Here is a 56,294-nt window from a genome sequence, read left to right as displayed (position 1 = left end):
CCGCTTTTGCCGCATCCAACTCTTCTTTTGTGACTGCTGTATGATGCAATGCTGAATTTTTTTGCGGATGCTCGATGCTTCCGCATACCGGGCACGCTTCGCCGTCATGCAAAGAAGCAGCTAAAATTTGGGCTTGATTGGCTAACCAGCTATTTTCCAGCGACTGATAAGAGCCCTCTAATTCTTTGAATCGCTGTTCCTTGAACAGGTGGGTGTGCTGCTGGGTCTGCCAGTCTGTTTCTGCAGCAAGCAATTCCTTTAGCACACGGCTCTGCTCTTTCAGCGAATTCAATTCGATGTTTTTTGAATCAAAAGGCTCCAGTCTCTGCTCCAAAGATGAAATCGTTTCCCCAAGCTGTTGATGCGCCTCTTTCTCCGACTGGAATTTTCCAGCCGCTTCCGACAAGTTCTTTTGTGCCGCAGCAGCTGATGCTTCCATTGCTTTTAATTCCTGTTTTTTGCCATCGATTTCACGTACTGCTGGAAGGATATTTTCCAATTGAATCAATCGCTGGCTTATGTCTTCCCGCTCTCTTTCTCTACCTTGTTCGATTGAAAAAGCGGATTCTGCATTTTTCAGTTGGCCGCTTGTACGAAGCTCATCAGCGATCGCTTTTTCAAGCGATTGCTCTTTCGTGATTTCATTAGCCTGCAATTCCTTGAATAGGTTTTCTGTCCCTTCAATCAGGCCGGCACGCTCCGCCTTTTGCAATCGCATTTCTTGATCAGTGATTTGAGGCAAGCGCTCTTTCATCATTTCTAAGCGCTTATTTTTTTCTTCGAGTTCCTGCAAGCGGTCGTTCCATTTCTTCGCTTCGTGGAAGCCTGCTAATTTGCCGTTATGAAGCTCGTAGGCAGCCAAATAAGCTTGTTCATCGTTGACTGCTTTCTTGTCGTAGTAGACAGCTTCGTGTTCTAGCGCATTCAGCACTTGATTGACATTGAAATGTTCGCGCTCCAGCAGTTCGAATAGTTCGGAATCCCTTTGCGGCAAGACGGATGCAATCCCATTGATCAGGCTTGCAAGCGTATGCTCTTCGTATTGGTAAGCTTTAGCGGCAGCGTCTTTTCGCTGCTTTAAACGCTCACTGATCATTTTGTACGGTTCCGTTTTGAATATTTTCCGGAGGATTTCCTCTTTATTGTCTGTTTCAGAAGTTAGGAGCTTCCGGAATTCGCCTTGGGGCAGCATGACGATTTGGCTAAATTGATTTTGTGACAAGCCGATGATCTCTTCGACCCGGCGGTTGATTTCCGACACGATCTGGCGTTCTACACAGGGCACTTCGCCTTTATCTGTCACTTCAAAAAACTCATATTTTTCGCCTGTTGCACTTTTGTTGCCTTTTTTCACATGGCCCATCTGCCGGAGAATCCGGTAGACTTTCCTATGTATCTCGAATTCCATTTCGACGCAGGTGTGGGTCCCGTCTTCTGCAAAATCACTTCGCAGATTCCGCGTCTCGGCACGATCAGAACCGCTGGCAGCGCCGTAAAGTGCAAAACAAATCCCGTCAAAGATGGTCGTCTTCCCAGATCCCGTACTTCCGGAAATGACGAATAATTGATTGCCTTTCAAATCGGCAAAATCAATGGTTTCCGTATGTTTATAAGGGCCAAAGGCTGTCAGTTTTAATTTTAAGGGACGCATTTACTTTACCCCTTCTTTCTCATCAGTTTCTTCCCGCAGAAATTCCTGCAGCACGTCTTTGAAAATCGCTTCTGTTTCTTCCGAAGCTCTTTCGCCCTTCACTTCTTCATAAAAGGCGTTGAATAATACCATTGGGTCCATTTCCCGGCGCGAACCTGAATCGCTTTGTTTCGAAGCTTGCCCGAAATGTTTGCGTTCTACGTGCATAGCATTCGGATAGACGGAACGGATTTTCTCCATTGGATATAAAATCGGTGTCTCATCGAGTAATTTCACGAAGACGTAGTCCTCATTCACTTCATGCTTGAGCAACTCTTCCATAAACCCTTCCACTGTCCGAAGGTCTCTTTTCGGTTCGAGCAACCGCTTTTCAACAGAAACAGCACCAGCTTCATCCATTTCTACTACCAAAAACCCTTTTTGGTGATGCTCTTCTGAAATTGAATATTTCATAGGTGATCCTGCATAACGCACGGTTTCATTCAAAACATAATGGGCTTGGTGCAAATGGCCAAGCGCTGTGTAATGGAACGGATTGAAATGCTCCGCAGCAACATGCTCAGCTCCCCCGATCGATAAAGGGCGTTCTGAATCACTCGTATTCTCCTCCGGTTCCCCGTGCGGCGTGATGAACGCATGCCCAACTGCTATATGGCGTGCGCCCTGATCCAGTGTGCTGGCGATTTTTTCGGTAATGGCTTTCATCGCATCATTATGCGAACGAATTTCAGGGTTATCGTAAGAGTAGCGGACTTGGGACGGATCGGCGTAGGGGATCAAATGGACATGTACCGGTCCAAACGCATCCTGCAGAACGACGGGTTCCAAGCTTGCAGTCATTTGCCCGACAATGTGGATCCCATTATTTTTCATTAACCGGCTGCCAAAATTCAAGCGGCCTGGGCTATCGTGGTTTCCAGCCACAGCAAAAACCGGCGTTTTCAGCTCCAAGACAATTTTCGCCAGCACTTCATCTAAGAGGTTGACGGCGTCTGTCGGCGGAACAGCGCGGTCATATAAATCCCCTGCAATAATGACGGCATCCGGCCGTTCTTGTTCAATGGCTTCGATAAATTGATCGAGTACGTGGCGCTGGTCTTCGGTCATATAAACGCCTTGGACCAGCTTTCCTAAATGCCAGTCGGCAGTGTGGAAAAACTTCATAAAAAAGCCCCTTCCTTCGAATAAAAGAATATATGTTCGTTCCATTATACACGAAAACACATTGCTTGTTTCTCTTCATCTTGTGAGATATAATAAGAACAAACGTTCTGTTAAGGGAGTGAAAACGATGAAAGCACAGATACTTAAAGCATTTAAGCATCAGCAACTTGTGGACATGATGTATATGGCAAATGATGGCACCATCAGCAAACGGCGCGTCAAGATTTTAAAAGTCAGCGGTGAATCTTTTCAAGCCTATTGCTTTCTCCGGCACAAGAAACGCACGTTCAAAATGGAGAATGTGCTTTCATTGATACCGGTAACGCAAAAAGAACGCCTGATCATCTGAAGGTTTCCAACTATGATAGACTGGAACTAAAGTCTATTCTGGGAGGAATCGAAAATGAGATTGACCGTTTACCTTGCTGGAGAAATCCACAGCTCTTGGCGCGAAGAAATCAAAAAAAAATCCCTTGCTTTGGATTTGCCGCTCGACTTTGTCGGCCCGATGGAAGACCACGACCGTTCCGACAATATCGGCGAAGAAATTTTAGGCGAACTGCCGAATGCCGTATTCAAAGACGCAGCCGCTTCAAGCTTCAATAATTTGCGTACAGGCGTCTTGATGCACAAAGCGGATCTCGTCATCGCGTTATTCGGCGAACAGTACAAACAATGGAATACGGCAATGGATGCGAGTTCTGCCATCGCTTCCGGCAAGCCCGTCATTCTGATCCGTCCGGAAAAGCTCCACCATCCGCTGAAAGAATTGTCGCAAAAAGCGAATGCCACCGTTGAAACCGTCGACCAGGCGATCAAAGCATTGGCTTATATTGTTGAATAAGCAAAAAACCTATCCTCGCGTCGGATAGGTTTTTTCGTTTTGGCTGATGTCAGTGGCTGGATGTGGTCGGGCGGCGTGGAAATTCGGTGAACGCGCGTATTTTCATCTGAACGCGCGCATTTTTCGTTGAACGCGCGTATTTCTCGGTGAACGCGCGTATTTCCTCCTGAACGCGCGCATATCTCCACGAACGCGCGCAACCTGAAAAAGCTCACCTGAAATTCCATTTCAGCTCAATAAAAAAAAGCCCCAAAGGGACTTTTTTATTGATACCATGCACCGACGATCGGGTAATCGAACTTTTCGTTGTTCAATGCGCGGATAATGCCCAAAATCGGTACGATCAAAGTAACGATGCCGAGTACAATTAGCATTGGAATACCGATCAGCACGATCACCAGCAAGCTTGAAACGAACAACAAGACGCCCATCACCAGTTGGAACAGCAACGCCTGAATGGACAGTTTTTTCACTTCTTCATCATTCGATACAAGGAACACGATAAACGGCACTAAAAACGGTGCGAAAAACGCGCTCGCGTGAACAAGAATTTTCATCCCTGTGTTTTGCATACATTTCATCTCCAGTCTTTTTTCTATTACTTTATTATACGGCCCAAGAGATGAATGGTTTCAAAAATCAATAAGAATTTATTTTCAAGACCACTTTGCCGAATTGCTTGCCTTCTGCGAGATAACCGAATGCTTGCTGGGCTTCTTCCAGCTCAAAAACGCGGTCTACAATCGGATGCATGTCGAACTTTTCCATGTGCACGAGCAAGTTCCGCAATTCTTCCCGGCTGCCCATGGTCGAGCCGAACAATTGATATTGGCCGTAGAAAAATTTGCGCAAATTGAAATCCACATTGTCTTCTGTCGTTGCACCGAAAATGACGATGCGTCCGCCCGGCTTTAGCACCTCCAGCGAACGATTGAACGTTGCACGCCCGACACTGTCAATGACCAAGTCGATCGTTTCATCTGCCAGTTCCTTTTCCCAATCGCTATTGGAGTCAATTGCTCTATCCGCTCCAAGTTCCAGCGCACGCTTTCTCTTTTCTTCACTCTGGGAAGTCACGATCACGCGTGCTCCTATATTCTTGGCGTATTGGATCAAGTAAGTTGCTACTCCGCCTCCAGCGCCCGGAATGAATAACGTATCGCCCGCTAACGTTCCCCCTTTCGTAAAGAGCGCCCGAAATCCAGTCAGTCCTGCCAATGCTAACGAGCCGGCTTCTTCCCAGCTCAAATGGGCAGGTTTTTTCTCGACTTGCTCTGCAGATAAAGCGATCTTTTCGGCAAAAGTCCCATGATCCGGCATTCCAAGAATGTCAAAGCCCTTTGGCGGTGCTGCGCTATTGTCATACCAACGGAGTGCCGGATTGATGATGACCTCATCTCCAACTTGAAAGTCTTTTACACCTTCCCCTACGGATTCAATGACGCCCGCCCCGTCTGAACCGATAATCAGAGCTTCCGGTTTATTTCCCCATCTTCGAGCCAGCCCTAAATCACGCCGGTTCAATCCAGCTGTCCGAATTGCTACTACCACTTCGCCTTGCTTTGCTTTCGGTTCTTCCATTTCTTTAAGCTTAAGTTCTCCTGTTTCAATCACAAATGCTTTCATTCGTTTCACCCTTTCCCATCGGTAAATAAAAAAAGCCATAGTCCCCCATGGCCTTATCTCATTCTGATAGTAGTTTATCACGTTTGTTCATAAAGCCAGGCACGCTGTTCCTTTTCTCTCGTGCATTCCCCGCTATGCCGCAAAAATTCCAGATGCGCCAGCGTTTCTCCAATGGCAAAACGCATTTCATGGACAGTCAGCGGACGTTTAAAGAGGCGTTCGCATATTTGGAAGACCGTAGAAGGCGCTTCGAGCACTTCTTTTGTTTCATCCAATCGTGCTTCATGATGCTTTATCAATTCTACTATCCGTTCATTTGCTCCGTAAAACGGTTTTCCATGAGAAGGAATGACAAAATCTGCATTCAATTGCTTTATTTTTTCTAAAGACGCTAAATACAAAGCCAAGGGATTTTCCTGACCGTGGAACCAATAGGAGATATTCGGTGTGATTTTCGGCAAGATATGGTCTGCAGAAAACAACACATTTTTTTCTTTATTATAAAAACAGACCATGCCATCCGAATGTCCCGGTGTATGGATTACTTCGTATTCGTATCGTCCAATCTGAATCCGCTCCCCCTCCACCAAATAATGATCGATTTTTGGCAAAGGATTGACCAGCTGCTGGAAATTCACTGTATTCTGCACCATCTTCTTCGCCATTTCCACTGGCACTCCAGAAGCGCTATACTGGTTCGGCATCGTTTCCATAAATTCAGGTTTCCAGGAAACGCTTCCTAATTCCGCATCAATTTTCGACATCCGCAGCTGCGCGCCGGTTTTTTCCTGCAATCCGCCCGCATAGCCGAAATGGTCCGGATGATAATGCGTAATGAAAATGGTCTCTATTCGTCTATTGCCGATTCGCTCATCCCAAAACTCTCTCGTTTCGCTATTATTTAATCCGGCATCGATGATAGTCCAACCATTTTCCGACTCTGCCATAAAACAATTTACATGATTCAACCTGAAAGGAAGATCCAGTCGAATGGATTCGACCCCTAATTTCTCAAGCATCCAATCTCTCCTCTGCCGCTAAGGCTTCAATACCAATTTGCCGATCGTCTGTCTTCCTTGCAGCAATTTATGCACTTCTGCCGCTTCTTCTAACGGATAGGTTCCGCCGATTGTCAGCTCCAACTGGCCGTTCTTCATGTATCCCAGCAATTCCTTGAAACTCTGTTGATAAAGTTCAGGTTTCCGCATAATTTGCGGCAGGAAAAAGCCGATGACAGATTGGTTTCTTTTCATTAATTGCCCCGGATGGAAACTTGCTTGTTCACCGCTTGCCGCACCGAAAATAACCAGCCGCCCAAAAGGTGCAAGGCATTTTACGGTTTGGTTGAACACTTCGCCGCCGACCATTTCCAAAGCGACGTCTACGCCTTTTCCACCGGTGATTTCCTTGATTTTGTCAACCCAGCCTTCCTCAGAATAATTCACCAGATCAGTAGCTCCCATTTTTTCTGCATGTGCCAATTTTTCCTCTGTACTGGCTGTCGCAATGATTTTCCCTGCTCCGAAAATTTTAGCCAGTTGGACAGCAATCGCTCCCACTCCCCCTGCCGCCGCATGGATCAAAACGGTTTCTCCTGCTTCCAAACGGCCCATCGTTTTTAACACATGGTAAGCGCTCAAACCTTGCAAAGGCAATGCCACTGCCTGTTCAAAATCGACATCGTCCGGAACAGGCGTTAAAATCCGTTCATCGACAGCGACGTATTCCGAATAGCCGTGTGATTCAATCAAAGCGACGACGCGCATTCCTTCTTTGAAATGTTTGACTTCCGCACCAACAGCAGCAATCACCCCTGCCACTTCTGAACCGGGCACATAAGGCAGCTTGGTCGGCACAACGTATTTCCCTTCACGACGTGCTGTATCTGCATAATTGACGCCAATGGCTTTGACCTCTATTAAGACTTCATTTGCCGCCGGCGCCGGTTTTTCTGTTTCGACCCATTCAAGTACTTCCGGCCCGCCGTACTGCTCAAACTTGATCTGTTTCAAAAAATTTCCCCCTTATGAGATATACTGTTCTGCTTCCAACATCTTCCCGGCAATGCTTCGCTTCGTCTGAATGCCGCACGAGCGCTGCAAACGGCTAAGTTCCCCAGTAACCATCAAGACATAATCATGTACCGTCTTTTCGGAAACGGTCGCTTGCACCATTTTGCGTGCCGCCATCTCCACTTCAAGAAGCGAGTCGTCGATCAACGCTTTTGTTAAATCCACCTTTAAAGCATGCTTTTCTTCCCCATCCCGCGCTATGGATTTTGCTGTACGCAAAACTGCCGATTCTGCTGCGTATAAATGCAAACCGATATTCGCCAATTTCATCAGCACTTCCTGCTCTTCGCTCATGCTTGGACCATAATTTTTAAAAGCGAGTCCTGTACATAGCAAGAACACTCTCCGCATCGCATGCACCGCTTCAATTTCCCGGGAAATAATGCCGATTGACCCCACTTTAGGCGCTCGAATTTCTGCTACCGCCTGTTTGATCAATTCTTCTAAATCAACCTGTCCCTTACCATACGCTTTTAGCAAATTCCCTGGAATCATAAGGCGGTTGACTTCATTGGTCCCTTCGAATATCCGGTTAATGCGGGAATCCCTGTACATCTGTTCAATTTTATATTCTTTGATAAATCCATAGCCTCCGTGCAGCTGGAGTGCTTCATCCGCTACATAATCCAGCGTTTCAGATCCATAGACTTTGCAAACTGCACATTCAGTGGCATATTCCATCAAGCGCTTCGCGGTCAATGCGGTATCAGGTGAATCGTATAAATCGCCTAATGCCTCTTCCAAATATCCAGCCGTCCGGTATTGCAGCGATTCAGATGCATAAATCCGGATTGCCATATCTGCAATTTTTTCTTGAGTGGCTGTAAATTCTGCAATCGCCTTGCCAAATTGCCGGCGTTCTTTCGTATATTTCAAGGCCAGTTCCAAACCATATTTTGCCGCGCCCATTGTGGCAGACCCCAAATTATAGCGTCCCAGATTCAATACATTCAATGCAATGACATGTCCTTTTCCAATCTCACCCAATAAATTCTCGACAGGGACTTCGCAATCTTCGAATATCACGGCCCGCGTCGAAGATCCTTTGATGCCCATTTTCTGTTCTTCTGCACCTAGCGATAACCCCGGAAAATCCTTTTCGACGATAAACGCGGTGAAATGCTTGCCATCCACTTTTGCATAAACGATAAAAGTATCGGAAAATGCCGCATTAGTGATGAACATTTTGGTGCCATTCAATATATAATGGCTGCCTGCATCATTTAACTTAGCGACCGTCTGAGCCGCTAAAGCATCGGATCCCGCATTCGGTTCTGTCAGGCAGTAAGCGCCGATATATTCCCCTGAAGCGAGTTTAGGCAAATACTTCCTCTTCTGTTCTTCGCTGCCGAAATAAGTGATCGGCAATGTCGCGATGCAAGTATGGTTGGAGTGGGCAACCCCGTATCCTCCAGCTGGGCCGAGCACTTCTCCGACCAGCCCTTTACTGATTTTATCCAAACCGAGGCCGTCGTATTTTTCAGGGATACTGTGAGCCAACAATCCAAGTTCACCCGCCTGCCGAAGAAGCGATTGAACCAATTCAAAATCCTGGCTTTCAATTTCTTCATTGACTGGCCGAACTTTGCTTTCTAGAAAACGCTTCGCGGTTTTGGCAATCATTTTATGCTCTTCTGTAAAATCTTCTGGCGTAAAAACCGTTTCCGCTTCGGAAGGCTGGTACAGAAAACTTGCTCCGCGGTAAGTGATTGTGTGTCTATCCATCGAAATCGCTCCTTTTACTATTTTGGGCAGTGGCCAGCGCATGTTGCATTAGGCTCTTCACAAACTCTCCGAAGTGGGCAAAACGGGGATCTTTCGTCTGTCCGTTCCGGTAACGGTAATAGATCTGCTGGCAAATGACTGCCAGTTTGAAATAAGCAAACGTCAAATAGAAATGCATCGCTGAAACATCCCGGCCGCTTTTTTCTGCATAGCGCCGGATAAATTCTTGGCGTGTATAAAAGCCTGGCAGCACCGTTACTGGAGCTTTGCCAAATCCTTTTTTCAACAGTTCGGGATCATCCTTTTCAATCCAATAGCCCATCGCCGCTCCTAAATCAGCGAGCGGGTCGCCAACTGTCGTCATTTCCCAGTCGAATAAGCCGGTGATTTTTGTGAAATCATCTGAAAACAGTGCATTGTTGAGCTTGAAATCGTAGTGAATGACAGTGGGAGCAGGAGATTGTGGCATATGTGCCTGCATCCATTCTGCTAATGCCGCCACTTCCGGAATGTCATCGGTTTTTGACCGTTCATACCGCTGAGTCCAGCCCGTTACTTGGCGTTCCATAAATCCATCAGGTTTAGCCAGTTCTGCGAGTGCCGTTTTTGTATAGTCAACGGCGTGCAATTCTACGAGCATATCGACCATGAGCTCTGAAATTTTTTTACCCAGTTCTTCCGACGGCTCCGTTTCTTTTGGAAACTCCGTATCGATCACTTGGCCATGCCGCCTCTCCATGATAAAAAAAGGGCTGCCGACTATCGTTTCGTCATCCGAAAAAACAAATGGTTTCGGGGCTGCCGGGAATACTTCATGCAAAGAAGAAAGAACACGGAATTCCCGTTCCATGTCATGGGCTTTCGGCGCCAAGGGACCGAGCGGCGGCCTGCGCAGCACCGCTTCCCAATCGCCAATTGACAGTGCATAAGTCAAATTGGAGTGGCCAGCACCGAATTGCTGGATTTCCAACTCGCCTTCCGGCAACCCATTGATGTGTGTGTGGAGAAATTCCGAGAGTATTGCACGGTCCAGCTCTTCACCGGACCTGACTTGGATTACGCCATTTTCGTGTTTTGCCATTAGGCTCCCTCCTCCAGATGTTCCTCCAGCAGGCTGCGGATGTCGTCCGGCAAACTTTCGCTTTTCTGGGTTTCAAAATTGAAATGGACGGCACTTGCGTCCCCTTTAGCGATCAATTGGCCGGTATTTGCATCTTCTATCCGATGAATGATTGAAAAACTGGAGTTTCCGATCTTACTTACTGCAGAAATCACTTTCAATTGCTGATTGAAAAAGCCTTGACTGATAAAATCACATTTGGCTGAGGCCATAATGACTTTCCATTTTGCGATATCCATATCAAATCCCAACGCTTTAAAGAATTCGATGCGCGCTTCTTCCAAATAGATAAAATAGCTGATATTGCTGATATGTCCAAGTGCATCTGTTTCACTAAACCGCACTTTCACCACCAATTCATGCGCCACAGTTCTCCATCTCCCTATTTGTTTTGAAATGCGGGCTTTCTTTTTTCGATAAATGCCCGAACCCCTTCTTTTGCATCTTCGGTTTGGAAGACTTTTTCAAAATAGGCTGCTTCAAGACTGGTGCCTTCTTCGAGTGGAAGTTCCAGTCCTTTATCAACCGCTTGCTTGATGAACCTTAAAGCTGGCATAGAAGATCGGCCAAGCCGCTTCGCCATTTTCCTAGCTGTTTCCATGCCTTCCCCACTTGGAACAACGCGATTGACCAATCCGATTCTCTCCGCTTTTTCAGCTGTCACCGGCTCGCCTGTGAACATCATTTCTTTCGCTCGTGCTTCGCCAATCAAGCGCGGCAAACGCTGAGTACCCCCGCCGCCAGGAAAAAGGCCGAGCGTGATTTCCGGCAAGCCAATCTGAACATGTTCTTCTGCAATCCGAATGTCGCAGCATAGCACCAATTCACAGCCGCCGCCCAACGTAAGCCCGTTCAACATCGCAATCACCGGCTTTTCAAATTGATCGATCCGGTGCAAGATCGCATGCGTCTCCAGGAAAGTCTCTTGAATGCCCGTTTGTCCGATCAGCAGCGGAAACTCTTTAATATCCGCCCCGGCCGCAAACACTTTTTCGCCTTGTCCGGTTAAAATAACTGCATTGACCTCCTCATCCGCACCAAGTCCGGCGAATACTTCGTCAAGTTCTTTAAATACTTGGTTGCTGATGACATTCATCGGCGGATTATCAATTGTGATAATGGCATAGCCCTCTGTTTTCTCTACCCGCAAAACTTCTGTCATGGCGCTTCGACTCCCTTTTCCCCGTAATCGTAAAATCCTTTTCCAGTTTTTCTGCCGAGCTCTCCAGCCTTTACTTTCTCTTCAATAAATGCAGGAGGCTTATCTTCTGGATTGCCGCTTTCCGCATATTGCTGCTGCATGACATAATAAGCAACGTCAAGCCCCGACAAATCCATCAATTCGAATGGGCCGATTGGATGCCGCAGCGCTTTTTTGATGACTAAATCGATTTCTTTAAAGTCGGCAATACCTTCTTCATATAAATGCATCGCTTCTTTTTGCAATGCCCCCAAAATCCGGTTTGCTACAAACCCGGAAATCTCTTTCCGCAGCAAGACGCCCGTCCGTCCGATTTTTTTACAAACCTCCATAGCTGTTTGGGCCGTTTCTTCTGAAGTTTTTTCACTCATAACCACTTCAACGCAATCCATAACAAGCGGCGGAAAAAAGAAATGCATATTGCATACTTTTTCCGGGCGATCTGTTGCTTCTGCGATTAGCGAATTGACGATTGTTGAACTATTCGAAGCAAGAATCGCATGTTTCGGCGCAATTTCATCTAATTGCTTGAAGATTTCGCGCTTCACTTCCAATTTTTCAACGGCTGCTTCAATGACATAATCCGCATCACTCGCTGCTTTTTTTAAATCTGCAGTAAACGATAGCCGGCCAAAAGCTTCTGCTTTTTGCTGCTCAGTAATTTTCCCTTTCCGTACCCACTGCCCCATTAACATGTCCAAGCCGCTTTTCGCTTTCGCCAACGCTTCTTCTTTCAAATCCTGAAGGGCCGTTTGATATCCGCCCAAAGCACATAACATGGCAATTTGATGGCCCATTTGGCCAGCACCGACTACGCATATTTTATTGATATGAAGATTTTCCATTTGTTCATCCCCTTTTGGTTATTGCGCAATCCCATTTAAAATCAAATCACTGTATATTTCAGCCAGGCTTTCAGCAGACACTTCTCCAGCGGGATTGAACCATTGGTAGCTCCAATTCGTAATGCCAAGCACTGCAAAAGCCGTCATATCAGGCTTTATGTCCTTTCGGAATTCGCCTTCTTCAATCCCTTCGGTGAGCAGGTTTTCAATATTGATCCGAAACTCTTCGCGCTTCGCTTTTACAGCTCCTGCGTTGTCCTCTGCCAAATGGCGCATTTCCCTAAAAAACACTCTGCCGCTCGGGCCGTGATCTTTAATATCGGCGATGAGGAGCTGCACCATTTGTTTGAGCTTTTGCTGATTGCTTGCAACAGTTTTATGTATGGCCGCTTGGCGCTCAAGCAAATCGTCGATATATCCTAAATGGATGTCCATTAGCAATTGCTCTTTGCTGGAGAAGTAATAGTAGAAAGTTCCTTTCGTTACTCCGATGGCTTCCACAATATCTTGAATGGAGGTTTCACTGAATCCTTTCCTTTCAAATAGCAGAATGCTTTCGTCAATAATTTTTTCTTTCATGCTATTTCCTCACAATCTCTGATCGGCTTTCATTACAGCACATGCATGCCTCCATCAACAACAACCACATCGCCCGTAATGTAATCCGAAGCTTTAGCGGCTAAGAATAACGCTGCGCCTTTCAAGTCCTCTTCTGTGCCAAAACGGTTTAGCGGTGTCTGATCAAGCAAACGATCGCCTCCCTGTTCAATTAAAACCTTCGACATTTTCGTCGGGAAAAATCCTGGCGCTAATGCGTTGACGTTAATATTGAACTGGCCCCATTTCGCTGCTAAATCTTTCGTAAAGGTGATGACTGCCCCTTTACTTGTGTTGTAGCCGATTGTATCCATCAATCTCGGGTCGATCCCGCCTAGCCCGGCAACGGATGCGATGTTGATGATTTTCCCGCTGCCTTGTTTGATCATCGTTTCGCCCACTTCCCGGCTCATCAAAAATGTTCCGGTAACGTTAACGTTCATGACTTTCTCCCAAGCATCCAGCGGCATTTCAAGTACAGGCGCTCCCCAAGTAGCACCTGAATTATTGACTAAAATATCAATTGAGCCGAATTCTTCCAAAGTTTTTTGAACCACATTTTTAACATCTTCCGGATTTGTCACATCGCATGCCAAGGCCAATGATTTCACGCCTTTTTCTTTTAACTTTCCGCTGATTTCTTTACAAGCTTCGACTTTCCGTGAACAGACCACTACATTGGCGCCTGCTTCCGCAAAGCCTTCGGCGATTTGTGCGCCTAATCCTCTTCCTCCCCCAGTTACGATTGCCGTTTTCCCATCCAACTTAAAAAGATCCATTACATTCATTCCATTTCCCCCTTATTTTATACTAACTAGTTAGTATGTTCAGAATACTTAAATTTATGGTAACGTTTTCATTTTAATAAAGCAAGATGCAGAAAAGGTTAACTAAAAGAAGAAAAGCCGATGCATGCAGATTTCTGCTCGCTACCGGCTCTTCCTTCTCATTTGTCTGATGTTTTATCTTGATCTTGCTTCTGATTTTCAGCAACTTTGTCCGCTTTCTTGAACTCCTCTTGGTAATGCACTTCCTGAGCTGCTTTTACGTTCAGTTCCTTGTCCGCCAACTTTTCATGCGGCTGTTTTTCTTCTGCCATAATTACTGCTCCTTTCTGGATGTGAATTATTATTTCTTTTTCCGGTCTATTTCGGTCTAAACCACAGAAACGATATGACTCGCCGGCAAGACTTCAAATACGGTAAAATGAAAGAATATAATCCAAAAAGAAAGGAGGTGTCCTATGTTAAAACGTTTAGCCATCACCGGCTATAAACAGCATGAGCTCGGGATATTCGATGACAAAAACCCAGGAATCCGTTTTATTAAAAAAGCGCTGGAAAACCAATTGCGCGTACTTATCGACGAAGGATTGGAATGGGTCATCATCAGCGGGCAGCTTGGCGTGGAGACTTGGGCGGCCGAAGTGGTGTTGGACTTAAAGGAAGAATTCCCTGATTTGAAATATGCGGTGCTTACGCCTTTTCTCGATCAGGAAAAAAGATGGAACGAAGCGAAACAAGAGAAATACCAGATGATTCTTGAAATGGCTGACTTCCATCGCAGTTTAACGAACCGCCCTTACGAGGCGCCGTGGCAATTCATTGAGAAAAATAAATTCTTCCTCCGCAACTCGGATGGCATGCTGATTGTCTACGACGAAGAAATGGACGGCTCTCCGAAGTTCACTAAAAAAGAAGCCGAAAGCTATGCTGAAAAAAATGATTATCAAGTTTTCACCATTACAGCGGACGACTTAAGGGTTGTTGCAGAAGAAGAACAAATGAATGAATGGGAATAAGTTTGAATACTTTAACATGCAGCCGCTAGGTTGACGAAGGTGACGAACTTCGATACCCTTAATAACTATGCTATACAAAAGATCAAAGGAGGAATTATGAAGAAAGCTTCAAGAGTATTCTATATCACATTCGCATTAGTCATTTTAACTGTATTGTCCGGTGTATTAGCACCTGAAATTTTTGAAAAAGTCACAGGCAACATACGGACATTTATCGGCACCAATTTCGGCTGGTATTATTTGACGCTGATGGCGTTGCTTCTGATCTTTGTATTTGTCATTGTTATCAGCCCCTACGGAAAAATACGGTTGGGGAAAGATACCGACCGTCCTGAATTCTCCACCCTCTCATGGATTTCCATGCTGTTTTCTGCCGGAATGGGGATCGGCCTCGTATTTTACGGCGCTTCAGAACCGCTCAGCCACTTTGCAGTTCAACCCGCGACTGCTGAAGTCGGAACAGATGCCGCTTTTAAAGAAGGATTGGAACGCACTTATTACCATTGGGGAATCCATGTATGGGCGATGTACGGGCTCATTGCATTATCACTCGCCTTTTTCCAGTTCCGAAAAGGAGAACCTGCGTTAATTTCATCAACACTGAAGCCGATTTTCGGCAAGAAAATGGAAGGTCCACTTGGAACCTTAGTTGACGTTCTTGCTGTTTTCGCTACCGTTTTCGGCGTAGCGACTTCCCTCGGCTTTGGCGCTGCTCAAATTAACGGCGGATTGACCTATCTTTTCGGAGCGCCGGATGAACCGTGGTTCCAACTTCTGATTATCGCCGTCGTGACTGTTTTGTTTGTCATTTCGGCTTGGTCCGGGCTTAATAAAGGAATTAAATACCTGTCCAATACCAATATGGTGCTGGCTGTTATTCTGTTGATCCTAGTTCTTGTGCTGGGTCCGACTTTGCTCATTTTAAATTTGTTCACCGAGACATTCGGCCATTACATCCAGAATTTGATCAGCTTGAGCTTCCAATCAGCACCGCTCGATGCGGAAAACCGCTCATGGCTAAATGACTGGACCATTTTCTACTGGGCTTGGTGGATTTCTTGGGCGCCTTTCGTCAGTATGTTCATCGCCCGAGTTTCAAAAGGCCGGACTATCCGGGAGTTCCTGATTGGCGTGGTGTTAGTGCCAACCATCTTCGGTTCTTTCTGGTTTGCAGCATTCGGTACGACGGCCATCGATATCCAGAAAAGTGGAATTGATTTGACCGGCTTCCCGACGGAACAGACCTTATTTGCGATGTTCAGTGAAATGCCGCTTGGCTTTGTTATGTCCCTATTTGCAATTTTGCTCGTCAGTACATTCTTCATCACTTCTGCTGACTCAGCAACATTCGTACTCGGCATGCAATCGACGAACGGCTCGCTGCTTCCAAGCAACCAGATCAAAGTTCTTTGGGGCATTGCACAATCGCTGGTTGCCGCAATCCTACTATCAGTTGGCGGATTGACAGCTGTCCAAAACACGATTATTGTCGCCGCATTGCCTTTCTCTGTCGTCATGATTCTCATGGTCATCGCCTTATTCAAGGCATTGAACGCGGAATTGAAACTTCCTAAACCCAAAAAATAATGTGAAGCGCCTTCCTTAATAGGAAGGCGTTTTTTGCATAGTAGTTGATGGATACGGGTATAGCACGAATGGAGAAGCGCCATCGCCTTTTAGTATGGCCATTAATTGCAAGATCAATTTAACGGAGGTGTTTCAGCCATGGAAGAACAAACGCGCACGATTATCCAAGGCTCATTGAATGCATTGCTCGAAAGCGATAAATTTCTACCCGAACTTCAAGGACAAATGAGGAAACAGGCTTTCACTTCATTGAGCGCTATCCTTTCTACGCCGAATAAAATCCACAAATCGTTCTTGCGCATCCCATTAGACGATGGAAGCGTAGTCCGAATCCCTGCTTTTCGCGTCCATCACAACGACGCGCTCGGACCGTATAAAGGCGGGATCCGTTTTCATGAAAGCGTCAATGAAGATGAAGTCATCAACTTGGCTTTTCTAATGACTTTGAAAAACGCCTTGCACAATGTGCCGTTCGGAGGCGGCAAAGGCGGAATCGTCATTAACCCCCGCGAGTATTCCGAAAAGGAATTAAACCTGATCTGCCGGAAATACGTCCGCTATTTTTCAGATGAGATCGGACCGGATAAAGACATCCCAGCCCCTGATGTCGGTTCTGGAGAACGCGAAATGGACTGGATGATGGCCGAGTTCAAAAAAGTCCATTATGGCCAAGCCTATCTTGGCAGCTTCACAGGAAAAAGTGTTGCTAACGGTGGGTCGCTGGGGCGCAGAGAAGCAACAGGGAAAGGCGTCTATTTCACTTTCCGCTATTTGATGAATGATTATTTAAAAGCCAATGAACAAATGCTTGCCAGCTCGGATAATGTGTTTGCGGCGACTGCACTGGCACATGCGAACCGGCCCCTCACAATGGCGGTCCAAGGATTCGGGAACGTAGGATCCGTGGCAGCGCTTGAAGCTTACAAAAGCACCGAAATCCAAAATCGCATTGTGGCAGTAAGCGACCGAAATGTGACACTCTATAACGAAGAAGGCTTGGATATTCCAGCTTTGATCGAATTTACAGCGGGTAATCGCGGCGACTTGCCGTCTACCCCAGCACAATTGGATCAGGCGACTATCAAAGCAGAAATAAGAGGCCGTGATGAGCTGCTTACCTTGCCAGTTGATGTCTTACTGCTTGCTGCTCTTGAAAACCAAATCCATAAAGAGAATATGAAAGACATCCAGGCAAAAATCATTATCGAAGGCGCGAACGCACCAACCACACAAGAAGCGGATGAATACTTGAGCAATCAAGGCGTTATCATCATTCCGGATATTTTAGCCAATGCCGGCGGTGTGATTGTTTCTTACTTTGAATGGCTGCAAGGCCGGGAGACGCAATTTTATACAGAAGCGGAAGTTTACCGCCTCTTGCTCGAAAAGATGAAAGAAACGATGGATGCCATTTATCCGCAATTTTTCGGCGATCCGTTCCCCCTTCGGCAGAATTGCTACATCCATTCGGTAAAGAAACTTTCAACCGTGCTTTATCGCCAAGGAAAACTTTACTAAAAATGATAAAACCGCTGCAGCCTTCAATCGGATTCAGCGGTTTTCTTTTTTTCTGCGATTCGGCGGTTATGGGAAATGGAATAAGCGTCTTTTCGAAAGTTTAAAATCGCATCTTCAGAACAGCGAATCCCTTCAGCCATCACGGTCGGATCGAATTTCATATCATCCAGCTGCTCCACTATTCCTTCAATTCTTAAATGCCCCACTATTATTCGCTGGCGCTCCTTCGGCCATTCGATTGTCGGGTCGTCTGTTGGATCTTCCGCCTCCCCAATAACCACAGCCAACTGGAAACCAGCGGTCCCTGCCTTTACGCGCGCTTCGATTTCCTGCTCATAATAACCTGCAGGGATTTCCGCGAGATCTTTAGCTTCTAAAGTTTCTACTCCGGCATCCGGTATCCATTCATACTTGATGGGTGTCCGCTTGCCTTCTCGATTCAAAAAATAAAATGCATGAATGGAGTAGTAAATTCCGGTCGCAAAGCTGACAGGTGCATGCATCTTTTTGAGAATCTTGATAGCGGCCCGGCTCTCCGGATATTTAATCAGCAGTTCTGCCAATTCCCGCAAAGGAGGCTTCCCGTCTTTAAATGATTTGACCACTCCGAGCATTTCCGTGAAGACAGACGGCGTCCGTGCTAAAAATATGGGTGCATTGACGCCGACAATATTGGTCGCTTCACCGTTCGGCAATTTAAATTGGACAGCCATCCCTTTGACCGGCGACATGATATCCGTCCATTCGGGATTCGGTGAGCTGTGGGAAAAGCGGACAAATGCTTCTACCCCGGCTTTTTGAAGATGCGGCGCAGTGGTCAATCCTTCTGCATTTCCGTTGGCTGTAAACTTCGCTTTGTAAATGACTCCGCGTGCATGCGCACGGCGGTAAAGCGGATGTTCGCCGAATACGCGTTCAATCCGATTAACGGCCACTTCGGCCAATTGCGGTTTTTCCATGCCCTCACTCCTTTTATTCGATATACCCAAATAAGCTTAGTTTTAAAAATAACGGGAATACAAAAAGAACAAAACTTAAGGAGGAATTTATTAATGGATTTTAAACACGAAAATAACCGCTTCACGGTCATGAAAGACTCAGAAAAATTGGGATTCATTTCGTATATTCCAGATGGCGATGTGCTCACAGTCGACCATACTGAAGTTTCACCAAAGCTTGAAGGCCAAGGAGTCGGCAAACAGCTTGTTGAACAAGTTGTCCAATATGCGCGGAAAGAAGGAAAGAAAATCGATCCTCAATGTCCATTTGCACAAGGAGTCATCGAAAAAACAGCTGATTTCCAAGACGTTGTTGTAAAGTAATCCAAAACATCCGTGAAAGCGGGTGTTTTTGTTTTGTCTTAGGAAACCCGGGAACAGTAAAAGAAAAGTGCGAAAAAGGAGATGGCATCATGGACACTTCTCTTGAACAAACAATAGCGAAATTTGCACAGCCTTTTGATTCCACAGCTAACTTGTCGCCAATCATAGAAGCAATTGGCGATGCCAAAATCGTGATGCTTGGTGAAGCAAGCCATGGTACTTCTGAATTCTATAAAGTGCGAGCCGAACTATCAAAAAGACTGATCGAAGAAAAAGGATTTACATTAATTGCCGTTGAAGGCGATTGGCCATCTGCCCAACAAGTCAACCGTTATATTAAAGGCTTTAAAGAAGAGAAAAAAGAGGCCCGGGAAATCGTCCAATCGTTTACCCGCTGGCCAACTTGGATGTGGGCAAATGAAGAGATGACCGACTTTATTTGCTGGCTGAAAGCACACAATAGCCGGAACGAGCAGAAAGCAGGATTTTATGGCATCGATATCTACAGTCTTTGGGAGTCGATGGAAGAAGTCATCCATTATTTAACGCATACCAATCCTTCCGGCGGCGACTTGGAATTGGCTAAAAAAGCCTTTTCCTGTTTTGAGCCATTTAACCGGGAACCCGAAAATTATGCGATTTCCTATGCAAGCTTTTCTACTGTCTGCATCGAGGAAGTGTCCAAGCTCCTTTTCTCCATCCGCTCGAACGAAGAGCTTTATAAAGATGATTGGGAAAATGATTTAAATTTGAAGATCAATGCGCTCGTCACAAAAAATGCGGAAGACTATTACCGGGCCATGGTCCAAAGCGGAGAAGTGTCCTGGAATATCCGTGACGAACATATGGTGGAAGCCATCAATGAAATCCGTGATTACCACGGCCGCGATGCCAAAATCATTATTTGGGAACATAATACCCATATTGGAGACGCCCGGGCGACGGATATGAAAAATGACGGCATGATCAATGTCGGACAGGTTCTCCGTGAACAGAACCGCCCGGAGGACGTTTTCGCATTAGGATTTGGAACTTATACCGGCACGGTTATCGCCTCAGAAGCTTGGGGAACACCACATCAAATCATGGAAGTTCCGCCAGCCCGGGTCCATTCATGGGAAGAGCTGTTTCACCGTACCGGCGCAGGCGACCAATTCGTCATTTTTAATGATCAGAATCGGAAAGCTTTTGATCAATGGGCTGGGCATCGTGCGATTGGCGTCGTTTACTATCCTGAATTTGAAGCACGCGGAAATTATGTCCCAAGCAAATTATCGACACGCTACGACGCGTTTATTTATATTGAAAATACGACGGCATTGTCCCCTATCCGAGTAGAAAATACAGTGCTGTAGAAAAGGCAGACTTCGCGTCTGCCTTTTTTTTATGAAATTTGCATCAACAGAAAACTTTTCTGCCTTTTCAAAGGTAATACATATAAGAACGTTTATAACGGACGGAAAGGAGTGATTTCAAGCGATGGATAATAAAGGGGCGTTGGATAAAGCAAGTTTTCAAGAACTTTATCAAAAACATGCAAATTTTGCCATCCGCACTGCTATTGCAATTACCCGCAACCCGGAAATCGCGAAAGACGCCGTCCAGGAAACCTTTATACGGGTTTACCGCCATCTTTCTTCGTATGATGCCAGTTTGCCGTTTGAACCTTGGCTTTACCGCATATTAGTAAACGAATGCAATCGGCTATTAAAGAAAGAATCGAAAATGCCAGCGTACCACCATCCCGATTTAGAGAATGACGAGCGGATTTCCTCACCTTCCGGCGGCCATGCAGCAGATTTGGTCGAAACCATTCAGAGTATGGAGGATCTTTATCGCATTCCGTTAATTTTGAAATACATCAAAGGCTTCAGCGAGAAAGAGATTGCGGACATTTTGGAGCTAAATCAAAATACCGTCAAATCCCGCCTTTTCAAAGGACGCCAGAACTTGCGCCAACTGCTGGAAATAGTGGAACAGGAGGCTGAATTGGATGAAAAATATAGATGATCGAGCAAAAAAGGCATTAATGGACAAGACTTCTGAAGCCGGCCAACTGGAGCAGGAAATTTGGAGCCGTTTAGAAAACGAGCTGTTTACAGAACCGCAAGCCGCGGCAAGGAAGGTGAAAAGCATGAAAAAGAAAGTGCTTCCTCTTATAATTGCAGCTGCCGCCGGGATATTGATCGCTTTCAATTTTCAAACCGAAACCGGCATGGCTTTGATTGACCGGATCAAGGAAATGTTTGTACCTGAAAAAGAAGTAGTCCAAAGCATTGAAGGAATGGATGAAGAAACCAATGTCCAATTAAATGAAGGCAAAGATGCGGAATACGTCATCTACATCGATGAAGAACGCTATAAAATGATTAAAGGCGAAGGCGACCGGCCCGATGTGATTACGACGAAAGAAGAATTGCCCGAGAACTTCCCTGAAGTATCCATGACCATCGAACAAATTCCAGATATCGCTCCTGACACACTGGTCAGCCAGTACGAAGAAGAATTAACACTTGAATTCCCAGAGCTTCGCCCAGTCGAACAAGTGACAGAACCTGTAGAAGGCTACCAATTGCACGGCATTCAAAACGGCGGACAGAAATGGGACGATGAAGTGGTCCATGCCTATGTCATCAGCAACGGAAAAGAAGGCAGTTTTGTCATTACTGAACGTTATTTCCTGGAAGCAGCTGAAGGACACGGCGCCCGCTTTTACGCCATGCTCCAAGAATTCCAGATTTTAGAGTAACCAAAAATGCACCACTAGAAACCATTGTAAAAAGGCGGCAAGGAATTTTTCCTTGCCGCCTTTTTAATCGATTTTACAATTCGCTTGCCGATGAATTGAGTGAGTAAAGGTAATTCCAGTTGTCCGCCTTGAAAAGCGCATGGAATGTGATTTTTTCTCCTGTTCCCAATGTCACCACTTCTTGTTCGATGGCCACTACCATCGCAGTTGCACCGTTATCCAGATTCAGATAGACATCGCCAATAGAAGGTTTGATCGCGTTTTGTTCACGCAATTTCTCTTCCAATTGAGCGTCTTCTTCTTTCTGGCTTTGTGTCACTTTTGATTGGTCGAAATAGCTAATGTCTGTACTTCCTGGCTCATCGCCTGGAACCATCACAAAGAATTCACGTGCCTTCACTGTATTTTGGCGCGTCGTGATGACGTTCTTGCCTTCTACAGATTCAACTTTTTCAAATTCATTCAACGAATAATGATCCATATAATCCGGATCCGGCTTCACAATGAAGATATACCCGCCTTCTTCGGCGACAACGTCTTCCCGAAGTGTATACTTTGTCCCTAAAAACAGGAACGCATCCAGATGTTTCGGCTTGTAGAAAGTGGCCTCTTCGGCTTTGCACGCTACTTGTTCCATATCTTTAAGCCGGAACATCAGCACCGACTTTTTCGCTAGCGGTTTAACCGAATACACCTTGTGAAGCTCGTTGTTGTAATAAACCAATTGCCCTTTTCGTACTTGTAATAATTTCATTTTTCGCCCTCCGATACTATCATGCTATGGGGTTCATTCTAGAGGAAACTATAGCAGAAGTCTATGCATTCACTCGATTTGTCCAGCTTCCTGTGGTATAACGGGAACAACAAGCAAAAAAGGAAGTGCACACATGGAATATGAAAACCGTGATGAGTTGATCATCAAGAAATACCAGCAAGATGAAAATATGATGATCCAATTATTTGTGCAATGGTGCACGAACCACCAACTTGACCCAATGACCCTTTATCAAAAAGCCTATCCTTATCAAGAAAAGAACGCTGCGCTCTTAACAGCCATCGAAGAAGCCAATGCCGAAACTGCGGATATTGAAATCAGCAATGAAACGATGTTGGAAGTCTTGCAACTGTTCGGCAACGATGACCTCGCATTTGTTGTGGTCGAAGAAATGGAACGGATGCCCAAAAAATAAAAGATCGAGCGCTTAGGCACTTGATCTTTTATTTTCTTTGTTTCCGAAGTTGTTTCGCTTTGTTTTCGATATGGCTGGTCCGCAGGTTTTCATAGCGGTTCGAGGCGATATTGCTATAAATCCCATTGAAATCTTTTTCTTTGACCGGTTCTTCCACTTCTTCCTCTGCGCCTTCTTCGGCCAACAATTCTTCTTCACGTTTTTCTTCCATGATTTATCTTCCTTTCGTCCCTTAAGCTTTCCTTATCCATTTTCCCTGAGCAAGACCTAGTTAAACGCAAAGAAAACGGACATCTAAAAGACGTCCGCTTCTCCAGTTTATTAAACTGTCTGTTTAACGCCTTTTAATTCACGTTCTAAAAACTTCGCAAGTTCAAGCATGCCATATTTGCCGGCAGCCGCTTCCGCATCCGAATTATAATTCGTATTGGTGTTGACATCGTAAGTGAAAATCTCGCCTTCTGCATTGCGGATAAATTCGATGCCAGCTACGTTAATGTTGTTCTGGGCAAGAAAAGCTTCGTATTTAGCGATAATTGGATCGTTAAACCCTTCCACCACTTGGAATTTCGGCTTTTCTTCGGCTTCTTCTCCCACTGGGCAGAACAAATCATCGATCCGGCAAGCATCTGCGGGGCATAATTCAAAGCCTTCCGAAGTATCCACTTGTACCGCGTAGACAAATTTTCCACCGACAAATTCGCAGCGCGTGATAAACGGTTCAGGCGCTTGGATGTACTCCTGAATCAGCGTAATTCCATCAATCGACGGTTCAAACTCTGCTCCGTTGACGTATTCGTTCAATGCTTCCATCGAATGGAACAATCTCACGCCTAGGCCTTTTCCTGCACGGTTGTGTTTCGTAATGAAAGAAGCAGCGCCCATTTTTTCTGCAGCGGCCAAAATTTGCTCTTTGCCGTTAGCTGCAATGGTTTTGGGCGTACGGATACCGGATGCATTCAATGCCATATATTGTTTCACTTTGCTGACTTCCAGGCTTAGTGCCTGGCTGCCATTAAACACTTTACGTCCATGATGCTCAAGCCAAACAAGCAAGGAGTCTGCCATTTCCGGTGCAAACCGGTGTCCGCGTGTGTGTGAAGAGGCGCTCATGCGGCTGTAAAAGACGCCTTCAGGCGGTGCATCGTTCAAGTCGACTAGGCTTTCGTTGATAAACCAATCTTCGTAAGGAAGGCCCAGTTCATCTAACCTTTTGAATAAATGCGTTGTCCATTCCTCGTTTTCGTGTATTACGTATATTTTTTCAGTCATTTAATTTCCTCCTAATAAATCGTTGCTGTCAATGCCTTGCGTTTTTCTTCAACAATCGGCATTACTTTTTTCGAGAAGCGCTCCATCTCTTCTAATTGAGGGGAGAATTGAAGCAATAATAGATCCAAACCAACTTGTTCGTACGCGATGATGCGATCGGCAATTTGCTCGGGCGTGCCGATTAAATTCGGACGCAAGCCGCGGTTCGAAACGGAATAATCCTGAAGCTTCACTTCTTGCTCTAACTTCGATTTGCTGACAAAATCATCGTAGCCCACATAGCCTTTCGCATCTTTTACATCCGTGATGCGCGCATATTCAGCGGCTACTTCTTCCTCTGTATCGCGGCAAATCACATAAGCAGCCATGCCGAAGGATTGCAGCGGTTCTTTGCCTGCTTCTTCCCGCAATTTTTTCATGCCGGCAATTTTCGTTTCAATTTCTTCCACTGTCCCACCGTGCATCACGTAAGCATCACATGATTCCACGATTGACTGTTTGCCGCGCGGGCTTTCGCCGCCTGCATAAAGCACCGGATTTGGTCGCTGCACAGGTTTTGGAGCAAGATGCGCATTTTGGATATCGTAATACTTCCCTTTGAAAGAGAATGTGTCTTCCGTCCACATGCCTTTGACAATCTTCAAAAATTCGTCTGTTCGGTCATAGCGTTCGTCGTGTTCTGTAAATTCTCCGCCGTATTGGCGTGCTTCTTCTGCCCACCAGGCAGATACTACATTTAAAGTGAAACGGCCATTTGAAATCCGGTCTATATTTGCCGCCATCTTCGCTGTTACAGCAGGGTTATGGAAAGCAGGGCGAATTGCCGTCATGATTTCCAGCTTGTCAGTCACTGCTGCAAGAGCTGCCGCTGTTGACCAAGCTTCTAATGAATCGGCTTCCATTCCTTTGATGTCATTCAAATTCAACTCAGCAATCAATGTCGTATCGTAACCCCATTGTTCAGCTGATTGCGCCACTTGCTTCGCATAATCAAAAGTCGCCGGCATGTTTTCATCTTCCACATTGCGCAGCCAACCGCCGAATATCGGCATCCAGAAACCATATTTCATCGCTCATTCACTTCCCTTTACGTTTATAGTCAAATGCAAAAGATTCAAATAATCAAATAACGCTTTTAGTATACAACAAAACCACGTATTCTTACTAGTATACTAGGTTATAAATTTTACCTCACTAAAGCAATAAAGGAATAGAGTAATCTATTCCCAGTAACTTCTTGCTTTTTTTAAATTTTCTATCCATATTTTCGTATTCTTTTAATATTTCTCCAATCAGATCATTGCACGGCGGTTCCATGTCCCGCATAACAAATACCCCTTCATCAATTATTTGGCAAAGGAAGCCGGCATGACCACCGCTTGGACTTCTCCCGTGGCAACTAATTCTTCTTCGGCAAATACATCGACTAGGATTTTAAATTTTTTCGGATGAATTTCTTCGATTCGGCCAACCGCTTTTAAGGTTTTTCCTTGCGGCGTCGGTTTCTTATAATCAACATGTAAAGAAGCGGTGACAAAACGCGGCGGCGCTTCCCCGCTTCCCGGTTCAAAGCCGTTTTTTCGGTGCAGCGCAAGCGATGCGGACCCCGTTCCATGGCAATCCACTAGTGAAGCGATCAATCCACCATAAACAAATCCAGGAATTGCTGTGTGCTCAGGTTTAGGGGTGTAAACCGTCACCGTTTCTTCGCCCTGCCACCCTGTCCGAAATTGATGCCCTTCTTTATTTAGGCGGCCGCATCCGTAGCACCACGCGAAGTCCTCTGGATATTCATCTTGAATGGCCTGCTTCATCTTCTCTGTCATTCCAATCCCTCTTTTCCAAATATGTAATTTCGTTTATTTTCACTATCTTAACATAAAGTAAATTGAGTGTTCTGACATTTAGACGTTCATTTAATGAACTTTTATAAAAAACAAAAAGAAAAAGCATGATCCTTTTCATCAGATCATGCTTTCCCTTATTACCTTCCCTCTAAAAAACGAGGGTTCGCACGCGGAAAATTTCTTATTCAATTCTTTCTACAACTTTACTACTTGTTGATGCTCTGACGAACTTGAAAACTCTCGCCAATGCAGTTTGTTGCGCTAACTGTCATTTGCCATTTAGGCTTTTGCTTCGCATATACCTCTCAGCGAAATTGTGTTTCTGCAGTTAGACGTTTAGATGCACTTCCACAAAAAACTTACATCTTACTGATCTTGATTTACTTTCTGGAGAGAAACCATTGTATTATCGGTCCCTGACAAGAGTAACTATCGTCAGTATTGCAAAATTTTCCGCCAAGGCTGTGCAAGTCATCGTCTGGATGCGTTCATAAACTTACTTCGTTTATACGCTTTTCCCTACGTTATTCCGCCTTGTAGTAGTTGTATTCCACCTCCTCTTAAATCTAAACCTATTTATAAGAAAATTTTAATAAATTCAATAAATTATTTTTACATTTCGTTTACTCCCCTTTATACTAGTATTTAGTTCGATAACCGTAATAAAGAGGAGAGATTAAATGGTTAAGAGTTTACCGCTTCGTTCAGAAGTGCCCGTACAAGAAACATGGGATTTACAGAGTTTATTTGCTTCGCATGAAGAATTTAATGAAGCCTTGGTTTCATTGGAAAAAGATGCTTCCGATTTCCATAGCCAGTTTCACGGAAAAATCAGCGATTCCGCGTCTGTCCTTGAATCGTTGACAGCATATATGGCTCTCGTTGAAAAGTTGGTACCTGTCAGCACGTACGCAAGCCTTACGTTAAGTACCGATCAGACGGATTCAGAAGCCCAAATGCTATCCAGCAAATTCGGTTCTGTTTCTGCAAAAACCGGAAGCAAACTTTCCTTTGTCAGCAGTGAACTGTTAGCGTTGCCAGAAGAAACATTAAAAGCGGCAATGGAAGAATCCAACGAGTTTAAAGTTTATTTGGAAAAGCTGCTCCGCAAAAAAGAATACCAATTGCATCCGGAAGCCGAGAAAACACTGGCTGCTTATTCAGCTACTTTCAACGCCCCATACGGCCTTTACAATACGACCAAAATGGTGGATCTATCTTTTGAAGATTTTGAAGTGAATGGCCAGAGTTATCCATTAAGTTATGTGTCATTTGAAGGAGATTGGGAAGCAGAGCCCGATGCCGAAATCCGCCGTGCTGCATTTGATGCTTTTTCAAAAAAACTGAAAGACTACCAGCATACAACAGCCAAAACCTACGATATGCAATTGCAAATGGAAAAAACCACTTCTGATTTGCGCGGTTACGATTCCGTTTTCGATTATTTATTGTTCAACCAAGAAGTGGACCGTACACTCTATAACCGCCAAATCGATTTAATCACAAAAGAATTGGCGCCGCATATGCGCAAATACGCGAAGTTGCTGCAAGAAGTCCATGGCTTGGATAAAATGACTTTCGCTGATTTGAAAATTTCCTTGGATCCTACATATGAACCTGAAATCACCGTAGAAGAATCCAAAAAATACATCAACGAAGCGCTCGGCATCATGGGCGAAGACTATTTGGATATGGTGGAACGCTCTTATTCCGAACGCTGGATCGATTTTGCACAGAACAAAGGCAAGTCAACAGGGGCTTTCTGTTCGAGCCCTTACGGAAACCATCCGTACATTTTGATTTCCTGGACTGGCCGCATGAACGAAGTCTTCGTCTTGGCGCATGAACTCGGCCATGCCGGACATTTCTACAATGCGAACCGAGAACAAAACGTCTTGAATGCCCGACCGTCCCTTTATTTTATCGAAGCACCTTCAACAATGAACGAGATGCTAGTAGCCAACCATCTCTTGAAAAACTCGGAAGATCCGAAATTCAAGCGTTGGGTCATTTCATCCATCGTTGCGAGAACGTATTACCATAACTTTGTCACGCATTTGCTTGAAGCTGCATACCAGCGCAAAGTATACGAACGCATCGACGCTGGACAAAGCGTCAATGCCGGGATTTTAAATGAGCTGAAGCGCGGTGTGCTGGAAGAGTTCTGGGGAGATGCCGTAGAAATCACGCCAGGAGCTGAACTGACATGGATGCGCCAGCCGCATTATTACATGGGCTTATACCCGTATACTTATAGCGCCGGCCTGACCATTTCTACGCAAGTGTCTAAACGGATCTTAAGTGAAGGGCAAACAGCCGTCGATGAATGGCTGGAAGTGTTGAAAGCCGGAGGCACGAAAACTCCGGTAGAACTGGCTCAGATGGCTGGCGTCGACATCACAACAGAAGAACCGCTGCGCAATACCATCGCCTATATCGGTGAATTGATCGACGAACTTGTCGCACTGACAAAAGAAATTGAAGTCAAACAATAAAAAACTAGTTGGATGAGAGCTTCTGCTTCTACAATCCGCACTTCGGCGCTTTGGGCAGCGGTTTTGCGGAATATCGGGTTTCTAAACGAAACTTTTTCTATTTTTATTTTTTCAGCACATTGAAAACGGAAGCGGCTGTTAAGCTGCTTCCGTTTTTTTGCGCGCTTTTTTCCAGATGAAATAACGTTCGATCAGAATCGCTGCTAACGTTCCAGTAATAAGTCCGTTTGAAAAGGTAGCCGCCATGACCGCAGGCAGCTTGGCCATGCTCTCCGGCGGAAGAAACATGATGCCGACTCCGATCATCAATCCGAAAGCGGACACTTTATAGGCTTGCTGATGATCCGCTTCTTCAGCCAATTCTACAAAAGCCATTTCCACCATTTTTGTGAAGATCGCGAAAATTACTGCATAAGCGACTGGTGCCGGCAATGCCGCTAATAACGCCATCAGGCTCGGAAAGAAGCTAATAGCTACTACAACCATTCCACCCATGATGAATGGTTTCAAAGAAGGATTTCGTGTGGCACTGACAAAACCGGCTGCACCGGAAATCGGCACTGGCCCGATGGCTGAAAAAAGCCCTGCAAACATGTGGTTGATTCCGGAAGCGACTGATGCTTGCTTTACCCGATCCGGCGCCTCAATCGAAAAGGTGTTTTTTAAAAGCACCTCCATGACCCGCATGGAAGCCATCATGTTCGCCACTAGTAGAAAAGTCAAAAACAGCGCCGTAACGAACATGCCGCTATCCCAGACGAGCGGTCCGAATACGAGAAGTTCCGGCAATGCGAGCAACGATTCCGAAGTACCGGCAATCGCATCCGCCTTGCCAAGCAGCACAAATAACAGCCACCCCGCCGCAATCGCCAGCAAGACTGAATAACGGTTGACCCAAGGAGTTTTGTGCCCCATTAATATGAAAGTCACAATTACCACCGCAGCCCCACCGATCGCGACGACCGGATCAACAGCATCTCCTTCACCGGCGATCCCCAGCAAGCCGCCGATAATCGATTCACTCAATTGCAGGACGAGCAATAATAGATAGATGAAAGTGATGGTCGGTGTAAATAGTTTTCTCATCTTTCCTACCAATCCGGTATAAGCAAAAACAATGAACAAAACCCCACTATAGAGCAGCCCGCTTTGAAGAGCTTGCAGCGATTCTTCCATCGTTGCGTACATAACGCCGACCATTCCCGCATAGACGATGAAGATTCCCCACCAGAGCCCGGCTGGCCCTTCATTAATCGGCATTCTGTGCCCCACGAGCACTTGCACTAAACATGCAATGCCGAGCACGAAAATCGTCCTTTGGACAAATAAGGCTGTATCACCGTTGTCCATCCCAAATACATTGGCGATGGCAATTGGGGCAGCAATCGAAGAAGCCAATAGAAAAACTGCCCATTGAATGCCGCCAAATAAAGTTTTCACTATTTCCCGCCTCCGTCTTTTCCTGCTTTTTATCTTTTCAGTATACCCTTTTACTTTTGATGAAGTTCAAAGAAAAAGACAAAGAGCCCTGATATTTTCAGGACTCTTTGTCTTTTCTAGTAGTTTCTTTAAGGTCGGCTTGTTTTTGCAGGTCTGCCTTTTTTTGTTGCTCATCTGTTCGATGTTCTTCATCCAATGGCCCTTTATAGACAACTGGATAGCCTTTATCTTGCAGTTGCTTTACTTGTTTCCGAGAAGCTCGGATCAAAAGCCACATGATCAACAGCGATAAAATAAAAATGACGACAACTGAGATAATCCCGGGAATGTATTCCGATTTATCTTCAGGAAAATATAAGAATTCCATTTGTTTGTTTCCCGCCTTTGATAGTTGAGTTTCCCTTCATTATACAGGATAGCTTTTTTCAATAAATTACCGATGGTGAACATTTAGTGGCGAACTCTTAACAATCTTCGCAACAAATGCCGTAAAGCGGCATGTAAAAAGGGAGCGGCAGAACCAGGAAACACCCCTTTTTCTACCGCCAACTTTAGAGCCTATTTCTCCGATACCACTGTAAACCGTTTATTGAAATGGCGTGGATTTTCAATTTCATCCACTAGTGCAATGGCATAATCGGGATAGCTGACATAGCTTTTCCCTCTCTTATTCACCGTGATGCTGTCTTCGCCTATCTCATAACTGCCGGTCCGTCTGCCTTCCGCATCAAAGAAAGCTGCAGGACTTAGGAATGTCCACTCGATGCCTTCTGATGCTTCAAGGTCGGCTAGGTTCTGTGCCTGGCTAGACGCAATCGCTTTGAAAGCATCCGGGAATTCCGGAGTTTCAATCAAGCGTGTGGTTCGTGCTTCATCGACAAATAGGCTGCCTGCCCCTCCAACTACAATCAGTCTCGTGTCAGGCGCTTCTTTTAACGCTTGGATAAGATTTCTTCCTGCTTCTACATGCTGCTCCGCTTTTTCCGGGGGCACACCAAAAGCATTTACGACCACATCAAACGATTTTAGATCTTCTGAAGTTAAACTGAAAACATCTTTTTCCAAAATCTGTACTTTTCCCTCTTCAATTTTCGAAGCATCCCTTACGATAGCCGTGATTTCATGGCCTCTAGAAATCGCTTCTTTCATAATGACCTTGCCCGCTTTTCCGCTTGCTCCAATAATTCCGATTTTCACCCGAACCACCTCATCCTCTTAGATTTGATCCATCGCATCTTTCAGAATCTCAAACGAACGCTTTCTTTTTTCTTGATCATAAATATAAGACACAGCCATCAGTTCATCAATCTGCATATCGCCCATAAAGTCTTTCAACTGCGCTGTAATCGCTTCGCGGTCGCCAAGGAACGTATAACGGGACATATTTTTAGCGACCGTTTCCTCATACAAGCTCCATTTGCCATCCATCGAATCGACCGGTGGCTGAAGCAGATTTTTTGTGCCTCTTACTACATTCAAGTAAAACATCTGGCTCGAAGTCGAAAGTTTTTGAGCTTCTTCAGTCGTTTCTGCGGCCACTACGTTTACACAAACCATGACGTATGGTTCGGCTAGGTATTCAGATGGCTTGAACTGAGTTCGATAAATCTGCAGCGCCTGTTCTAATTGCTGCGGAGCGAAATGGGCAGCAAATACATAAGGCAAGCCCAGTCTTGCAGCTAACTGCGCACTGGATGTACTCGATCCTAGGATAAAAATCGGTACTTCGGTCCCAACACCCGGATAGGCATGCACCATGCCTTGATGTTCAAGCGGCTTTAAATAATTCTGCAGTTCAACTACATCCTGCGGGAAAGCATACGCCGTTTCTTGCGTAGTTCGGCGCAGTGCATGCGCTGTCTGCATATCCGTTCCCGGTGCACGCCCAAGCCCCAAATTCACTCGGCCAGGATACATCGTCTCAAGTGTTCCGAATTGCTCAGCTACGACAAGCGGAGTATGGTTCGGCAACATGACACCGCCAGATCCAACTTCAATCGATGCCGTATTATCGAGCACCTTAGAAATCAGGATAGATGTTGCGGAACTGGCTAAAGTCGGCGAGTTGTGATGTTCAGACAACCAAAACCGCTTATAATTTAATTTTTCTACATGCTGTGCCAGACTAACCATATCAGTTAGTGCATCTTTTGCTGTCTGGCCTTCTGAGATAGCGACCAAGTCCAAAACGGATATAGGCACCGGTTTTATGTTTTGATTCATTTAATGACTTCCTTTCAAGAGAAGATGTCCATTAACCATAAAACCAAAATATCTCGAAGACAAGCTATCTGCTTGCAGCTTCAAATTATTTAGTTGTATTCATCCACGTAGGAATTTGATCGTCTTCATCAAATTCAATGATGACATCTGTCACTCCTTGGACGCCATCCATAATCCGCTTTTCAATGTAATCCCGTAAATCATCCGCTTCGGCAATCGTCATGCCAGGGTCCACTTCCAATTTCAATTCCACGTGGAAATGGTCTCCTTCTTTGATGACATCAAGGTCTTGAATATCGGCAACTTGTGGGTGCTGCAGAACTTTCGCGCCGATTCGGGCCTGCATTTTAACATCAGCCACTCCAAGCGCACCAGCCGCATTGTCCAGGAAAACCCGTCCTACTACGAGAATGAGCATGATACCGATAATGATTGAAGCATACCCGGTCGCACTATGGAAAGGCGTATAAGTGGAAATGACAATAGCGCCCAAAGCCAAAACGGCTCCTCCTACTGCCACATTATCTTCCAGGAAAACGAGTTTGGTCGCAGGCTTAGCCCCTTTTACGTTTTTATAGCTAAGCGGGATGTACTTTAAACCGCTTGTTTGTTCTTTCGGCAGGTGCTCCGTTATTTCTTTCATGGCTTTATTGAGCACAAAAGCTTCTAAAAGAGCAGAAGCACCTAGCACTCCGATGTTCAACCAGAACCAATCTTCTGTGTGGACCGTATCCGAAATGTGATGGATCCCTTCGATAATGGTTTCATAGGCCAGCACTCCGACAATAAGCACCGCTCCTAATAGCACTAAGTTGACTAGGCGCCCAAAACCGCCTGGAAATTTTTCGGTTGGCGCTTTTTTGCTCAATGCCGAACCGATAAAGACGAACAATTGGTTCGCTGCATCTCCAAAGCTGTGCATCATTTCGGCGAACATCGCCACATTTCCCGTAATGAGATAAGCGATTGTTTTAATGACAGCTACCGCCGTATTAACAATTGCTGCCCAAAAAGCAGACTTGTTCCCCCCTTTTAGTAAGCCCAAAAATTCTTTCATATGAAATCCTCCATTCTTCTCAACCAAATTATTCGTGTGTAAATTTAGCAAGCATTTCTATTTTATTTCCCTGCACTGGAGCAGTAGAAACCCATGAAAAAGAGAGCACCGATTTTTTCGGAACCCTCTTTTTTTGAAACTGCCTTAAATTTCGTAGACAGCCCCTATTTTTGCGAATTCTACATTGCCGCTATAGCTGGAACGTGCAGCTTCAAGAATTTCTTCCAGTTCGCCGTATTGCGGCAAATGAGTGAGCCTCAATTTCTTGGCCTCAGCACGCTCAGCCAGTTCACCTGCTTGCTCCCCGCTCAAATGCCCTTTAATGACGCCTCTATATTTTTCATACAAATTTGATTCACATACAAGCAAATCTGCATGGCGCGAGAAATCGATCAGCTCATCTTTCCATTCGGTATCCGCTGTAAAAACCACTGACTTTCCTTTTGCTGTAAATTTTATTGCCAAGCAATAAACCGGATGAATGGTTTCGCAAAAAGAGACTTCGAACGGCCCAAGCAGAAGAGGTTGGCCTGCTTCAATCATTTTTCCTTCAGTCACGCCTTTATAGGAAAGGCCCGCAAACATTTCCTGGTCGCGGTTATGGGCATAAATCGGAAATGGAGTTTCCCACTCTTTTAACTGCATGCCGACCATCGCTGCATGCTGCAAAACCCCAATATCGGCAATATGGTCTGGATGATAATGGCTGATGATTGCTGCATCGAGATCTTTTAATTCGGTATAATTTTGTACAGCGGCCAATACACCGCTTCCACAATCCACTAGGCAGCGAAATCCTTCCTCTTCTATTAGAAAGGAAGAAGTCGCTTCGTTTTTATTCGGATAGCCGCCCCAAATTCCAATTGTTGTAATTTTCATAAATGTACCCCTCTCGTTTTATTTTATTTCTCTATTATAACCCAGCCGTTTATCTAAAGTTTGTTTAAAGGAATTCGCTCGGGGTATATAGAAAGGGAGAAGATAAAACTTGGAGGGATTACTTTGACAGTAAAACTAACAGTAGAAAATGCAGTGCAAGCAAAATCAGAAATCGAAAAATTACAGACACAAGGATTCACGCACGACGACATTTACATCTTCGCACATGATAAAAACCGCGAAAAAGACATTTCCAAAGCATTGGATACGGAAAGCGTCGGCATGAAAGAACAAGGATTCCTAGATAGCATGAAAAACATGACCGTTTCACGCGGTGATGAGCTTCGCGCTAAAATGGCAGCCGCTGGAGCAACAGAACAAGAAGCTGCTGATTACGAAGAAGAATTAGATAAAGGCAAACTCGTGATCATTGCGAATAAAAACAATTAATTCCTTCCCTCTTGCTGAATGGCAAGAGGGTTTTTTATGTCTTTTATTGCCTGCCCCCTTCTTTTTTTATCTTGAAATAACTTTTATTCTCAGTCCTCTTTCTTTCTCTTATAAATATACTTTGAAGTGTTAGTAAAATAGGCATATCCGGAGTTCTGTATCATCTTGTCCATTGTGTCATTTATAACTATTTGCTATATTTGAAAAAGGTTAATTTTCTAACTACGAATAGTTAAAGTAAACTTTTGTTAGAAAAGCCTCAAGGGGGAAATTTATGATCAAGAGTTTGAAAATGGGGAGCGCCTTTATCGGCATCATTGTCGGTGCGGGATTCGCTTCTGGACAAGAAATCCTGCAATATTTTACGAGTTTCGGAATCATGGGGATTTTTGCCGCTCTTATGTCGACAGCCCTATTTGCGTATTTGGGAATGAATTTGACACGGCTTGGAAGCCGGATGCAGCAGCCTTCACATAAGGAAGTCATTTACGGAATCAGTGGAAAGATCTTAGGAAGAATTGTTGATTACATAATTATCTTAACTTTATTCGGCGTCGGAGTAGTCATGATTGCCGGAGCCGGTTCTATTTTTTCGCAGCAATTCGACTTGCCAGCAGTACTTGGAAGCACTCTCATGACAGTGCTTGTCATCTTGACGATTATGCTCAATGTAGAAAAAGTCATCGCGATCATCGGCAGCATCACGCCATTTCTTATTTTGATGGTCGTCCTTTTAGCCGTTTACAGTCTAGCTACCGGCGATTCATCTTTTACCGCATTAGATCCAATCGCGAAAGAAAAACTTTCGGCTGTTTCCAATTGGTTCTTGTCAGGATTAAATTATGCATCCTTTAATATTGCAGTTGGAGCTTCCATGGCCATCGTCATGGGAAGCACAGAAAAAGATGAAAAAATCGCTGCTCGTGGAGGATTGTTCGGAGGCCTTGGCCTTGGAGTTTTAATTATTCTCAGCCATCTAGCTATTTTTTCAAAAATAGACAGTGTAGGCGATGCGGAAATGCCGATGCTTCAAATCGCCAATGACATCTCTCCTACCTTAGGTGTGTTCATGTCGATCATTTTGTTTGGCATGATTTACAATACTGCGGTCAGTATGATCTATGCATTCTCAGCTCGCTTTGTTTCATCCGGTACGCCTAAATTCAAAGGGTTTGTCGTAATTGTCGGCATCGTTTCCTTTGCCTTAAGTTTTGTCGGCTTTACAAAACTCGTCAATGAATTTTATCCCGTGGTCGGTTATCTCGGATTCTTCCTGGTAGCTGCATTGGTTTATGCCGATTTTAAAAAGCCAAACACCCAGACAATAATGAATAAATAACTTCTATAAGCCGCCAAAGCATACATCAACTGCTTTGGCGGCTTTTCATGTTATGGTTTTAATAGAGCATTCCGGAAGGAGAACTTTTTTATGGACACTTTTACTAAAACTTCCCAACAGCGAGAATTGATTAACCAAATTCGTGCATTAACTCCTGCTTTTCAAAAGCGCGAGCCGGAGTTGGACGCAATGGGATCTTTCCCTTATGAAAATATTAAAGAGTTAAAGCAAATAGGCTACCATACACTCACTTTGCCAAAAGATATGGGCGGGCAAGGCTTCGGCCTCTATGAGTACATACTTGCACAAGAAGCGATTTCGCAAGCTTCCGGAGCTACCGGCCTTTCTATCGGCTGGCATACTGGAATCGTTTTGGAATACGCCGAAAACCGGCATTGGCACGAAAACAGTGCAGCCTGGCTTACAGAAGAAATCCGAAAAGGTGCCTTAATCAATACGGCGGCCACTGAAAATAATGCTGGAAGCCCAGCACGCGGTGCGCTTCCCCGGACCGTTGCTGTAAAAGAAGGCGATGAGTGGGTGCTCAACGGCGAAAAAACCTATACCTCTATGGCGCCTGTCCTCGATTTCATCTTCGTGACCGCCACAGTGAATGAGGAACAAGTCGAAACCTTTATCATTCCGCGCAAAGCAGAAGGGGTTTCAATCGATGAAACTTGGGATATGCTAGCCATGAGAGGAACAGCAAGCCATACGTTAGTGATGGAAGATGTAAGGATTCCTTCTTCATTCATCTTAAAGCCGGGCAATGCCCGAACTGCCGGTAAAGGCTGGCTGCTCCATATTCCTGCTTGTTATATCGGGATTGCTGCTGCCGCCCGGACGCAAGCGATTGAATTCGCCTCTTCCTACGAACCCGCTTCTCTCGGGAAGCCGATTTCGGAAACTCCGAATATCCGGCACCTCATCGGCGAAATGGAGCTGGAGCTGACAACTGCCCGCCATTTGCTATACGGAACAGTTGAACGCTATCTTCAAGCAAGCGATAAAGCTGCGATGGATGAAGCATTGAATGTAACGAAAATCGCCGTCACTCAGGCAGCTATCGGCATCGTCGATAAGGCGATGAAAATTGTCGGTTCTAGGGCCTTATCAGAGGCCAACCCGATGCATCGCCATTATGTGAATATCCGGGCAGGCCTGTATAATCCGCCAATGGAGGACATGGTCAAAGCGCAACTTGCAAGCCAAGCCATCCAGTCCATCCAAAAAGAACAACATGAGAATTCAGCCAATAAATAAGGAGTGAAGCAAATTGACGACTCAAGTACACCTTAACGAGACAGTTATCCAAGCTTTCTACTATACGGAAGAACACGTGACTGATAACGTTTCCGGCAAGCCTTTGCAAAAGATTATCATCGATTTCAACGTGACGAGCGAAGATTACCACGATATCGCTGTGCTATTATACGGCATGGAATTCCGGGTTCAAGTTCCAGAAAAAAACTTGGACTTCCAAGCTGCCATCTCGAACTATTCAACAGATACTACGAACCTTTACAATCCAAACGAAGTAGCTGACTATCACCTGGAATTGACGGAAAAAGTATAGAAATCAAAAAGGAAGCCTCGGCATATTGCTGGGGCTTCCTTTTTGATTTCCTATCTTCTTTTGAACCGGCTGCTGCCGCTCCTTCTTCTCAACCTTCTTCTTAGATCCCGAGCTTCTTTTTCTTTTGCTGCTCTGCTTTCTTCGTCCAAAGAAATGGAACAAAGCTTATCTCCGTCCAACTCAATCTCAAACCATGAATTCACTTCGCTTCCTTCCGGCAAATGACTGACAGGAAGCAGGAGTTCCTTTTGCTCTTCTTCTATGAGAATGACCGCCCATCCATCTTCAATCCGGTTCAGCATCCCTTTCATTCAATCACTCCCCTACACAAGCGAGGCCTTGGTCTTTAATATCCTCCAGCTTCCCTTGCCCAATGCCTTTGATCTCTTTAAGCTCTTCAAGCGAAACAAACGGACGGCTTTTTACGATGTCTTCAGCGAAAGCCGGACCGATGCCTTCGATTTCCTGAAGTTCAGCTGAAGAAGCACGATTCAGATCAATGCAGCGATTTTTTCCTTCAACAGCGATTCCTTCTTTCTCTGTTTCGATTTCGTAGCTGTTTCCGTCTGTCCGCAGCACAATCGTTCCGTTCACATCAGTGCCGTAAACTTCAGCGCCTTCGTTCTCCACTGAGGCAATGACTTCGGCATGCGGATGGCCATAGGAATTGTCGATGCCCGCACTGTAAATGGCGACTTCCGGAGATACAGCTTTTAAAAACGCGCGGCTCGTCGATGTATTCGACCCATGGTGGCCAAGATGAAGAATTTCTGCGTCCAAATCAGCGCCGCTGTCAATCATATTCTGTTCTTCTTTAATACCCGTATCACCGGTGAAGACCAAGCGGATATCTCCAAACGTCACTTTCAATGAAATCGATTCTTCGTTGGCTTTTCCGGTGATTTCTTCGGGATAAAGAACTTCCAGTTGAATCGGGCCGACATCGAAAACTTCTCCGCTGCGCGGTTCGTAATAGTCCGTACCGGTTTCATCAATCGCTTCTAATGTGCTGATGAATGTATTGGAGGTGCTTTCGTTGCCTGACATCCACACTTCCCCTACATCAAACTGTTCAACAATGGAAGCTAGCTGGCCAATGTGATCCGAATCGGGATGAGTACCGATTGCAATGTCGATTTTCTCCAGCTGCAACTCTTTTAAATAATCGATCGCAGCTGTGCTGTTCCAATCACCTGCATCAATCAGAATGGCATAACCATCCACTTCCAATAAAGTGGAATCTGCTTGGCCGACATCTATATAATGTACGGCAAGCTCATCCTCTAGAGCTGCCGAATTCCGGATCTCCCCTTCTTCCTTCTGTTGAAACAATTGATATGCTAAAACTCCAATCAGGATAACCGCAATTAATAAAATCGAAATGTTCTTTTTCAAGATCCCTCTCCTCTTTCCATAGTGGCATTTTACCATACCCACTGATGGCCGTTCTCTATTCGCGTTAAAGGCAGGAATATTAAATATGTGCATAGCAAAAGGCCGCAAAAGAAGTTCTCTTGCAGCCTTTTATAACTTCCCTTAAATCAAGTTGACATGAAATCTCCACCGTTCATATGAAGGAATTGGCCTGTCATGTATGAATTTTGCGGATCTGCTAAAAAGACGAAAGCCTTTACCAATTCATAAGGCTGCGCCGAGCGTCCTGCTGGCACGTCCTTGCCGAAGTCTTCTCCTACGTCAGGGTTGATATCGCCAAAAGTCTTCGTGATCAATGGCGTCCACACAGGTCCTGGAGCAATTCCATTTACCGCAATTCCTTCGCGGACAAAACGGCGGGCTAGAGAACGCGTCATGGAAACCATGGCACCGTTCGCTCCGGAATAGTCGATGAGATCTGAATGGCCCCGGTACGCATTGATTGAGGCGGTATTGATGATACGTGCGCCATCTTTTAGATGGGGACGGGCGGCTCTGACTAAATAGAACATCGCAAAAGCTTTGATTTCGAAAGTCTTCAGCAACTGTTCATCTGTAATGTCGGTCGGAGAGGTCTGCGGATATTGGTAGCCTGCATTATTTACCAGAATATCAATTTGGCCGAACGACTCGAGTGCAAATTGAACCAGTTTATCGCAGTTTTCCGATTTCCTAAGATCACCGCTCAAGGCTTTCGCTTCTCCCCCGTAGCTTTTGATGACTTCCAAAGTTTCGGCTGTTGCATCTTCATCGTCTAAATAACCGATCACTACTTTAGCGCCTTCTTTAACGTATGCAATGGCCACTGCTCGGCCAATCCCACTGTTTGCGCCTGTAATAATAGCCACTTTCCCTTCAAGCGCACCGCTCGCTTTATAACCCTCTAAATCCGTGTTATTGAAATCTAGATCTGCCATCCGTCTCCTCCTCCTCGCTTCACCTTAGCCCAGTATTTCCCTATCCTTGCTTATTGACTAGTTTTTCATATAATCGACTGTATTCTCCGGCAGAACGGCTCCAACTATAATCGCCATCCATGCCATTCCGTTTAATGATTTCCCAATGCTCGCCTTGATGATACATCTTCAAAGCACGCTTTAATGCATCTTCAAAACTTTCCTGCTCAGTGAAATCACTTAAAAAGCCGTTTCCTGAGCGCAGCACTACATCATACTCCACCACCGTGTCTTTTAAGCCTCCGGTTTTATTCACTACTGGGACAGTGCCATAAATCATAGAGACCAATTGGCTTAAACCACAAGGCTCAAAATGGGATGGCATCAGGAAAATATCTGCGCCTGCATAAAGCAAGTGGGCGAGCTCTTCATCAAATCCAATATGGACCGCTATTTTATCTGGAAATTCTTCAGCCAGCTGACGGAAAAACTGCTCGTATTTCTCTTCACCTGAGCCGAGCAACACAACTTGCACGTCCTGCGTTTTCAATATATTCGGCAAAGTCTCTTCTAAAACATCAATTCCTTTTTGTCCAGCTAGCCTGGAAACCATCGTCATCAGTGGAATATCTCCCCGTTCCGGTAAATTAAACCGGAGTTGGACAGCCCTCTTATTGACCGCTTTTCTTTCCATGGTCGTCTGGTCATAAGGCATTTCAATCATCAAATCAGCTGCCGGATTATAAGAAACGGTATCGACTCCGTTCAATATGCCGATTAAATCTTCCGCCCTCTCTTGAAGGAGCGTTTGCAGGTTCTCTCCGTAAGATTCAGTAAGAATTTCATCCCGGTAAGAAGGGCTGACGGTCGTCACTAGATCTGCGTATAAGATCCCCGTTTTCAACATATTGAAGTTGCCGCGCCATTCAATTAGGCCATCATCAAAATAACGCTCCGCCAGCTCAAATTCTTGAGTGGCCGTTTCTTTGGGATAATAGCCTTGGAATTGAAGGTTGTGGATGGTCAAAACCGTTTTTGTCTTCGAGTGGAGCGTGGCATAACGTTCATCTTCTTTTAACAGAAGCGGCAGCATGGCCGTGTGCCAATCCTGGACATGCAAAATATCGAAAGCTTCGGTTTCCGCTTCCATCACAGCCAATACCGCACGGCTGAAAAATGCAAAACGCTCGGCATCATCTGGTTGGCTATATATTTGGTCGCGTCCATAAAAAGCATCATTTTCCACAAAAACGAATTGGACGCCGTTCATCCAATATTCAAAAATAGGGTAGATCTCTCTTTGCCCTTTAAAAGGCACTTCAAGATCTCCTTTGAATTGAAACTCCTTCTCTTGTTCTGCTGAAATCAACGTGTATTTCGGCAAGATCACCATTACTTCATGGCCAAGTTCCGCAAGCGCTTTTGGCAAGGCTCCCATAACATCAGCGAGTCCGCCAGTTTTTACGAAAGGAGCGCATTCTGCTGCAGCCATCGCAATTCTCATTGAACATCCTCCTTTGTCACCCGCTCACCTTTGCGGAGAACAATGGGGTGCTGCCATGTCCCTTTTAATACGACCCCGTCGTCTATCTGCACTTCTTTATCGGCAATTACACAAGTGAGTTCGCAGTTTTTCCCAACTCTGCTTTTTTGCATGATGATGCAATTCTCCAACTGGGCGTCTTCTTCGATTAAAACGGCACGGCTAATAATGCTTTTCTTTACACTTCCAGCAATCGTGCAGCCGTTTCCGATCAATGCTTGGCTCACTTGGGATCCCTTTAAATACTTTGTCGGAGGCTCGTCTTTCACTTTTGTATAAATGGGACGGTCTTTTAGAAATAGCTTTTCCCTTTGCCCAGCTTCTAATAAGGACATCGCGGACCTGAAATAATTTTCTGTCGAATCGATAACCGCAACAAATCCATCATGTGTATACGTATTGAATGTATAAGGCGCTTTTTTACGGTTTACTACATCTTCAATGCTGATGATTTTCTTTTCTTCATAGCTTTCCATCAATTCAACAAGCAATTTTTTGGAAAGGATGTAACTTTTCAAATGGGTGCCATCGTCACAGATAGCTTCTGTGATATCCATGCCCGAAGCCAGATGGGCATCCAGCATGTCATCGAAATCCAGTTGGGCCACTGTAAAGCAATTGGTGATGACGACGTGTTCCTGCTTGCTTTTGGCGAAAAACTGGCGATGTTCACCTAGCATGGAGAAGGCGCCGACGCTGACGTAATTGCCCGCTTTCTGGGAACCCGGAAGGAAAAACAAGCCGTCTTTCCGGCGATTCAAATCCCAGCTTTTGCCCACTCCGATATGATCGAGCAAAGAAACAAATGGATAAGCGGGAAAAACGCCGACAAGATTAATATTCGAATTTACCACATTCGACAAGGCAAAATCGATGAGCCGGTACCGTCCGGAAAAAGGGATTGATGCCGTTGAACGGTACATCGTTAAATCTTCCAGGCCAGACATCCTTACAGATGCATCAATAACTGCCATTAATCTCATAGACCTTCACCTCTTCCCCAGTTCTCTAAGACCTCTTCTGTCAATAAAACAATTTCTTCTTTTTGATCGGGAATCTGATAGTTTTCAGGAATCGACAACCCCGGCGGAATGATGACACGCTGAAGCTGGGCACCTTTGCCGATTTTCACGCCACTCATCACGACGCATTCTTTGAGCGACGCGCCTTCGTCAACCTGGACGTCCTGGAAAATGACCGATTTTTCGATTGCTCCTTCGATGACACAGCCTTCATTGACCAAGGAATCCTGGACGACGCCGTGTTCACCGATAAACTGCGGCGGCAGCTGCGGATTGGAGGAGAAAATCCGCCATCCCGGATCATGCAAGTTCAAGCCTGAAGTTTCATCCAGCAAATCCATATTGGCTTCCCAAAGGCTGTCTACGGTTCCTACGTCTTTCCAATAGCCTTTATACGGGTAAGCGACCATCTTTTCATTGTTCTCGAGCATAAGCGGGATGATGTTCTTTCCAAAATCATGCGAAGAATTTTCATTTTCATTATCCAACTGTAAATACTTTTTGAGTTTTTGCCAATTAAAGATGTAAACCCCCATCGAAGCCAAATTGCTTTCTGCATTTTCCGGTTTTTCAACGAATTCTTTTACGTTCATCTGGTCATCGGTGTTCATGATGCCAAAGCGGTGAGTTTCTTTCCATGGAACTTCGATAACTGAGATCGTGACATCCGCTTTTTGTTCTTTGTGGAATTCAAGCATGGTTTGATAATTCATCTTATAAATATGGTCCCCTGATAAAATCAGCACGTATTCGGGGTCTTGTTCAGCCAGATAATGCATGTTTTGGTAGATCGCATTTGCTGTACCGTCGTACCATTTAAGCCCGCCCATCTCTGTATAGGGAGTAAGCATGGTGACGCCGCCGCTTCTTCTATCCAAATCCCATGGAATTCCCTGTCCGATGTAATTATGGAGTACATGAGGCTGGTATTGCGTTAAGACGCCGACTGTATGAATTTCAGAATTCATGCAGTTCGATAGCGGAAAATCAATGATCCGGTATTTTCCTCCGAACGGAATTGCAGGTTTGGCAATATTGTAGGTTAAGGATTTCAACCGGCTCCCTTGCCCCCCAGCGAGTAACATAGCCACCACTTTATTTTTCATGATTTTTCACTCCCATCCGATTTTTTCTTCCATATCTGCATTGCAAAAGCCGGCAATTCAATGGCAATTGATTGGCTTTGGCCATCAATCGGAACGCTTCTAGCAGCCACTTCCCCTTTTTCAGTACCCCATCCACCGTATAAAGGCGACGCTGTTGAAAAAACGCATTCATAGGAAGCCAGCTGCGGAACGCCTACCTCGAATCCACTGTAATCTTGGCTTGAAAAATTTCCGACTACGATGCATTCAGCTTCCGGCGCTCTTCCTCTCCTGATATAGGCCAGAACACTTTGTTCATGATTATCAGGATCCAGCCATTCAAAGCCCATCCGGTCATTATCGAGTTCAAATAAGGCCTTCTCGCTTTTATAAAAAGCCAATAGTTCTTTTGTGAAAAAGTCCATTTGGCGATGGGATGGCTGGTCTAATAAGAACCAGTCCAACTCCGGCTGGAATTTCCATTCGTCGTCATGCCCGAATTCCTGGCCCATGAATAAAAGTTTTTTTCCCGGATGCGTAATCCAGAAAGCCAAAAGCAACCGCAATTGATGGAACTTTTCTTCTTTGCTTCCCGGCAATTTATTCAGCAGCGACTTTTGCCCATGGACCACTTCATCATGAGAAAATATCGACACATAGCGTTCATCGTAATAATACATAAGTGAAAAATTCAATTTTTGATGTTTTTCAGATCGTTCTTCAGGAGGCGTCTCCATATAGCTTAAAGTGTCATGCATCCAGCCAAAATTCCATTTGTAATCGAAGCCGATTCCCCCGTCTTCGGCTTTGCCAGTCACATTTGGATAATGCCAGGCATCTTCTGCGATTAAGATGGCTGAAGGATGATGCAGCTTGATGCTGGAAGTCAATTGCCTCAAAAAGTCTGCGCCTTCTTCATTGTGTATGCGTCTTGGGTCGTTCGGTACAAACAATAATTTCATCAAGGCATCCATCCGGAACCCGTCGAATTTGAATTCGTCTAGCCAATAATGCGCACTCGATAAAAGAAAGCTGACGACTTCGCCTCTTTGAACATCAAAGTTCATGGTCCCCCATTCGGGATTCTTCCGCCTTTCCTTCCGGCGGTCTTCGTAAAGCGGCCTCCCGTTGAATAAAACCAACCCATGCAGATCTTGGCAAAAATGGCCGGGTACCCAGTCTAAAAATATACCCAAACCGTTCCTGGCACATTCGTTGATGAAATATTTCAGGTCTTCCGCCGTGCCGTACCTGCTTGTTGGCGCAAAGTAACCCGTCGTTTGGTAGCCCCACGATTCATCCAAAGGATGTTCCGTGATCGGCAATATTTCAATATGAGTAAAACCGTGTTTTTTAACATAAGGAATCAATTCTTCAGCGATTTCCCGGTACGTCAGAAAAGATCCGTCTGGCGCTCTCTTCCACGTTCCCATATGTAATTCATAAATCGCTAGAGGCTTTTCAAAATGATTTTGGAAGAGTTGCTGTTTTTGCTGTAAAACTTCTTCGCTCCATTTAAATACAGAATCAGTTGGAACAATTGAACATGTGTCCGGCCTCATTTCACTGGACCGCGCATAAGGATCGGATTTTCCGATCCGTTCGCCCTCAATCGTTTCAATATCATATTTGTATATAAATCCAGCAAGATTCCGAGGAATCAGGACTTCCCAAATACTTGGATCAAATGGCAATGGCTTCATCTCAAAACGTTCCGATTCTTGCGCTCCAGCAGCTGTGCCGATGACAGCCACTTTGGCTACGTCCGGTGCCCAAACAGTAAACCGGGTCTCCTCGCCATTCAGATGCGGGCCGAAATATCGATAAGCATCGTACATTTGCCCATTATGGAATTTTGCCGCTTCCTTCTCATTCAGAGAAGTCTTATCATAGTCCACGAGAAGCACCTCCAAATCGTCATTCTTTCCCTTGCCCCAATTAACTTTATTCTACACAGTCCATGTAAAACCCTTGTGAAAAATCGGAATAATTGAAAAACAGTGAAAATAAGAAAGCAGATTAGCGCAAACACTGAGGAGTTCTCAGTATCTACACATATTTAAACGCATAAGGACTTGTTTACGGGCAGAAATTCTACTACGCTTAGGGAAGATAGCTTACGATAGGAAGGGCGAGAAATGTTGCGAAATAGATTACTGACCTTACTCATATTGCTTTTCATTTTATTGCTTGCCGGCTGCGGCAAAGGCATTGAAGATCCATTGGAATGGAAAATAGAAGATTTTAATTTCACCAATCAAGACAATGAGGAAATGGGACTTGCCGATTTAAAAGGCGAAGTTTGGCTGGCCGATTTCATTTTCACGAATTGCACGACTGTCTGCCTGCCAATGACAGCGAATATGGTGGACTTGCAAAATCAGTTTAAAGAACAAGGACTCGATGTCCAGATTGTTTCTTTCAGCGTCGACCCAACTGTCGACAGTCCAGAAATTTTGAAATCCTATGCGGAAAACTACGGAGCGGATTTTGCTTCGTGGAATCTGTTAACCGGCTATTCACCGGAGAAGATTGATGCTTTCGCCATGGAGAATTTCAAGACGATTGCCCGCAAACCGGCAAACGATGACCAAGTGTTGCATGGCACATCCTTTTTCCTTGTCGACAAAAACGGTGTCATCATGAAAGACTATAATGGCGTCAATCCGCCCGTTGAAGAAATAATAGCGGATGCAGAAATTTTGCTTGCGGAGGAATAAAAGATGAATAAAAAAAGAATCAGTATGCTGATTGGCTTGATAGCTGCGGCCGCCTTACTCGTGTTTTTCTTTTTGCCGCGTGAGAATTCGCCATCGCCAAGCACACGCGTCATCCTTGAACATACGCACCACACGTACATTGCGCCGTCATGCTTCGACGAGGCGGATGCTACGAACTTCCTTGAAGATTCGACATTGGAAAAGGCGGAAGAACTTCAATATCCGCCCCACTCCACATGCACAGAAGAATCCTTCAAAGGAAATAACGACAGCCCTTTCATCAGCTTGCTTAAAGAGCTTGGCATCAGAGAAAAAGACTCGATGGATTGGTGATTAGAAAAGCGGAAACAGCCGCTTAGGTTCGACAGGCATAAGACGAGCTGGCGAAGCGGCGTTCTTTGCCGCACAGCTAGCTTAGCTTATGACCCGAGAACCTGGCTGTGGAAGTCTGGACACTGAAAAGCGGAGCCGCCTTGCAAGCCGCGACAAGCGCTGGAAGTCTTATCGGAAATGGCGCCTTTTGCCATTGCAGATAAGACTGAAGCGACCTCGAGCGGCTAGGCGGCGGAGCTGGACACTGAAAAACGGAAACAGCCATTCAGGTTCGACAGGCAACTAATAAAAAAGCAGCGACAGAGTAAAAATGCCCTGTCGCTGCTTTTTATATTCCTCCGATGCGTTTAACACATACGGGTGCTTTAGTTTCCACTATTTCCCCAGTAAGCTCGGGCATCCCGTTCTTCCCGATTTTCAGCACAGCTAAATTATGCGATCGCTCGTTGGCTGCTATCATCCATTGTCCGCCGGAAATCAGCTCGAAATGCCTTGGACCTTCTCCGCCGCTTGGCGAAAATCCTCTCAACTCTATTCTACCCTCTTGTCCGATAGCGAATACAGCTAAACTGTCATGGCCTCTATTCGAAGCATATAAATGATGGCCATCTTCAGAAACCCTGACTTCTGCACTTGTGTTCTCGCCATCGAATTCGTCCGGCAGCAAGGATATATGCTGCACTGGTTTTAAATTTTCTTCACTGTCCAGTTCATAGACAGTTAATGAGGAAGCAAGTTCTTCTAATGAATAAACGCATCGCAGCGACGGATGGAAAGTTAAATGGCGGGGGCCGGAACCGGCAGGCGCTTGTATCGAATGCCTAAGTTCCAGCTTTCCTGTTTTTTGGTCCAGCCTGTAAATGTAAAGCGTATCTGTCCCCAAATCCGAGACGATAAATTGATCACTTTGCGGCAGTTGAAAAACAGAATGCGGATGGGGAGCATCCTGCCTTTTTAAGTTTGTCCCTTTGCCTTTATGTTTGACAGAATCGGTCCGATTGCCAATTGAGCCATCTTCAAGTAAGGGATACACATTTACGTTGCCGCCAGAATAATTGGCCGCGAGCAGCCATTTGCCTGAATGATCGATGCACACATGGGCCGGATGATCGCCATTGGCTGGCTGCCGATTGATTTCTTTTAACATGGGCGGCTTGCCAGCAAATTCGTATGCGACTAAATCGCCGTCTCCCACTTCACTTGTTGCAGCAAAGCTTTTCCCGTTTGGATGGATAGCTAAAAAAGAAGGGCGATCAATACCGAAAGTGCCCGCAATTTCAGTTAAGCTGCCAGATTGATGATTAAATTCCCAAAGCTTGATGCCTTGCTCCTCAGCGTTTGAATACGATCCGGTCACTAAATATGTATGGTTCATTTTCTTCCTCCCTGCTTTTATAGAATTTCCGTGAGTTTTTCAAGTGTGTGGTGTAAAGTAAGCTTTGAGAAGAAATTGCTCGTACAATTATTTTAGAAAAGAGTGGTCGCCAATGAGAAAGTTCGGATTATCCATCCGCGAAAAAAGCATTGTCTGCATCGGTTTTATGGGTGTTGGAAAAACGACTGTCGGAAAATTGCTCGCAAAAAAATTGTATCGGGGCTTTGTGGACATTGATGCAGAAATCGAAAAAGAATTCGGCATGCCCATCCCCCTTATTTTCGAGAAGTTCGGTGAAAAAACCTTCCGGAAAAAAGAAAAAGAGCTGATTCATTTTTACAGCCAACAGCCTCTTTATGTTATTTCAGTTGGCGGCGGAGCATTTTTGCAGCAAGAAATCCGTGAAATCTGTTTAGCGGATTGCATCGTGTTGTTTTTAGACATCAGCTGGGATTCTTGGAAAGAACGCATCCACATCCTCTCAGACAACCGGCCACTCCTTCAAGATCGATCCATAGAAGACATCCAGAAACTTTTTGTCGAAAGGCAGGCCATTTATTCGCTGAACCATTCGAAATTTCAAGTGGACCATTTTGATGCCGAAGAAGCAGCAGACTATTTGGCTGATGCGCTGAAGCTGTCTTGGGAGATTCATGCTCCGCAGCCTGGCTGAAAATCCGCGGGAATATAAAAGATAAAGCAAAAGGAATGGCGGCCATCAATCGGGCGCCATCCCTTTTTTATGTTAACGATACTGAGCTTTTACTAAATCATACAGATTGGCTTCTTTTAAATAAGATTCCGGTGCGAGGAAGGTGACGGTTACGACTCCAGGATGGCGGCCGATTTCAATCGAACCGGTTATGGTCGCCCGGTTCATTATTTCCGGCACCTCCACATGGAACATCGTAGCTGCCCGTTCCAATGCATTGTCTGTAGCTGCATTCAAAGTCGGCCCAGTCCCAATGAATGAAATTGGCAATGATTCTTCCAGCTGCGGGACATTCCACTTCTCTGCAATCCGTTGAGCAGATAATCGCTCTTCTGCGGTAAAAGGTTTAGCCGTATACGGCAAATCTTCCACATTCGGCAAAAGAATCGGACCGTCATTATTCAATCCCTTCAGCAAATGGACTTCCAAATGGACAATTCCCGCTACATCAGACGTATGCCCTGCGATCTCGCCGTCGCCTTGCATCGCATGCATGTCTCCAAGATAAACCCCGCCGCCCGGCACTTTCACTGGGCAAATCAATACCGAGCCCGCTCTGACGCGGCTAATATCCATATGGCCATCTGTCCGATGCGTATCCAGCTCTTCTTGGGTGCTGACATATTCGTGAGGTGCATCGATTAAAAACGAACCAAAATCGCCGGCATTGTGGGAGTCTGGGATTGGCCGTGACGGTGTCGTCCCAAGCTGCCCTAAAAATGGACGCATCCGTGCAATGGTCCCGACCAAATCGTGCGGCGCAAAAGTGACAATCGGATTTTGGACAGAAGCATCAGGCGTTTTCATATACGCCCGCCCATCCTGGGCAATCATTTCTGCAGCTTCCTGGTTCAGCGTTATGCCGACATCGCCTTTTTCGCTAAAGAACATCGTGTAGCCATTCGTAAACACAAAAGGGGTGACGTCTGCATCACAATTAGCACAGCGGATCGCTTCGCTTCCGGTGCCTTTAATCACTGTATCCGGATACAAAGTTCCACATCCTGGACATTTCACGGCAATAAACGGATCTCCCAGAAAACGCCCTTCAACAGGACTGTCATTTCCAGAAGACGTGGCAAGCGAGGTCACTTCAATGGATTTTATCTTGATGACAATGGCATCCCCCGGTTCTGCGCCTTCCACAAAAACCGGTTTTGTCACTTCATGCCCGCCTCGGATGCAAGGCGTAATCATCGGGCCCCAGCAGCCAGGCGCTGTATGTGCGATGATATGCCCTCCGCTCTTTACGGGGCCTAACATTTCCAAGTTCGGATCCAACACGCCATTGATGTATTGATTGACCATTACCGTTTCCGATGTTTTTCCGCTCAACTTAACTCCCCCTGTTAGTTTGACTATTCTGTCAATTTGAGTATACGGCAATCTCCAAAAGCTGACAATCATACTGCTCCCACTGTTTCTCCCGATCCACTCTTTCCTTTTTTCCACTTTCACTTTCTTTTTATCAGCTAGCTTAAGTTAGGTAGAATCCAAGCTATCGATTATAATGAAAAAGGGATTGAAGTACATCACCCATCCACTTAAGAAATAACCCATGAGCCTACGGTCTTTCATACAAGTTTGGAGGATTTTTTATCCGCCGCTCTTGAAAACGTTTCCATATGCATAGGAGGAAAAACAGTGAGTTTAACAAGAGATTTTTTTATTGCCTTGTCCAAAAACCAAGTGTTGAATAGCGGAGCTAAAAAATGGGGTCTTAAATTAGGAGCCGGCAAAGTGGTAGCCGGAACCGATATCGACAGCATGATGAAATCCGTTAAAAAGTTAAATGCTGAAGGCATCGGCGCTACCATTGATAATTTAGGTGAATTTGTTTTTAACCGCGAAGAAGCACTTGAAGCAAAAATGCAAATCCTTGAAACGATAGAAGCGATCCAAAAACATGGCGTCGCTGCCCATATGTCTGTCAAACTGACCCAAGTCGGCTTGGATGTCGACCACAAGTTCTGTTTGGAAAATATGAAAGAAATTGTAGCTGCCGCCGCTGACTATGCTATCTTCATCAATATCGATATGGAAGACTATAGCCATCTTCAGCCAACGCTTGATATTCTTCATGAATTGCTGAAAGACTACGATAACGTTGGGACCGTGATCCAATCTTACTTATTCCGGTCTGAAAAAGATTTGGAATCCCTCCAACATGTCCGCTTGCGTCTAGTCAAAGGAGCTTATAAAGAGATTTCTGAAGTGTCTTATCAAAGCAAACAAGATATCGACAATAATTATTTGAAATTGATCAAGATCCGGCTCCAGCAAGATGTGTTTACGTCTATCGCGACGCACGACCATGTCATCATCCATGAAGTGAAGAAATTCGTAAAAGAAAACAAAATCCCACGCGACCGTTTTGAATTCCAAATGCTTTACGGATTCCGGTCCGAACTGCAGAAAGAATTGGCCCAAGAAGGCTATGCTTTCACGACATACGTTCCTTTCGGCCAGGACTGGTACGGCTATTATATGCGCCGGTTAGCTGAACGCCCGCAAAACATCAATTTGGCTTTAAAGAGCTTGATCTCCAAATAAAAAAAGCGCTTTGGATTTTTCCAAAGCGCTCTTCCTATTGTCATTTATTCCCTTTCACGAACCTTAATCGGGATCAAGTCATTCATCAATCCGCTTCGGTATTGTTCATACCGTTTTGGCAGCATCAGCGATTCGCCAAGGCTTTCCGGAGATTCGTCAATAGCGAAGCCAGGAGGATCCGTCGCAATTTCAAATAACAAATCGCCATACTCCCGGAAGTAAATCGCATTGAAATAGCTGCGGTCTTGTACAGGCGTCACGCCAAGCCCGTAAGCTTCAATTTCATTTTTCCAATCCAATTGGTCCGCATCGTCCATCGCACGCCAAGCAATGTGGTGAACCGTACCGACGCCCATTTGGCCGGTTCCTGAAGAGGTAGTTTTCACGTCAATCATATTGCCGATTTCCGCGGTTGAGCGAAAACGAATAAATTCGCCTTCTTCTCCGACTTTTTCAAATCCAAGCACCTGTTCAAGCAATTCAGCTGTCTTTTCCGCTCGTGAAGTGAAAAGCGTCGCACCTGCAAATCCTTTTATCGCAGCTTCCCGTTTCACTCCATTAAAACTCCAGCTATTCAACTCACCCATGCTTCTCTCGACAATCTCCAAATGGAGGCCGTGCGGATCATCAAAGCGCAGCGAACTTTCTCCAAACCGGCTCACTTTTTCATAATCAACCTGATAATGGGCTAACCGTTCTTCCCAGAAGCCAAGCGCTCCCGCAGGAACCGCGTAGGAAGTTATACCAACTTGGCCGTCACCGATTCTTCCTTTATAAGCGTTGTCCCAAGGGAAAAACGTTATGATGGTTCCCGGATCTCCGCCTTCATTGCCAAAATAAAGATGATAAGTTCCCGGATCGTCAAAGTTGATTGTTTTCTTTACTAGCCTTAGTCCTAAAACACTTGCATAAAAGTCCACATTTTCCTGTGGGTTTCCGACAATCGCTGTAATGTGATGGATCCCTGCCGTTCGTTTCACCATGCTATCATTCTCCTTCAACTCTTTTCTCCATTCTATCGTACCATTTTGGCTTTACTCGCTATTCTCTTTTTGCTTGGCCAACTTTTCTTTTTCAAGCTCTTTCTGCTCTTCTAATTTTTGCTTTTCCTCTTCGGTTTCCTTTTCTATTTGTTCCTTCTGCTGCTCTTTCAGCTCTTCAATATGCTCCATCTCTTCCTGGTACTGCTCTTCAACTTCGGTAGTAGATGGAATGAAAGGCTCTTCGTTATAATCCGTTCTTCTGCCGTAGCGCAGCATTTCATAAATGATCAATCCATTATTGGGTTTGCCATTCGCCGTTTTCATCGGCACAATATCAAAAAGAACATAATAAAAAGCATAGAAAACAAAACGATCCCAAAAAGTTCTGTATTCTTCGAGCAGGCCGTTAGCAAGCATCGCGTTTATCGCAAATGCAACGGCCATATTGATTAAAATAGGTCCGGCATAGATAAGGGTATAGGCAATCTTCCCTTTCGAACGCAAATCGTCATAAGAATACCAACTGTATAAATGGTAGTACTTCCGGATATCGAACATCCAAATCTTAACGATGCGTGGGCCAGAACCGATTGTCAGCCTCGGATTTTTCACGCCAAAAATGGCACTGACCAGCAAATAACCGGTTTCTCTAATGAAAATCACAACGGGCAGAATAATAAATGCAGAAATAATTAATGATAACAAATCAGCCAATCCAAACACGTTCATCACATCCCGTCAAAATCGCTCAACTACTAAGATACCCTTATGAGAATCGAGCCAATCCTTTTTCAAAATGAAACTTTTTTGTTATATTTGTCACATTGGTACAATATTCACTGTCTTTTTCTGAGGGCAGGACCTTAAGATAGAAATTAGCGGTAAGAGAAAGAAACTTGCGGGGAGATGGATGTAAAGTGGAGAAAAAAGAGCTGTTTTACGGAAAACGGAGATGGTTGATTCCATTCTTTTTAATTGGGCTTATGCTGTCTATTTTCATAGGCGATCAAATTGTCACCTCTTCCGATGCATCCGCTTCTAAAAAGGTCGCAAGCTTCTCAGCTTATGCTCCGCCGCCCAATTTCTTTGAGATTCAGGAAAATGTAGAAGTCGTAAAAAACTTGAGATACAGTGACACGAAAGATGCTATTTTAGATATTTATTATCCTAAAAATCAATCCGAAAACATTCCCGTTGTGCTATGGATCCATGGTGGAGGCTATATCGGCGGTTCTAAAGACAGCCGGCAAGACTATGCGATGACTTTAGCTGACGGGGGCTATGTGGTAGCCAATATCAACTATGCTTTAGCACCCGAACAGAAATACCCTGGACCGATTTTCCAGGCAAACGAAGCGATTGAATTTTTGATGGCGAATGCGGCGCAATACGGCGGCGACATGGAGCGGCTTTTTATCGGCGGGGATTCAGCTGGAGCGCAAATTTCCAGCCAAGTTGCTGCGGTCATTTCAAATGCCGAGTTGGCAGCAGCAATGAATATTCTTCCTGCTGCAAATGCCGAGCAATTGAAAGGTGCTGTCCTGTTTTGTGGCTTATATGATATGGATACGGTGCGTGCCACCCAGTTCCCGAATCTCGAAAACTTTTTGGCTGCCTATACCGGAACTGAAGTTTTCGAGTCGTTTGAACGCATCGATGAGCTATCGACGGTTAACCACATCACAGAAGCTTATCCGCCCGTGTTTATGACGGTCGGTGATGCCGATCCTTTCGTCAGTCAATCCGAAGAACTGAAAGAACAGCTGCTTCATCAAAATGTCCCAGTGGAAAGCCTCTTTTTTGAAGGCAGCAATAAGCAATTGAAGCACGAATATCAATATGCCCTAGATACCGAAGAAGCTCAAGAGGCTTTGAAAAGAACCTTGAATTTTTTATTCGTCAATAGCCATTAAAAAAAACGGGCTCTGCATAAAGCAGGCCCGTTTTTGTGTGTTCAGTTAATTATTATGGGCTGCATTTTTCGCGACAGCTACCGAAATATTTTCTTTTTTCGCTTCTCTTGCCTTTGATTTCGAAGGCAGCATATTGAAGAGGATATTCAGGACGATGGCTGTGACACTTCCGGCTACAATTCCATTGCTTGTCAGAATCTGCATGCTTGAAGGCAATTGCGCAAAAATCTCGGGAACTACCGTTACGCCGAGGCCAAGGCCGACCGAGCAAGCAATGATCATCGAGTTTTCAGGAGTAGCCGAAATGACTTTGCTAAGCATTTTGATTCCTTGCGAGATCACCATGCCGAACATGGCAATCATCGCTCCGCCTAGAACTGCTGTTGGAATAATCGTTGTAGCAGCCGCCACTTTCGGCAAGAAGCCAAGTGTAATCAACATCAATCCAGTAATCAAGATGATTTTCCGTGATTTCACGCCAGACATTTGAATCAGGCCGACATTTTGCGAAAATGTCGTGTAAGGGAATGAGTTGAAAATCCCGCCAAGAATGATCGCCAACCCTTCTGCACGGTAACCTTTAGCTAAATCTTTTTCAGTTAATTTCTTCTCAGTGATGTCGCTCAAAGCAAAGTAAGTGCCAGTAGATTCCACTAATGAAACCATGGCCACTAAAGTCATTGTCAGAATGGCGGACCACTCAAAAGTCGGAGCGCCGAAATAGAACGGCTCCACCATGTGGAAATAAGACGCTTCTGAAATAGCTGCAAAATCAACGATTCCCATGAAGATTGCTGCAATTGTTCCTGCTGCGATCCCAAGCAAAATGGAAATGGCTTTTAAGAAGCCGGTCGCAAATTTATAAATCAGCACGATGAGCAATAAAGTTCCGAATGACAAAGCGATGTTTTGAAGAGAGCCGAAATCGCTCGCTCCTTGGCCGCCGCCCATATTATTGATGGCCACTGGGATTAGAGTGATTCCGATGATAGTTACAACCGACCCTGTTACTACTGGCGGGAAGAACCGAACCAGGCTTCCGAAAAATCCGCTGATCAATACAACGATAAGCCCTGAAACCAAAATCGATCCATAAATGGCAGATATGCCGTATTCGCCGCCAATGGCAATCATAGGGCCGACTGCTGTAAACGTACAGCCAAGAACGACGGGCAGCCCAATTCCGAAAAAGCGATTATTGACGATTTGCAGGATAGTCGCGACTCCGCAAAGCAGAATATCAATTGCGACGAGATAAGTGAGTTGTCCTGAAGAAAGTCCAAGGGCGTCTCCTACGATCAAAGGCACTAAAATTGCGCCTGCATACATCGCGAGCAAATGTTGGAATCCTAACGCTGCTGCACCTAAAGACTTTTTCATTTAACAATCTCCTCCTCAAGAAATGCCACTTTGCCGCTCTCCAGCGACGAGACAATTGCTAATGATTCTACGCGAATCCCACGTCCGCGCAGTAGATTTCCGCCTGTTTGGAATCCTTTTTCGATGACAATGCCAATACCGGATAGAGCGGCATTTGCCTGTTCAACAATATCCACTAAGCCGAGTGCTGCCTGGCCGTTCGCCAAGAAATCGTCCATGACCAGCACCACATCTTCACTGCTGATAAAAGCTTTAGAAACCGAGATATCATTTGTTTCATTTTTAGTAAACGAATGGACACTTGCCGTATAGAGCTCATCCACCAACGTCAGCGACTTGCGTTTGCGGGCGAATACGACCGGAACCCCTAACACTAGCCCTGCCATAACAGCCGGTGCAATCCCGGAAGATTCGATGGTTAGGATTTTTGTGACCCCTTCATCTGCAAACCGGGAAGCAAACTCTTCTCCAATTGCCTGCATCAATGCCGGATCGATTTGATGATTTAAAAACGAATCCACTTTGAGTACGGACTCCGATAACACTTTGCCTTCTGCTAAAATTTTCTCCTGTAACTGTTTCATGCTGTCAGCACTCCTTTCATCACGCCGGAAGGCATAAAAAATAGCCCTCAGAACGCGCATCCATTCATACCATGAGTGGAGCAATGTCCTTCGAGCTAAAAATTCGAAAGGAAATAGAAAAGAAACATGCCTTTCTTGCAAAAGGCACTTCCCCAACATTTCGTTGCTTCT

General features: G+C 45.2%; 59 protein-coding genes and 1 riboswitch (2 of these 60 only partly in view). Of the genes, 20 read left to right on the top strand and 39 right to left on the bottom strand.

What is annotated here, in order from left to right; genetic code table 11:
* Both AC2EXB_RS02135 and AC2EXB_RS02130 read right to left on the bottom strand, forming a co-directional pair.
* A protein-coding gene (locus tag AC2EXB_RS02135; protein WP_483603366.1) for an SbcC/MukB-like Walker B domain-containing protein crosses the window boundary here: on the bottom strand, positions 1-1,651 show its 5' portion. It extends 1,442 nt beyond the left edge of the window; only the first 1,651 of its 3,093 coding nucleotides appear in the window; it begins with the start codon at positions 1,649-1,651; the stop codon falls past the left edge of the window.
* Positions 1,652-2,815 carry an exonuclease SbcCD subunit D gene (locus tag AC2EXB_RS02130; RefSeq protein ID WP_483603364.1) on the bottom strand — a complete coding sequence of 388 codons (1,164 nt, stop codon included), beginning with the start codon at positions 2,813-2,815 and terminating at the stop codon, positions 1,652-1,654. It abuts the gene before it with no gap.
* A 127-nt stretch (positions 2,816-2,942) separates the two neighbouring features.
* Between AC2EXB_RS02130 and AC2EXB_RS02125 the strand changes: the two genes are divergently transcribed.
* Both AC2EXB_RS02125 and AC2EXB_RS02120 read left to right on the top strand, forming a co-directional pair.
* Positions 2,943-3,164 carry a hypothetical protein gene (locus AC2EXB_RS02125; protein WP_052653439.1) on the top strand — a complete coding sequence of 74 codons (222 nt, stop codon included), beginning with the start codon at positions 2,943-2,945 and terminating at the stop codon, positions 3,162-3,164.
* A 54-nt stretch (positions 3,165-3,218) separates the two neighbouring features.
* A complete protein-coding gene (locus AC2EXB_RS02120; RefSeq protein ID WP_483603362.1) occupies positions 3,219-3,659 on the top strand; it encodes a YtoQ family protein in 441 nt (146 codons plus the stop codon).
* A gap of 263 nt (positions 3,660-3,922) precedes the next feature.
* Here the strand turns inward: AC2EXB_RS02120 and AC2EXB_RS02115 are convergent, their stop codons facing one another.
* The 12 genes from AC2EXB_RS02115 to AC2EXB_RS02060 form a co-directional block, all read right to left on the bottom strand.
* Positions 3,923-4,231, bottom strand: coding sequence for a DUF4870 domain-containing protein (locus tag AC2EXB_RS02115; protein ID WP_052653442.1), 309 nt, complete (start codon positions 4,229-4,231; stop codon positions 3,923-3,925).
* 67 nt (positions 4,232-4,298) lie between these two features.
* Entirely contained in the window at positions 4,299-5,285 is a 987-nt protein-coding gene (locus AC2EXB_RS02110) for a zinc-binding dehydrogenase (RefSeq protein ID WP_483603361.1), read from the bottom strand.
* A gap of 77 nt (positions 5,286-5,362) precedes the next feature.
* Entirely contained in the window at positions 5,363-6,304 is a 942-nt protein-coding gene (locus AC2EXB_RS02105) for an MBL fold metallo-hydrolase (RefSeq protein WP_483603359.1), read from the bottom strand.
* Positions 6,305-6,322: 18 nt separating this feature from the next.
* Positions 6,323-7,297 carry a quinone oxidoreductase family protein gene (locus AC2EXB_RS02100; RefSeq protein WP_483603357.1) on the bottom strand — a complete coding sequence of 325 codons (975 nt, stop codon included), beginning with the start codon at positions 7,295-7,297 and terminating at the stop codon, positions 6,323-6,325.
* A gap of 12 nt (positions 7,298-7,309) precedes the next feature.
* A complete protein-coding gene (locus tag AC2EXB_RS02095) occupies positions 7,310-9,082 on the bottom strand; it encodes an acyl-CoA dehydrogenase family protein (protein ID WP_483603355.1) in 1,773 nt (590 codons plus the stop codon).
* Positions 9,075-10,163, bottom strand: coding sequence for a phosphotransferase family protein (locus AC2EXB_RS02090; protein ID WP_483603353.1), 1,089 nt, complete (start codon positions 10,161-10,163; stop codon positions 9,075-9,077). The genes AC2EXB_RS02095 and AC2EXB_RS02090 overlap by 8 nt, the downstream gene beginning before the upstream one ends.
* Positions 10,163-10,570 carry an acyl-CoA thioesterase gene (locus tag AC2EXB_RS02085; RefSeq protein WP_483603351.1) on the bottom strand — a complete coding sequence of 136 codons (408 nt, stop codon included), beginning with the start codon at positions 10,568-10,570 and terminating at the stop codon, positions 10,163-10,165. The genes AC2EXB_RS02090 and AC2EXB_RS02085 overlap by 1 nt, the downstream gene beginning before the upstream one ends.
* Positions 10,571-10,584: 14 nt before the next feature.
* Positions 10,585-11,364, bottom strand: a complete 780-nt coding sequence (locus AC2EXB_RS02080; protein WP_483603349.1) for an enoyl-CoA hydratase — start codon at positions 11,362-11,364, stop codon at positions 10,585-10,587.
* On the bottom strand, positions 11,361-12,248 hold the full coding sequence (locus tag AC2EXB_RS02075; RefSeq protein ID WP_483603347.1) for a 3-hydroxyacyl-CoA dehydrogenase family protein: 888 nt from the start codon (positions 12,246-12,248) through the stop codon (positions 11,361-11,363). The genes AC2EXB_RS02080 and AC2EXB_RS02075 overlap by 4 nt, the downstream gene beginning before the upstream one ends.
* Positions 12,249-12,266: 18 nt before the next feature.
* The gene (locus AC2EXB_RS02070) at positions 12,267-12,827 is read right to left on the bottom strand and encodes a TetR/AcrR family transcriptional regulator (protein WP_483603346.1); all 561 of its coding nucleotides are present in this window, start codon (positions 12,825-12,827) and stop codon (positions 12,267-12,269) included.
* 32 nt (positions 12,828-12,859) lie between these two features.
* Entirely contained in the window at positions 12,860-13,633 is a 774-nt protein-coding gene (locus AC2EXB_RS02065; RefSeq protein WP_483603345.1) for an SDR family oxidoreductase, read from the bottom strand.
* A 158-nt stretch (positions 13,634-13,791) separates the two neighbouring features.
* Positions 13,792-13,944, bottom strand: a complete 153-nt coding sequence (locus AC2EXB_RS02060) for a YfhE family protein (protein WP_483603343.1) — start codon at positions 13,942-13,944, stop codon at positions 13,792-13,794.
* Positions 13,945-14,088: 144 nt separating this feature from the next.
* Between AC2EXB_RS02060 and AC2EXB_RS02055 the strand changes: the two genes are divergently transcribed.
* From AC2EXB_RS02055 to AC2EXB_RS02045, 3 genes are all read left to right on the top strand, one after another.
* A complete protein-coding gene (locus AC2EXB_RS02055; RefSeq protein ID WP_251477714.1) occupies positions 14,089-14,646 on the top strand; it encodes an SLOG family protein in 558 nt (185 codons plus the stop codon).
* 96 nt (positions 14,647-14,742) lie between these two features.
* Complete coding sequence (locus tag AC2EXB_RS02050; RefSeq protein WP_483603341.1) at positions 14,743-16,233, top strand: glycine betaine uptake BCCT transporter; 1,491 nt, start codon at positions 14,743-14,745, stop codon at positions 16,231-16,233.
* A gap of 138 nt (positions 16,234-16,371) precedes the next feature.
* Positions 16,372-17,751, top strand: a complete 1,380-nt coding sequence (locus AC2EXB_RS02045) for a Glu/Leu/Phe/Val family dehydrogenase (protein WP_251478241.1) — start codon at positions 16,372-16,374, stop codon at positions 17,749-17,751.
* A 23-nt stretch (positions 17,752-17,774) separates the two neighbouring features.
* Here the strand turns inward: AC2EXB_RS02045 and AC2EXB_RS02040 are convergent, their stop codons facing one another.
* Complete coding sequence (locus AC2EXB_RS02040) at positions 17,775-18,710, bottom strand: catalase family peroxidase (RefSeq protein WP_483603339.1); 936 nt, start codon at positions 18,708-18,710, stop codon at positions 17,775-17,777.
* A gap of 93 nt (positions 18,711-18,803) precedes the next feature.
* Between AC2EXB_RS02040 and AC2EXB_RS02035 the strand changes: the two genes are divergently transcribed.
* The 4 genes from AC2EXB_RS02035 to AC2EXB_RS02020 all read left to right on the top strand — a co-directional run bounded on the left by AC2EXB_RS02035 (position 18,804) and on the right by AC2EXB_RS02020 (position 21,822).
* Complete coding sequence (locus tag AC2EXB_RS02035; protein WP_483603337.1) at positions 18,804-19,073, top strand: GNAT family N-acetyltransferase; 270 nt, start codon at positions 18,804-18,806, stop codon at positions 19,071-19,073.
* An 89-nt stretch (positions 19,074-19,162) separates the two neighbouring features.
* The gene (locus AC2EXB_RS02030) at positions 19,163-20,428 is read left to right on the top strand and encodes an erythromycin esterase family protein (RefSeq protein WP_483603335.1); all 1,266 of its coding nucleotides are present in this window, start codon (positions 19,163-19,165) and stop codon (positions 20,426-20,428) included.
* Between the two features lie 124 nt (positions 20,429-20,552).
* The gene (locus AC2EXB_RS02025) at positions 20,553-21,083 is read left to right on the top strand and encodes an RNA polymerase sigma factor (protein WP_483603333.1); all 531 of its coding nucleotides are present in this window, start codon (positions 20,553-20,555) and stop codon (positions 21,081-21,083) included.
* Entirely contained in the window at positions 21,067-21,822 is a 756-nt protein-coding gene (locus AC2EXB_RS02020) for a hypothetical protein (RefSeq protein WP_483603331.1), read from the top strand. The genes AC2EXB_RS02025 and AC2EXB_RS02020 overlap by 17 nt, the downstream gene beginning before the upstream one ends.
* A 73-nt stretch (positions 21,823-21,895) precedes the next feature.
* Here the strand turns inward: AC2EXB_RS02020 and AC2EXB_RS02015 are convergent, their stop codons facing one another.
* Complete coding sequence (locus AC2EXB_RS02015; RefSeq protein WP_483603329.1) at positions 21,896-22,576, bottom strand: hypothetical protein; 681 nt, start codon at positions 22,574-22,576, stop codon at positions 21,896-21,898.
* A gap of 133 nt (positions 22,577-22,709) precedes the next feature.
* Here AC2EXB_RS02015 and AC2EXB_RS02010 point away from each other — a divergent pair, with 133 nt between their 5' ends.
* Complete coding sequence (locus AC2EXB_RS02010; protein ID WP_483603327.1) at positions 22,710-23,012, top strand: hypothetical protein; 303 nt, start codon at positions 22,710-22,712, stop codon at positions 23,010-23,012.
* 28 nt (positions 23,013-23,040) lie between these two features.
* Here the strand turns inward: AC2EXB_RS02010 and AC2EXB_RS02005 are convergent, their stop codons facing one another.
* From AC2EXB_RS02005 to AC2EXB_RS01990, 4 genes are all read right to left on the bottom strand, one after another.
* Positions 23,041-23,223: a hypothetical protein gene (locus AC2EXB_RS02005; protein WP_235198015.1), complete on the bottom strand. Its 183-nt coding sequence runs from the start codon at positions 23,221-23,223 to the stop codon at positions 23,041-23,043.
* 110 nt (positions 23,224-23,333) lie between these two features.
* Positions 23,334-24,284, bottom strand: coding sequence for an ATP-grasp domain-containing protein (locus tag AC2EXB_RS02000; RefSeq protein WP_483603325.1), 951 nt, complete (start codon positions 24,282-24,284; stop codon positions 23,334-23,336).
* Between the two features lie 11 nt (positions 24,285-24,295).
* Positions 24,296-25,354, bottom strand: a complete 1,059-nt coding sequence (locus tag AC2EXB_RS01995; protein WP_483603323.1) for an LLM class flavin-dependent oxidoreductase — start codon at positions 25,352-25,354, stop codon at positions 24,296-24,298.
* 276 nt (positions 25,355-25,630) lie between these two features.
* Positions 25,631-26,110, bottom strand: a complete 480-nt coding sequence (locus AC2EXB_RS01990) for a PaaI family thioesterase (protein ID WP_483603322.1) — start codon at positions 26,108-26,110, stop codon at positions 25,631-25,633.
* Between the two features lie 701 nt (positions 26,111-26,811).
* On the opposite strand from AC2EXB_RS01990, the gene pepF reads away from it, so the two are divergent.
* The gene (pepF, locus tag AC2EXB_RS01985; protein ID WP_483603320.1) at positions 26,812-28,626 is read left to right on the top strand and encodes an oligoendopeptidase F; all 1,815 of its coding nucleotides are present in this window, start codon (positions 26,812-26,814) and stop codon (positions 28,624-28,626) included.
* Between the two features lie 138 nt (positions 28,627-28,764).
* On the opposite strand, the gene AC2EXB_RS01980 is transcribed toward pepF, so the two are convergent.
* The 6 genes from AC2EXB_RS01980 to AC2EXB_RS01955 all read right to left on the bottom strand — a co-directional run bounded on the left by AC2EXB_RS01980 (position 28,765) and on the right by AC2EXB_RS01955 (position 34,225).
* Positions 28,765-30,066 (bottom strand): purine/pyrimidine permease, encoded by a 1,302-nt coding sequence (locus AC2EXB_RS01980; protein WP_483603319.1) that lies wholly within the window; start codon positions 30,064-30,066, stop codon positions 28,765-28,767.
* Positions 30,067-30,163: 97 nt separating this feature from the next.
* Positions 30,164-30,433, bottom strand: a complete 270-nt coding sequence (locus AC2EXB_RS01975; RefSeq protein ID WP_483603317.1) for a hypothetical protein — start codon at positions 30,431-30,433, stop codon at positions 30,164-30,166.
* 191 nt (positions 30,434-30,624) lie between these two features.
* Entirely contained in the window at positions 30,625-31,263 is a 639-nt protein-coding gene (locus tag AC2EXB_RS01970) for an NAD(P)-dependent oxidoreductase (RefSeq protein ID WP_483603315.1), read from the bottom strand.
* An 18-nt stretch (positions 31,264-31,281) separates the two neighbouring features.
* A complete protein-coding gene (locus AC2EXB_RS01965) occupies positions 31,282-32,289 on the bottom strand; it encodes an LLM class flavin-dependent oxidoreductase (RefSeq protein WP_483603313.1) in 1,008 nt (335 codons plus the stop codon).
* Between the two features lie 85 nt (positions 32,290-32,374).
* Positions 32,375-33,346 carry a cation diffusion facilitator family transporter gene (locus AC2EXB_RS01960; RefSeq protein ID WP_483603311.1) on the bottom strand — a complete coding sequence of 324 codons (972 nt, stop codon included), beginning with the start codon at positions 33,344-33,346 and terminating at the stop codon, positions 32,375-32,377.
* Between the two features lie 144 nt (positions 33,347-33,490).
* The gene (locus AC2EXB_RS01955) at positions 33,491-34,225 is read right to left on the bottom strand and encodes an MBL fold metallo-hydrolase (protein WP_483603310.1); all 735 of its coding nucleotides are present in this window, start codon (positions 34,223-34,225) and stop codon (positions 33,491-33,493) included.
* A gap of 123 nt (positions 34,226-34,348) precedes the next feature.
* Between AC2EXB_RS01955 and AC2EXB_RS01950 the strand changes: the two genes are divergently transcribed.
* From AC2EXB_RS01950 to AC2EXB_RS01935, 4 genes are all read left to right on the top strand, one after another.
* A complete protein-coding gene (locus tag AC2EXB_RS01950; RefSeq protein WP_235198006.1) occupies positions 34,349-34,675 on the top strand; it encodes a YflT domain-containing protein in 327 nt (108 codons plus the stop codon).
* A gap of 274 nt (positions 34,676-34,949) precedes the next feature.
* Positions 34,950-36,014, top strand: a complete 1,065-nt coding sequence (locus AC2EXB_RS01945) for a YkvI family membrane protein (RefSeq protein ID WP_251477765.1) — start codon at positions 34,950-34,952, stop codon at positions 36,012-36,014.
* A 90-nt stretch (positions 36,015-36,104) separates the two neighbouring features.
* Entirely contained in the window at positions 36,105-37,277 is a 1,173-nt protein-coding gene (locus AC2EXB_RS01940; RefSeq protein WP_483603308.1) for an acyl-CoA dehydrogenase family protein, read from the top strand.
* A gap of 13 nt (positions 37,278-37,290) precedes the next feature.
* Complete coding sequence (locus tag AC2EXB_RS01935) at positions 37,291-37,590, top strand: DUF3219 family protein (protein WP_483603306.1); 300 nt, start codon at positions 37,291-37,293, stop codon at positions 37,588-37,590.
* A 50-nt stretch (positions 37,591-37,640) separates the two neighbouring features.
* Here the strand turns inward: AC2EXB_RS01935 and AC2EXB_RS01930 are convergent, their stop codons facing one another.
* From AC2EXB_RS01930 to glgB, 7 genes are all read right to left on the bottom strand, one after another.
* Complete coding sequence (locus AC2EXB_RS01930; protein WP_483603304.1) at positions 37,641-37,901, bottom strand: DUF3006 domain-containing protein; 261 nt, start codon at positions 37,899-37,901, stop codon at positions 37,641-37,643.
* A gap of 4 nt (positions 37,902-37,905) precedes the next feature.
* Positions 37,906-38,985, bottom strand: a complete 1,080-nt coding sequence (locus AC2EXB_RS01925) for an MBL fold metallo-hydrolase (RefSeq protein WP_483603303.1) — start codon at positions 38,983-38,985, stop codon at positions 37,906-37,908.
* Positions 38,986-39,131: 146 nt separating this feature from the next.
* A complete protein-coding gene (locus tag AC2EXB_RS01920; RefSeq protein ID WP_483603301.1) occupies positions 39,132-39,941 on the bottom strand; it encodes an SDR family oxidoreductase in 810 nt (269 codons plus the stop codon).
* 40 nt (positions 39,942-39,981) lie between these two features.
* Positions 39,982-41,424 (bottom strand): glycogen synthase GlgA, encoded by a 1,443-nt coding sequence (glgA, locus tag AC2EXB_RS01915; protein ID WP_483603299.1) that lies wholly within the window; start codon positions 41,422-41,424, stop codon positions 39,982-39,984.
* Positions 41,421-42,446, bottom strand: a complete 1,026-nt coding sequence (locus AC2EXB_RS01910) for a GlgC family sugar phosphate nucleotidyltransferase (protein ID WP_483603297.1) — start codon at positions 42,444-42,446, stop codon at positions 41,421-41,423. The genes glgA and AC2EXB_RS01910 overlap by 4 nt, the downstream gene beginning before the upstream one ends.
* Positions 42,443-43,591, bottom strand: a complete 1,149-nt coding sequence (locus AC2EXB_RS01905; RefSeq protein ID WP_235197996.1) for a glucose-1-phosphate adenylyltransferase — start codon at positions 43,589-43,591, stop codon at positions 42,443-42,445. The genes AC2EXB_RS01910 and AC2EXB_RS01905 overlap by 4 nt, the downstream gene beginning before the upstream one ends.
* The gene (glgB, locus tag AC2EXB_RS01900; protein ID WP_483603296.1) at positions 43,588-45,468 is read right to left on the bottom strand and encodes a 1,4-alpha-glucan branching protein GlgB; all 1,881 of its coding nucleotides are present in this window, start codon (positions 45,466-45,468) and stop codon (positions 43,588-43,590) included. Before glgB ends, AC2EXB_RS01905 begins: the two co-directional genes overlap by 4 nt.
* Before the next feature lie 240 nt (positions 45,469-45,708).
* Here glgB and AC2EXB_RS01895 point away from each other — a divergent pair, with 240 nt between their 5' ends.
* Positions 45,709-46,290, top strand: coding sequence for an SCO family protein (locus tag AC2EXB_RS01895; RefSeq protein WP_235197994.1), 582 nt, complete (start codon positions 45,709-45,711; stop codon positions 46,288-46,290).
* 3 nt (positions 46,291-46,293) lie between these two features.
* The gene (locus AC2EXB_RS01890; protein WP_483603294.1) at positions 46,294-46,623 is read left to right on the top strand and encodes a hypothetical protein; all 330 of its coding nucleotides are present in this window, start codon (positions 46,294-46,296) and stop codon (positions 46,621-46,623) included.
* A gap of 328 nt (positions 46,624-46,951) precedes the next feature.
* Here AC2EXB_RS01890 and AC2EXB_RS01885 read toward each other — a convergent pair whose 3' ends face one another.
* On the bottom strand, positions 46,952-47,998 hold the full coding sequence (locus AC2EXB_RS01885) for a lactonase family protein (protein WP_235197992.1): 1,047 nt from the start codon (positions 47,996-47,998) through the stop codon (positions 46,952-46,954).
* A gap of 112 nt (positions 47,999-48,110) precedes the next feature.
* On the opposite strand from AC2EXB_RS01885, the gene AC2EXB_RS01880 reads away from it, so the two are divergent.
* On the top strand, positions 48,111-48,671 hold the full coding sequence (locus tag AC2EXB_RS01880) for a shikimate kinase (protein WP_251477793.1): 561 nt from the start codon (positions 48,111-48,113) through the stop codon (positions 48,669-48,671).
* A 72-nt stretch (positions 48,672-48,743) separates the two neighbouring features.
* On the opposite strand, the gene AC2EXB_RS01875 is transcribed toward AC2EXB_RS01880, so the two are convergent.
* Positions 48,744-50,018 (bottom strand): acetamidase/formamidase family protein, encoded by a 1,275-nt coding sequence (locus AC2EXB_RS01875; protein WP_483604706.1) that lies wholly within the window; start codon positions 50,016-50,018, stop codon positions 48,744-48,746.
* Positions 50,019-50,354: 336 nt separating this feature from the next.
* On the opposite strand from AC2EXB_RS01875, the gene AC2EXB_RS01870 reads away from it, so the two are divergent.
* Complete coding sequence (locus AC2EXB_RS01870; protein WP_483603292.1) at positions 50,355-51,263, top strand: proline dehydrogenase family protein; 909 nt, start codon at positions 50,355-50,357, stop codon at positions 51,261-51,263.
* A gap of 44 nt (positions 51,264-51,307) precedes the next feature.
* On the opposite strand, the gene AC2EXB_RS01865 is transcribed toward AC2EXB_RS01870, so the two are convergent.
* Both AC2EXB_RS01865 and AC2EXB_RS01860 read right to left on the bottom strand, forming a co-directional pair.
* Entirely contained in the window at positions 51,308-52,246 is a 939-nt protein-coding gene (locus AC2EXB_RS01865; protein WP_483603290.1) for a ring-cleaving dioxygenase, read from the bottom strand.
* A gap of 51 nt (positions 52,247-52,297) precedes the next feature.
* A complete protein-coding gene (locus AC2EXB_RS01860; RefSeq protein ID WP_483603288.1) occupies positions 52,298-52,969 on the bottom strand; it encodes a hypothetical protein in 672 nt (223 codons plus the stop codon).
* Between the two features lie 194 nt (positions 52,970-53,163).
* On the opposite strand from AC2EXB_RS01860, the gene AC2EXB_RS01855 reads away from it, so the two are divergent.
* Positions 53,164-54,159, top strand: a complete 996-nt coding sequence (locus tag AC2EXB_RS01855) for an alpha/beta hydrolase (RefSeq protein ID WP_483603286.1) — start codon at positions 53,164-53,166, stop codon at positions 54,157-54,159.
* Between the two features lie 45 nt (positions 54,160-54,204).
* Here the strand turns inward: AC2EXB_RS01855 and AC2EXB_RS01850 are convergent, their stop codons facing one another.
* Both AC2EXB_RS01850 and AC2EXB_RS01845 read right to left on the bottom strand, forming a co-directional pair.
* The gene (locus tag AC2EXB_RS01850) at positions 54,205-55,539 is read right to left on the bottom strand and encodes a nucleobase:cation symporter-2 family protein (protein ID WP_483603284.1); all 1,335 of its coding nucleotides are present in this window, start codon (positions 55,537-55,539) and stop codon (positions 54,205-54,207) included.
* Entirely contained in the window at positions 55,536-56,123 is a 588-nt protein-coding gene (locus tag AC2EXB_RS01845; protein WP_483603282.1) for a xanthine phosphoribosyltransferase, read from the bottom strand. Before AC2EXB_RS01845 ends, AC2EXB_RS01850 begins: the two co-directional genes overlap by 4 nt.
* A gap of 153 nt (positions 56,124-56,276) precedes the next feature.
* A riboswitch (purine riboswitch) is annotated at positions 56,277-56,294 on the bottom strand; it runs 84 nt beyond the window's last position.

The sequence above is a fragment of the Planococcus alkaliphilus genome (assembly GCF_057031095.1).
This window is presented reverse-complemented; position numbering and strand designations above follow the sequence as displayed.

What these genes read in the sequence shown, in the direction of transcription:
- AC2EXB_RS01865 (WP_483603290.1), bottom strand. Translation starts at nt 52,246, where the DNA reads ATGGTGAAACGAACGGCAGGGATCCATCACATTACAGCGATTGTCGGA.
- AC2EXB_RS01975 (WP_483603317.1), bottom strand. Translation starts at nt 30,433, where the DNA reads ATGGAATTCTTATATTTTCCTGAAGATAAATCGGAATACATTCCCGGG.
- AC2EXB_RS02000 (WP_483603325.1), bottom strand. Translation starts at nt 24,284, where the DNA reads ATGACTGAAAAAATATACGTAATACACGAAAACGAGGAATGGACAACG.
- AC2EXB_RS02120 (WP_483603362.1), top strand. Translation starts at nt 3,219, where the DNA reads ATGAGATTGACCGTTTACCTTGCTGGAGAAATCCACAGCTCTTGGCGC.
- AC2EXB_RS01850 (WP_483603284.1), bottom strand. Translation starts at nt 55,539, where the DNA reads ATGAAAAAGTCTTTAGGTGCAGCAGCGTTAGGATTCCAACATTTGCTC.
- AC2EXB_RS02070 (WP_483603346.1), bottom strand. Translation starts at nt 12,827, where the DNA reads ATGAAAGAAAAAATTATTGACGAAAGCATTCTGCTATTTGAAAGGAAA.
- AC2EXB_RS01990 (WP_483603322.1), bottom strand. Translation starts at nt 26,110, where the DNA reads ATGACAGAGAAGATGAAGCAGGCCATTCAAGATGAATATCCAGAGGAC.
- AC2EXB_RS02105 (WP_483603359.1), bottom strand. Translation starts at nt 6,304, where the DNA reads ATGCTTGAGAAATTAGGGGTCGAATCCATTCGACTGGATCTTCCTTTC.
- AC2EXB_RS02095 (WP_483603355.1), bottom strand. Translation starts at nt 9,082, where the DNA reads ATGGATAGACACACAATCACTTACCGCGGAGCAAGTTTTCTGTACCAG.
- AC2EXB_RS02090 (WP_483603353.1), bottom strand. Translation starts at nt 10,163, where the DNA reads ATGGCAAAACACGAAAATGGCGTAATCCAAGTCAGGTCCGGTGAAGAG.
- AC2EXB_RS02050 (WP_483603341.1), top strand. Translation starts at nt 14,743, where the DNA reads ATGAAGAAAGCTTCAAGAGTATTCTATATCACATTCGCATTAGTCATT.
- AC2EXB_RS01960 (WP_483603311.1), bottom strand. Translation starts at nt 33,346, where the DNA reads ATGAAAGAATTTTTGGGCTTACTAAAAGGGGGGAACAAGTCTGCTTTT.
- AC2EXB_RS02115 (WP_052653442.1), bottom strand. Translation starts at nt 4,231, where the DNA reads ATGCAAAACACAGGGATGAAAATTCTTGTTCACGCGAGCGCGTTTTTC.
- AC2EXB_RS01965 (WP_483603313.1), bottom strand. Translation starts at nt 32,289, where the DNA reads ATGAATCAAAACATAAAACCGGTGCCTATATCCGTTTTGGACTTGGTC.
- AC2EXB_RS02060 (WP_483603343.1), bottom strand. Translation starts at nt 13,944, where the DNA reads ATGGCAGAAGAAAAACAGCCGCATGAAAAGTTGGCGGACAAGGAACTG.
- AC2EXB_RS02065 (WP_483603345.1), bottom strand. Translation starts at nt 13,633, where the DNA reads ATGAATGTAATGGATCTTTTTAAGTTGGATGGGAAAACGGCAATCGTA.
- AC2EXB_RS01905 (WP_235197996.1), bottom strand. Translation starts at nt 43,591, where the DNA reads ATGAAAAATAAAGTGGTGGCTATGTTACTCGCTGGGGGGCAAGGGAGC.
- AC2EXB_RS01995 (WP_483603323.1), bottom strand. Translation starts at nt 25,354, where the DNA reads ATGAAATATGGTTTCTGGATGCCGATATTCGGCGGTTGGCTGCGCAAT.
- AC2EXB_RS02035 (WP_483603337.1), top strand. Translation starts at nt 18,804, where the DNA reads ATGGATTTTAAACACGAAAATAACCGCTTCACGGTCATGAAAGACTCA.
- AC2EXB_RS02025 (WP_483603333.1), top strand. Translation starts at nt 20,553, where the DNA reads ATGGATAATAAAGGGGCGTTGGATAAAGCAAGTTTTCAAGAACTTTAT.
- AC2EXB_RS01890 (WP_483603294.1), top strand. Translation starts at nt 46,294, where the DNA reads ATGAATAAAAAAAGAATCAGTATGCTGATTGGCTTGATAGCTGCGGCC.
- AC2EXB_RS02020 (WP_483603331.1), top strand. Translation starts at nt 21,067, where the DNA reads ATGAAAAATATAGATGATCGAGCAAAAAAGGCATTAATGGACAAGACT.
- AC2EXB_RS02125 (WP_052653439.1), top strand. Translation starts at nt 2,943, where the DNA reads ATGAAAGCACAGATACTTAAAGCATTTAAGCATCAGCAACTTGTGGAC.
- AC2EXB_RS02055 (WP_251477714.1), top strand. Translation starts at nt 14,089, where the DNA reads ATGTTAAAACGTTTAGCCATCACCGGCTATAAACAGCATGAGCTCGGG.
- glgA (WP_483603299.1), bottom strand. Translation starts at nt 41,424, where the DNA reads ATGAGAATTGCGATGGCTGCAGCAGAATGCGCTCCTTTCGTAAAAACT.
- AC2EXB_RS01880 (WP_251477793.1), top strand. Translation starts at nt 48,111, where the DNA reads ATGAGAAAGTTCGGATTATCCATCCGCGAAAAAAGCATTGTCTGCATC.
- AC2EXB_RS02040 (WP_483603339.1), bottom strand. Translation starts at nt 18,710, where the DNA reads ATGGAAAAACCGCAATTGGCCGAAGTGGCCGTTAATCGGATTGAACGC.
- AC2EXB_RS01920 (WP_483603301.1), bottom strand. Translation starts at nt 39,941, where the DNA reads ATGGCAGATCTAGATTTCAATAACACGGATTTAGAGGGTTATAAAGCG.
- AC2EXB_RS01885 (WP_235197992.1), bottom strand. Translation starts at nt 47,998, where the DNA reads ATGAACCATACATATTTAGTGACCGGATCGTATTCAAACGCTGAGGAG.
- pepF (WP_483603320.1), top strand. Translation starts at nt 26,812, where the DNA reads ATGGTTAAGAGTTTACCGCTTCGTTCAGAAGTGCCCGTACAAGAAACA.
- AC2EXB_RS02110 (WP_483603361.1), bottom strand. Translation starts at nt 5,285, where the DNA reads ATGAAAGCATTTGTGATTGAAACAGGAGAACTTAAGCTTAAAGAAATG.
- AC2EXB_RS02045 (WP_251478241.1), top strand. Translation starts at nt 16,372, where the DNA reads ATGGAAGAACAAACGCGCACGATTATCCAAGGCTCATTGAATGCATTG.
- AC2EXB_RS02075 (WP_483603347.1), bottom strand. Translation starts at nt 12,248, where the DNA reads ATGGAAAATCTTCATATCAATAAAATATGCGTAGTCGGTGCTGGCCAA.
- AC2EXB_RS01945 (WP_251477765.1), top strand. Translation starts at nt 34,950, where the DNA reads ATGATCAAGAGTTTGAAAATGGGGAGCGCCTTTATCGGCATCATTGTC.
- AC2EXB_RS01955 (WP_483603310.1), bottom strand. Translation starts at nt 34,225, where the DNA reads ATGAAAATTACAACAATTGGAATTTGGGGCGGCTATCCGAATAAAAAC.
- AC2EXB_RS02130 (WP_483603364.1), bottom strand. Translation starts at nt 2,815, where the DNA reads ATGAAGTTTTTCCACACTGCCGACTGGCATTTAGGAAAGCTGGTCCAA.
- AC2EXB_RS01895 (WP_235197994.1), top strand. Translation starts at nt 45,709, where the DNA reads ATGTTGCGAAATAGATTACTGACCTTACTCATATTGCTTTTCATTTTA.
- AC2EXB_RS02080 (WP_483603349.1), bottom strand. Translation starts at nt 11,364, where the DNA reads ATGACAGAAGTTTTGCGGGTAGAGAAAACAGAGGGCTATGCCATTATC.
- AC2EXB_RS02030 (WP_483603335.1), top strand. Translation starts at nt 19,163, where the DNA reads ATGGACACTTCTCTTGAACAAACAATAGCGAAATTTGCACAGCCTTTT.
- AC2EXB_RS01940 (WP_483603308.1), top strand. Translation starts at nt 36,105, where the DNA reads ATGGACACTTTTACTAAAACTTCCCAACAGCGAGAATTGATTAACCAA.
- AC2EXB_RS01845 (WP_483603282.1), bottom strand. Translation starts at nt 56,123, where the DNA reads ATGAAACAGTTACAGGAGAAAATTTTAGCAGAAGGCAAAGTGTTATCG.
- AC2EXB_RS01875 (WP_483604706.1), bottom strand. Translation starts at nt 50,018, where the DNA reads ATGGTCAATCAATACATCAATGGCGTGTTGGATCCGAACTTGGAAATG.
- AC2EXB_RS02010 (WP_483603327.1), top strand. Translation starts at nt 22,710, where the DNA reads ATGGAATATGAAAACCGTGATGAGTTGATCATCAAGAAATACCAGCAA.
- AC2EXB_RS02015 (WP_483603329.1), bottom strand. Translation starts at nt 22,576, where the DNA reads ATGAAATTATTACAAGTACGAAAAGGGCAATTGGTTTATTACAACAAC.
- AC2EXB_RS02005 (WP_235198015.1), bottom strand. Translation starts at nt 23,223, where the DNA reads ATGGAAGAAAAACGTGAAGAAGAATTGTTGGCCGAAGAAGGCGCAGAG.
- AC2EXB_RS01910 (WP_483603297.1), bottom strand. Translation starts at nt 42,446, where the DNA reads ATGAGATTAATGGCAGTTATTGATGCATCTGTAAGGATGTCTGGCCTG.
- AC2EXB_RS01930 (WP_483603304.1), bottom strand. Translation starts at nt 37,901, where the DNA reads ATGAAAGGGATGCTGAACCGGATTGAAGATGGATGGGCGGTCATTCTC.